Annotated in this window: 47 protein-coding genes (1 of these 47 running past the window's edge); 27 read left to right on the top strand and 20 right to left on the bottom strand. The window is 64.6% G+C overall.

Translation table 11 applies throughout. From position 1 onward, the window contains the following. The 3 genes from ettA to ACNKW1_RS13130 all read right to left on the bottom strand — a co-directional run. A protein-coding gene (ettA, locus tag ACNKW1_RS13140; RefSeq protein ID WP_418365047.1) for an energy-dependent translational throttle protein EttA crosses the window boundary here: on the bottom strand, nt 1–1,291 show its 5' portion. Its footprint begins 374 nt before the window's first position; only the first 1,291 of its 1,665 coding nucleotides appear in the window; the start codon lies at nt 1,289–1,291; its stop codon lies beyond the left edge, outside the window. 35 nt (nt 1,292–1,326) lie between these two features. Then, complete coding sequence (locus tag ACNKW1_RS13135; protein ID WP_418365046.1) at nt 1,327–1,809, bottom strand: glutathione peroxidase; 483 nt, start codon at nt 1,807–1,809, stop codon at nt 1,327–1,329. An 88-nt stretch (nt 1,810–1,897) separates the two neighbouring features. Then, nucleotides 1,898–2,674, bottom strand: a complete 777-nt coding sequence (locus ACNKW1_RS13130) for a ferredoxin--NADP reductase (RefSeq protein ID WP_418365045.1) — start codon at nt 2,672–2,674, stop codon at nt 1,898–1,900. Between the two features lie 121 nt (nt 2,675–2,795). On the opposite strand from ACNKW1_RS13130, the gene ACNKW1_RS13125 reads away from it, so the two are divergent. After that, nucleotides 2,796–3,722, top strand: coding sequence for a LysR family transcriptional regulator (locus ACNKW1_RS13125; protein ID WP_418365044.1), 927 nt, complete (start codon nt 2,796–2,798; stop codon nt 3,720–3,722). Nucleotides 3,723–3,762: 40 nt separating this feature from the next. On the opposite strand, the gene murJ is transcribed toward ACNKW1_RS13125, so the two are convergent. After that, the gene (gene murJ, locus ACNKW1_RS13120) at nt 3,763–5,301 is read right to left on the bottom strand and encodes a murein biosynthesis integral membrane protein MurJ (protein ID WP_418365043.1); all 1,539 of its coding nucleotides are present in this window, start codon (nt 5,299–5,301) and stop codon (nt 3,763–3,765) included. A gap of 234 nt (nt 5,302–5,535) precedes the next feature. Here murJ and rpsT point away from each other — a divergent pair, with 234 nt between their 5' ends. Then, on the top strand, nt 5,536–5,802 hold the full coding sequence (gene rpsT, locus ACNKW1_RS13115) for a 30S ribosomal protein S20 (RefSeq protein ID WP_418365042.1): 267 nt from the start codon (nt 5,536–5,538) through the stop codon (nt 5,800–5,802). Nucleotides 5,803–6,010: 208 nt separating this feature from the next. Here the strand turns inward: rpsT and ACNKW1_RS13110 are convergent, their stop codons facing one another. Further along, nucleotides 6,011–6,301 carry a DUF3579 domain-containing protein gene (locus ACNKW1_RS13110; protein ID WP_418365041.1) on the bottom strand — a complete coding sequence of 97 codons (291 nt, stop codon included), beginning with the start codon at nt 6,299–6,301 and terminating at the stop codon, nt 6,011–6,013. A gap of 303 nt (nt 6,302–6,604) precedes the next feature. On the opposite strand from ACNKW1_RS13110, the gene ACNKW1_RS13105 reads away from it, so the two are divergent. The 6 genes from ACNKW1_RS13105 to ACNKW1_RS13080 all read left to right on the top strand — a co-directional run bounded on the left by ACNKW1_RS13105 (nt 6,605) and on the right by ACNKW1_RS13080 (nt 11,117). Then, nucleotides 6,605–7,780, top strand: a complete 1,176-nt coding sequence (locus ACNKW1_RS13105; protein ID WP_418365040.1) for an aspartate aminotransferase family protein — start codon at nt 6,605–6,607, stop codon at nt 7,778–7,780. A 9-nt stretch (nt 7,781–7,789) separates the two neighbouring features. Beyond that, a complete protein-coding gene (gene argF / locus ACNKW1_RS13100; RefSeq protein ID WP_418365039.1) occupies nt 7,790–8,713 on the top strand; it encodes an ornithine carbamoyltransferase in 924 nt (307 codons plus the stop codon). A 67-nt stretch (nt 8,714–8,780) separates the two neighbouring features. Next, nucleotides 8,781–10,010 carry an argininosuccinate synthase gene (locus ACNKW1_RS13095; RefSeq protein ID WP_418365038.1) on the top strand — a complete coding sequence of 410 codons (1,230 nt, stop codon included), beginning with the start codon at nt 8,781–8,783 and terminating at the stop codon, nt 10,008–10,010. A 21-nt stretch (nt 10,011–10,031) separates the two neighbouring features. Next, nucleotides 10,032–10,262, top strand: coding sequence for a DUF2788 domain-containing protein (locus tag ACNKW1_RS13090; protein ID WP_418365037.1), 231 nt, complete (start codon nt 10,032–10,034; stop codon nt 10,260–10,262). Between the two features lie 14 nt (nt 10,263–10,276). After that, entirely contained in the window at nt 10,277–10,612 is a 336-nt protein-coding gene (locus ACNKW1_RS13085; protein ID WP_418365036.1) for a pyrimidine/purine nucleoside phosphorylase, read from the top strand. Between the two features lie 19 nt (nt 10,613–10,631). Next, on the top strand, nt 10,632–11,117 hold the full coding sequence (locus ACNKW1_RS13080; protein WP_418365035.1) for a YajQ family cyclic di-GMP-binding protein: 486 nt from the start codon (nt 10,632–10,634) through the stop codon (nt 11,115–11,117). An 85-nt stretch (nt 11,118–11,202) separates the two neighbouring features. On the opposite strand, the gene ACNKW1_RS13075 is transcribed toward ACNKW1_RS13080, so the two are convergent. The 8 genes from ACNKW1_RS13075 to ACNKW1_RS13040 form a co-directional block, all read right to left on the bottom strand. Beyond that, on the bottom strand, nt 11,203–12,018 hold the full coding sequence (locus ACNKW1_RS13075) for an ankyrin repeat domain-containing protein (protein WP_418365034.1): 816 nt from the start codon (nt 12,016–12,018) through the stop codon (nt 11,203–11,205). 169 nt (nt 12,019–12,187) lie between these two features. Continuing rightward, nucleotides 12,188–12,610: a type IV pilin protein gene (locus ACNKW1_RS13070; protein WP_418365033.1), complete on the bottom strand. Its 423-nt coding sequence runs from the start codon at nt 12,608–12,610 to the stop codon at nt 12,188–12,190. Next, nucleotides 12,607–12,969: a hypothetical protein gene (locus tag ACNKW1_RS13065; RefSeq protein ID WP_418365032.1), complete on the bottom strand. Its 363-nt coding sequence runs from the start codon at nt 12,967–12,969 to the stop codon at nt 12,607–12,609. The genes ACNKW1_RS13070 and ACNKW1_RS13065 overlap by 4 nt, the downstream gene beginning before the upstream one ends. Before the next feature lie 31 nt (nt 12,970–13,000). Beyond that, nucleotides 13,001–16,489 (bottom strand): pilus assembly protein, encoded by a 3,489-nt coding sequence (locus ACNKW1_RS13060; protein ID WP_418365031.1) that lies wholly within the window; start codon nt 16,487–16,489, stop codon nt 13,001–13,003. 38 nt (nt 16,490–16,527) lie between these two features. Next, a complete protein-coding gene (locus tag ACNKW1_RS13055; RefSeq protein ID WP_418365030.1) occupies nt 16,528–17,100 on the bottom strand; it encodes a pilus assembly PilX family protein in 573 nt (190 codons plus the stop codon). Next, a complete protein-coding gene (locus tag ACNKW1_RS13050) occupies nt 17,097–18,170 on the bottom strand; it encodes a PilW family protein (RefSeq protein ID WP_418365029.1) in 1,074 nt (357 codons plus the stop codon). Before ACNKW1_RS13050 ends, ACNKW1_RS13055 begins: the two co-directional genes overlap by 4 nt. A 2-nt stretch (nt 18,171–18,172) precedes the next feature. Continuing rightward, the gene (gene pilV / locus ACNKW1_RS13045; protein WP_418365028.1) at nt 18,173–18,538 is read right to left on the bottom strand and encodes a type IV pilus modification protein PilV; all 366 of its coding nucleotides are present in this window, start codon (nt 18,536–18,538) and stop codon (nt 18,173–18,175) included. 35 nt (nt 18,539–18,573) lie between these two features. Beyond that, nucleotides 18,574–19,098: a GspH/FimT family pseudopilin gene (locus tag ACNKW1_RS13040; RefSeq protein WP_418365027.1), complete on the bottom strand. Its 525-nt coding sequence runs from the start codon at nt 19,096–19,098 to the stop codon at nt 18,574–18,576. A 185-nt stretch (nt 19,099–19,283) separates the two neighbouring features. Between ACNKW1_RS13040 and ACNKW1_RS13035 the strand changes: the two genes are divergently transcribed. From ACNKW1_RS13035 to yjjJ, 4 genes are all read left to right on the top strand, one after another. Then, nucleotides 19,284–19,907: a CoA pyrophosphatase gene (locus ACNKW1_RS13035; RefSeq protein ID WP_418365026.1), complete on the top strand. Its 624-nt coding sequence runs from the start codon at nt 19,284–19,286 to the stop codon at nt 19,905–19,907. 187 nt (nt 19,908–20,094) lie between these two features. Beyond that, nucleotides 20,095–21,009 carry a CobD/CbiB family protein gene (locus tag ACNKW1_RS13030; protein ID WP_418365025.1) on the top strand — a complete coding sequence of 305 codons (915 nt, stop codon included), beginning with the start codon at nt 20,095–20,097 and terminating at the stop codon, nt 21,007–21,009. Between the two features lie 29 nt (nt 21,010–21,038). Beyond that, nucleotides 21,039–22,220, top strand: coding sequence for an acetyl-CoA C-acyltransferase family protein (locus tag ACNKW1_RS13025; RefSeq protein WP_418365024.1), 1,182 nt, complete (start codon nt 21,039–21,041; stop codon nt 22,218–22,220). A 174-nt stretch (nt 22,221–22,394) separates the two neighbouring features. Continuing rightward, entirely contained in the window at nt 22,395–23,768 is a 1,374-nt protein-coding gene (gene yjjJ, locus ACNKW1_RS13020; protein ID WP_418365023.1) for a type II toxin-antitoxin system HipA family toxin YjjJ, read from the top strand. A gap of 31 nt (nt 23,769–23,799) precedes the next feature. Here the strand turns inward: yjjJ and msrB are convergent, their stop codons facing one another. The 3 genes from msrB to ACNKW1_RS13005 all read right to left on the bottom strand — a co-directional run bounded on the left by msrB (nt 23,800) and on the right by ACNKW1_RS13005 (nt 26,282). Next, complete coding sequence (gene msrB / locus ACNKW1_RS13015) at nt 23,800–24,201, bottom strand: peptide-methionine (R)-S-oxide reductase MsrB (protein WP_418365022.1); 402 nt, start codon at nt 24,199–24,201, stop codon at nt 23,800–23,802. Nucleotides 24,202–24,212: 11 nt separating this feature from the next. After that, on the bottom strand, nt 24,213–25,382 hold the full coding sequence (locus tag ACNKW1_RS13010; RefSeq protein ID WP_418365021.1) for a DUF2863 family protein: 1,170 nt from the start codon (nt 25,380–25,382) through the stop codon (nt 24,213–24,215). Nucleotides 25,383–25,448: 66 nt separating this feature from the next. Further along, nucleotides 25,449–26,282, bottom strand: a complete 834-nt coding sequence (locus ACNKW1_RS13005) for a pyruvate, water dikinase regulatory protein (protein WP_418365020.1) — start codon at nt 26,280–26,282, stop codon at nt 25,449–25,451. Nucleotides 26,283–26,417: 135 nt separating this feature from the next. Here ACNKW1_RS13005 and ppsA point away from each other — a divergent pair, with 135 nt between their 5' ends. Next, nucleotides 26,418–28,784: a phosphoenolpyruvate synthase gene (gene ppsA, locus ACNKW1_RS13000; RefSeq protein WP_418365019.1), complete on the top strand. Its 2,367-nt coding sequence runs from the start codon at nt 26,418–26,420 to the stop codon at nt 28,782–28,784. Nucleotides 28,785–28,947: 163 nt separating this feature from the next. On the opposite strand, the gene ACNKW1_RS12995 is transcribed toward ppsA, so the two are convergent. Further along, nucleotides 28,948–30,480 (bottom strand): fumarate hydratase, encoded by a 1,533-nt coding sequence (locus tag ACNKW1_RS12995; RefSeq protein ID WP_418365018.1) that lies wholly within the window; start codon nt 30,478–30,480, stop codon nt 28,948–28,950. Between the two features lie 288 nt (nt 30,481–30,768). On the opposite strand from ACNKW1_RS12995, the gene acs reads away from it, so the two are divergent. From acs to ACNKW1_RS12955, 8 genes are all read left to right on the top strand, one after another. Next, complete coding sequence (gene acs / locus ACNKW1_RS12990; protein WP_418365017.1) at nt 30,769–32,730, top strand: acetate--CoA ligase; 1,962 nt, start codon at nt 30,769–30,771, stop codon at nt 32,728–32,730. Nucleotides 32,731–32,929: 199 nt separating this feature from the next. Then, nucleotides 32,930–33,127 carry a hypothetical protein gene (locus tag ACNKW1_RS12985; RefSeq protein WP_418365115.1) on the top strand — a complete coding sequence of 66 codons (198 nt, stop codon included), beginning with the start codon at nt 32,930–32,932 and terminating at the stop codon, nt 33,125–33,127. Between the two features lie 13 nt (nt 33,128–33,140). After that, the gene (locus tag ACNKW1_RS12980) at nt 33,141–35,882 is read left to right on the top strand and encodes an ATP-binding protein (protein ID WP_418365016.1); all 2,742 of its coding nucleotides are present in this window, start codon (nt 33,141–33,143) and stop codon (nt 35,880–35,882) included. A 31-nt stretch (nt 35,883–35,913) separates the two neighbouring features. Then, entirely contained in the window at nt 35,914–36,282 is a 369-nt protein-coding gene (locus tag ACNKW1_RS12975; RefSeq protein ID WP_418365015.1) for a response regulator transcription factor, read from the top strand. Between the two features lie 3 nt (nt 36,283–36,285). After that, a complete protein-coding gene (locus ACNKW1_RS12970; RefSeq protein WP_418365014.1) occupies nt 36,286–38,478 on the top strand; it encodes a PolC-type DNA polymerase III in 2,193 nt (730 codons plus the stop codon). 37 nt (nt 38,479–38,515) lie between these two features. Beyond that, on the top strand, nt 38,516–40,561 hold the full coding sequence (locus ACNKW1_RS12965) for a sodium:solute symporter family protein (RefSeq protein ID WP_418365013.1): 2,046 nt from the start codon (nt 38,516–38,518) through the stop codon (nt 40,559–40,561). Nucleotides 40,562–40,631: 70 nt separating this feature from the next. Continuing rightward, the gene (clpB, locus tag ACNKW1_RS12960; protein WP_418365114.1) at nt 40,632–43,214 is read left to right on the top strand and encodes an ATP-dependent chaperone ClpB; all 2,583 of its coding nucleotides are present in this window, start codon (nt 40,632–40,634) and stop codon (nt 43,212–43,214) included. A gap of 171 nt (nt 43,215–43,385) precedes the next feature. Beyond that, the gene (locus tag ACNKW1_RS12955; protein WP_418365012.1) at nt 43,386–45,278 is read left to right on the top strand and encodes a SurA N-terminal domain-containing protein; all 1,893 of its coding nucleotides are present in this window, start codon (nt 43,386–43,388) and stop codon (nt 45,276–45,278) included. A 164-nt stretch (nt 45,279–45,442) separates the two neighbouring features. Here the strand turns inward: ACNKW1_RS12955 and fabI are convergent, their stop codons facing one another. Next, the gene (gene fabI / locus ACNKW1_RS12950; protein ID WP_418365011.1) at nt 45,443–46,240 is read right to left on the bottom strand and encodes an enoyl-ACP reductase FabI; all 798 of its coding nucleotides are present in this window, start codon (nt 46,238–46,240) and stop codon (nt 45,443–45,445) included. 212 nt (nt 46,241–46,452) lie between these two features. Between fabI and ACNKW1_RS12945 the strand changes: the two genes are divergently transcribed. The 5 genes from ACNKW1_RS12945 (at nt 46,453) to ACNKW1_RS12925 (ending at nt 53,760) form a co-directional block, all read left to right on the top strand. Beyond that, nucleotides 46,453–48,714, top strand: a complete 2,262-nt coding sequence (locus ACNKW1_RS12945; protein ID WP_418365010.1) for an ABC transporter substrate-binding protein — start codon at nt 46,453–46,455, stop codon at nt 48,712–48,714. After that, entirely contained in the window at nt 48,714–49,691 is a 978-nt protein-coding gene (locus tag ACNKW1_RS12940) for an ABC transporter permease (RefSeq protein ID WP_418365009.1), read from the top strand. The genes ACNKW1_RS12945 and ACNKW1_RS12940 overlap by 1 nt, the downstream gene beginning before the upstream one ends. A 20-nt stretch (nt 49,692–49,711) precedes the next feature. Continuing rightward, nucleotides 49,712–51,193: an ABC transporter permease gene (locus ACNKW1_RS12935; RefSeq protein WP_418365113.1), complete on the top strand. Its 1,482-nt coding sequence runs from the start codon at nt 49,712–49,714 to the stop codon at nt 51,191–51,193. A gap of 61 nt (nt 51,194–51,254) precedes the next feature. Then, nucleotides 51,255–52,826 carry a protein adenylyltransferase SelO gene (locus ACNKW1_RS12930; protein ID WP_418365008.1) on the top strand — a complete coding sequence of 524 codons (1,572 nt, stop codon included), beginning with the start codon at nt 51,255–51,257 and terminating at the stop codon, nt 52,824–52,826. A 172-nt stretch (nt 52,827–52,998) separates the two neighbouring features. Next, on the top strand, nt 52,999–53,760 hold the full coding sequence (locus ACNKW1_RS12925; RefSeq protein WP_418365007.1) for a Crp/Fnr family transcriptional regulator: 762 nt from the start codon (nt 52,999–53,001) through the stop codon (nt 53,758–53,760). Nucleotides 53,761–53,846: 86 nt separating this feature from the next. Here ACNKW1_RS12925 and ACNKW1_RS12920 read toward each other — a convergent pair whose 3' ends face one another. Then, entirely contained in the window at nt 53,847–55,337 is a 1,491-nt protein-coding gene (locus ACNKW1_RS12920; RefSeq protein ID WP_418365006.1) for an MFS transporter, read from the bottom strand. 74 nt (nt 55,338–55,411) lie between these two features. Next, the gene (locus ACNKW1_RS12915) at nt 55,412–55,867 is read right to left on the bottom strand and encodes a universal stress protein (RefSeq protein ID WP_418365005.1); all 456 of its coding nucleotides are present in this window, start codon (nt 55,865–55,867) and stop codon (nt 55,412–55,414) included. 666 nt (nt 55,868–56,533) lie between these two features. Here ACNKW1_RS12915 and ACNKW1_RS12910 point away from each other — a divergent pair. After that, a partial coding sequence (locus tag ACNKW1_RS12910; protein WP_418365004.1) for an MFS transporter occupies nt 56,534–57,671 on the top strand: 1,138 nt, incomplete at its 3' end.

Raw genomic sequence — 57,671 nt, 5'->3', positions numbered from 1 at the left:
TGAAGCGGCCGATGTAGGCGCGGCTGGGCATCTCGAAGCGGCCCACGGTAAGCACGTCGGCGCCGTCGGCAATCGCGTCGAACACCGTCTTGTCGTTGGCCAGCCCCTCGCGGGTCTGGTCGACGGCGGCGATCTTGACCGTGCTGCCGATCTCGACCGTGCCGGAGTCGGGCGTGTCGCGGCCCTCGATCATCTTGAACAGCGTCGATTTACCCGCGCCGTTGGGGCCGATGATGCCGACGATGGCGCCCGGCGGGATGCTGAAGCTGACGTTGTCCATCAGCAGCTTGTCGCCGAAGGCCTTGCTGACCCCGTGGAACTCGATGACCTTGTCGCCCAGGCGCTCGCCGGGCGGGATGAAGATCTCCTGCGTCTCGTTGCGGCGCTGGTACTCGACGCTCGCCATCTCCTCGTAGCGGGCCAGGCGGGCCTTGGACTTGGCCTGGCGCGCCTTGGGGTTGGAGCGCGCCCATTCCAGCTCGGTCTTCATCGCCTTCTGGTGCGCGGCTTCCTGCTTGGATTCCTGCGCCAGGCGCTCGCCCTTCTGCTCGAGCCAGGACGAGTAGTTGCCCTTCCACGGGATGCCGTGGCCGCGGTCGAGTTCGAGGATCCACTCGGCGGCGTTGTCGAGGAAGTAGCGGTCGTGAGTGACGGCGACCACGGTGCCGGGGAAGCGGGTGAGGAACTGCTCCAGCCAGTCGACCGATTCGGCGTCGAGGTGGTTGGTCGGTTCGTCGAGCAGCAGCATGTCGGGCTTGGACAACAGCAGCTTGCACAGCGCGACACGGCGCTTCTCACCGCCGGACAGGTTGCCGATGACGGCGTCCCACGGCGGCAGGCGCAGCGCGTCGGCGGCAATCTCCATCTGATTCTCGACGTCGTTGCCGGCGGTGGCGAGTATGTTCTCGTACTTCGCCTGTTCCTCGGCGAGCTTGTCGAAGTCCGCGTCCGGTTCGGCGTAGGCAGCATAGACTTCTTCGAGCTTCTGGCGCGCTTCCATGATCTCGCCGAGCGCGGACTCGACCTCTTCCTTCACAGTCTTGGCGGGGTCGAGTTCGGGCTCCTGCGGCAGGTAGCCGATGCGTTGGCCGGCGAGCCACTGCACTTCGCCGTCGTATTCCTTGTCCACGCCGGCCATGATGCGCAGCACGGTGGACTTGCCCGAGCCGTTGAGGCCGAGCAGGCCGATCTTGGCGCCGGGGAAGAAGGAAAGGGAGATGTCCTTGATGATCTGACGCTTGGGCGGAACGATCTTGCTCACGCGCAGCATCGACATGACGTATTGGGCCATGGGGGAGGTCCTGCCGAGTCGGAAAAGGCAGGAGTCTACAGCATCCCCTCGATGTCCTTCACCAGTTCCTCTGGCGTCGTGGTTGGCGCGTAGCGCTCGATCTGCTGGCCGTCGCGGCTGACGAGGAATTTGGTGAAGTTCCACTTGATCGCCTCGGTGCCGAGGATGCCCTTCGCGTGCTGCTTCAGGTGCTTGTATAGCGGGTGGGCGCCGTCGCCATTGACGTCGATCTTGGCGAACATCGGGAAGCTCACGCCGTAGTTCTTTTCGCAGAAGGCGCCGATCTCCTCGGCGCTGCCCGGCTCCTGCGCGCCGAACTGGTTGCACGGGAAGCCGAGCACCACGAGGCCGCGTTCCTTGTAGGTCTGGTAGAGCTTCTCCAGGCCGGCGTAGTGCGGGGTGAGGCCGCACTGGCTGGCGGTGTTGACGATCAGCAGAACCTTGCCAGCGTATTCACCCAGCTTCGTGGTGCCGCCGGTGAGGCGTTCGACTTCGATTTCGTGGAGGGAAGAAGGCATGTGGGGCTCCATCTGAGGGAGGGGTCAGGATTTGTTCGAGCCCCACATGCGCAAAAAGTTTGCTCGTGGGCGATTCAGGGCGGTGCGATCACTTCTCCACGAAGGCGCGCTCGATCACGTAGTCGCCGGGCTGGCCGATACGCGGCGACATCGCGAAGCCGCGGGCATCCAGCAGTGCGCAGCAGTCGGCATTCATTGCCTGGCTGCCGCAGATCATCACCCGGTCCTGCGCGGGGTCGAGCGGCGGCAGGCCGGTGTCGGCAAAGAGCCTGCCCGACTCGATGACGTGGGTGATGCGACCAGTATTGCGGAAGGGCTCGCGCGTTACGGTCGGGTAGTAGATCAGCTGTTCGCGCACCTGCTCGCCGAAGAACTCGTTCTGCGGCAGCGCGCGGGTGATGAAGTCGGTGTAGGCCAGCTCGGAGACGAAGCGTACGCCATGCACCAGCACCACCTTCTCGAAGCGCGCGTAGGTTTCCGGGTCCTGGATCACGCTCAGGAAGGGGGCCAGTCCGGTGCCGGTGGCGAGCAGGTAGAGGTGCTTGCCGGGGTTCAGGTCGTGCAGCACCAAGGTGCCGGTGGGCTTCTTGCTGACGATGATCGGGTCGCCCTCACGCAGATGCTGCAGGCGCGAGGTCAGCGGGCCGTCGGGCACCTTGATGCTGAAGAATTCCAGGTGCTCCTCGTAGTTGGGACTGGCAATGCTGTAAGCACGCGTCAGCGGCTTGCCGTGCACGTCGAGCCCGATCATCACGAACTGGCCGTTCTCGAAGCGCAGGCCGGGATCGCGCGTGGTGCGGAAGCTGAAGAGGGATTCGTTCCAGTGATGGACGCTGAGGACGCGTTCGGTGACGAGGCTGCTCATGGGCGGATTTCCTGCCGGGATGGGGCGAAGCTGTGGCAAAAAGAGACGGAGCACAGTTTCGGTCCACTGCGGCTTACCGTTCAAGTGGATAATTTATCTATCTCTTGCCTGGAAAATAGATATGCGATTCACGCTTCGCCAGATGCAGGTCTTCGTCGAGGTGGCGCGCAGCGAGAATGTCTCGCGCGCGGCCGAGACGCTTTCCCTGTCGCAGTCGGCCACCAGTGCGGCGCTGGCCGAGTTGGAGCATCAGTTCGATCAGCGGCTGTTCGACCGCCATGGCAAGCGCCTGCGCCTGAACGATCAGGGCGGTCTGCTGCTGCCACATGCGGTGGAACTGCTTGACCGCGCAGCCGAAATCGAAGCCCTGCTGCGCGGCGAGCGAGGGTTGGGCAGTCTGCGTGTTGGCGCGACACTCACCATCGGCAATTACCTGCTGCCGCTGATCGTGTCGAACTTCCTGCAGGCCCATCCCGAGAGCAGGGTGCGCCTGCAGGTGCACAACACGGCGACCATTGCCGGCATGCTGCTTCATCACGAGATTGATCTTGGACTGGTGGAAGGGCAGATCGTCGACGCCGAGCTCGAGGCGCAGGCTTGGGTGGAAGACGAACTGGTGGTGTTCTGCGCGCCAGAACATCCGCTCGCGGGACGTGGCAAGGTGGCCTTCGACGAGATCGCCGCACAGCCGTGGATCCTGCGTGAGCATGGGTCGGGCACGCGCGCCACCTTCGATGCGGCGCTGCGCCACTGGCCGGGCGGCATCGTGCCACGGTTGGAACTCGAGCATACCGAGGCGGTGAAGCGCGCGGTGGAAAGCGGCCTTGGCCTGGGCTGCCTGTCGCGGCTGGCGCTGCGCGACGCCTTCCGCCGCGGCAGCCTGGTGGCGCTCGAGACGCCCGAGCTGGATCTGCACCGGCGCTTCAGCTTCGTGTGGCACCGCGACAAGTATCACAGCGCGGCGATGCGGCGCTTCCTGGAAGACTGCCGCGCCTTCACCGCGGGCGCGCAGCGCAGCGACCAGATCCCGCTGCCGCCGGTCGCTTGAAGGCCGCATTCTTCGCGGGCAAGCCCGCGACGCCAGGCACTCAGGCCGCGCCGCGGCGGCGGAAGTCACGCAGCCGGAATCCCAGCGCGAACAGGGTCGCGAAATACGCCATGGCGCCTGCGACCACCACGCCCGCCAGCCGGCTTGCGCGTTCCAGCCCGCCGATCTCGGTCCACAACGCCGCCGGCCCGCTCACGAACCACAGCACCCCGCCCATCACGCACAGCGCCACCAGCAGCTTCAGCGTGAAAACGCCCCAGCCCGCCTGCGGCACATAGACCGCCCGCTTGCGCAGCCCGCGGTACAGCAGTGCGGCGTTCAGGCACGACGCAAGCCCGATCGAAAGCGCCAGGCCCGCATGGCGCAACGGAAGGATGAAGGCAAGGTTCATCAACTGGGTGGCAATCAGCGTGATGATCGCGATCTTCACCGGCGTGCGGATGTCCTGGCGCGCGTAGAAACCCGGCGCCAGCACCTTCACCAGGATCAGCCCGGTCAGCCCCACGCTGTAGGCCACCAGCGCGCTGCGCGTGTGCAGTACGTCGGCCGCAGAGAAAGCACCGTAGTTGAACAGCGTTGCGACCAGTGGCACCGCCAGTAGCGCCAGGCCGAGTGCCGCGGGCAAGGTCAGCAGCAGCGTCAGTCGCAAGCCCCAGTCGAGCAGCGACGAGAACTCATCCGCCTTGTCGTCGGCGTGCAGCTTGGCGAGGCTCGGCAGCAGGATCGTCCCCAGCGCCACGCCGAGCAGCCCTGCCGGGAACTCCATCAGGCGGTCGGCGTAATACAGCCACGACACGCTGCCGCTCTCGAGGAAGGAGGCGAAGATGGTGTTGATCAGTAGTGAAATCTGGCTCACCGAAACGCCGAGGATGGCCGGCGCCATGAGCTTCATCACGCGGCGCACGCCGGGGTCGGAGAGGTCCAGGTCAAAGCGCGGGAGCATGCCGATCTTCATCAGCGGGCGGATCTGCAACGCAAGTTGCAGCAGGCCGCCCAGAAACACCGCCCACGCCAGCGCCAGTACCGGCGGATCGAAGTACGGCACCGCGAACAGCGCCATGCCGATGAAGGACAGGTTCAGCAGCACCGGGGTGAAGGCGGGGATCGCGAATCGGCTCCAGGTGTTGAGCACGCCGCCCGCCAGCGCCACCAGCGACATGAAGAAGATGTACGGGAAGGTGATGCGGGTGAGCTCGACGGTGAGTTCGAACTTGCCTGGATCGCCCGAGAACCCCGGCGCCGATACGTAAATGATGAGGGGCGCCGCCAGCGCCCCCAGCGCCGCGACTGCGGCGACCACCAGCCCGAGCAGCGTCGCCACGCGATTGACCAGCGTGTGCGTGGCGTCCTCACCCAGGCGGTTCTTGTACTCGGCCAGGATGGGCACGAAGGCCTGCGAGAAGGCACCCTCGGCGAACATGCGCCGCAGCAGGTTGGGCAGCCGGAAGGCGACGAAGAAGGCGTCGGTCGCCATGCCGGCGCCGAACGCGCGCGCGATGATGAGGTCGCGTGCGAAGCCCAGGATGCGGGACAGCAGGGTCATGCCGCTGATGGTGGCGAGTGCGCGCAGGAGGTTCATGCGGAGGGCGAGGCCGGGCGGAGGGTGGCGTTGGCGGACGCGCATTCATCAGAAAGCGCGCATCATAGCGGCCTGGGCGCGTGCCGGTAAGACGCATTCATTGGCTGCCTCGCCCGCGGATGAACGCGTACCCCTTTGCCGGCGAGAAATATTTGCGCTCCAAGTCTTGCATCCATCCTGCGCGGAAAATATAATCGCGGACTTTACAGAACCACCAATACGGAATTCACACTTATGGCCAACTCGGCACAAGCTCGCAAGCGCGCCCGTCAGGCGACCAAGGCCCGCGCCCATAACGCCAGCCTTCGTTCCCGCCTGCGTACCGCGATCAAGGCCGTGCGCAAGGCCATCGTGGGTGGCGACAAGGCGGCGGCTCAGTCGGTCTTTCGCACCTCGATGAGCACCATCGACAGCATCGCCGACAAGAAGATCATCCACAAGAACAAGGCCGCTCGCCACAAGAGCCGCCTGTCGGCCGCCGTCAAGGGCATGGCTGCCTGATCTTGCTGCATGCTCCGGTGCCTCGGCGCCACAATAAAAAAGCGACCTGCGGGTCGCTTTTTTATTGTCTGCACCGCTGGCTACGTTTCCGCGGGAGCGGGCTCGCCCGAGAAAGTGGCGCTGGATCTCGCGATGTTCACGAGCAAGCCCGCTTCCACAGTCCGTTGCGCCCATGGGTGAAAACCGCGGGGAACACCTCGGTGGGCGCTCAGAGCGGCGTGTCGCCCTTCCAGTCGATCTCGAGGTTGTTGTCGTTGGCGAAGTTCACCATGAACTTGTACGCCAAGGGTTCGATGTCGTAGAGGCGGGCGTCCACCAGGACGGTGTTGTGTCCCTTGATGGCAACGCCGGGTCGCACGTAGGGGGAGTACTTCATGCGGTGGTCCGCCCCGAAGGCCGACATGACGCCGCACAGGCGGTCGGCCCAATCGCTTGGGCGAAACTTCTTCCCCTCCCTCGTGACCCCGATAATGATGAAGTTCTCGATCTTCTGGCTCATGTTGATGCCTTTTCGACTTCGGGGGGTGTTCTGTTCCGGTTCTTGGATGCCGGACTCAAAACGCCGCGAATTCTAGCAGAAATCCATATGGCGGCGCCTGCCTGCGCAATGTGGAAGCGGTCGCGACCGCCCTCAGGGGGGGGCGGTCACCGAGCGGGTGTGGGCAGGGCGCCGGCGCGGGGCGCCCGGGCCGCGCTTATGTACAGCCCTGACATTTTTGGCTTAACATCCTGCCCTTGTCCCAGCACGGCGGCGCCTGCCGCCGTGTGCGTTTTTGGCTTCGTTTCGATCGAGGTTTCCAACATGTCCCACGTCATGAACACCTACGCACGCCTGCCGGTTGCCTTCACGCATGGCGACGGGGTGTGGCTCTACGACGAAACTGGCAAGCGCTATCTCGATGCCCTCTCCGGCATCGCAGTCAGCACCCTCGGGCACAACCACCCGCGCCTGGTCAAGGCCATCGCCGATCAGGCCGCGCGCGTGCTGCACACCTCCAACCTGTACGGCATTCCCCTGCAGGACGCGCTCTCCGACCGCATCGCCGAAGCCTCTGGCATGGACGAGGTCTTCTTCTGCAACTCCGGCTGCGAAGCCAACGAGGCTGCGATCAAGCTCGCGCGCATGTACGGCCACAACAAGGGCGTCGAGGTGCCGCACGTCATCGTGATGGAGAGCGCCTTCCACGGTCGTACCCTCGCCACGCTGTCGGCAACCGGCAACCGCAAGGCCCAGGCCGGCTTCGAGCCGCTCGTGCAGGGCTTCATCCGCGTGCCGTACAAGGATATCGAGGCCATCCGCAAGATCGCCGAGCACAACCACGCGGTGGTCGCGGTAATGCTCGAAATGATTCAGGGCGAAGGCGGCGTCAACGTGGCCGACGAAACCTTCCAGCGCGAGCTGCGCGCCCTGTGCGACGAAAAGGGCTGGCTGATGATCTGCGACGAGGTCCAGTGCGGCATGGGCCGCACCGGCAAGTGGTTCGGCTGGCAGCACGCGGGCACCAAGCCCGACGTGATGACACTGGCCAAGGGCCTGGCCTCGGGCGTGCCGATTGGCGCCTGCGTCACCAGCGGACGGGCCAAGGGCCTGTTCGGGCCGGGCAACCACGGCTCCACCTTCGGCGGCAACCCGCTCGCCTCCGCGGCCGGCCTGGCCACGTTCGACACCATCGTCGAGGACAAGCTGATGGATAACGCGATCGCCGTCGGCGAGGCGATCCGCAAGGGCATGGCCGCGGCGCTCGAGGGCGTGGCGGGCGTGGTCGATATCCGTGGCCGCGGCCTGATGATCGGCATCGAGCTCGACCGCCCCTGTGGCGTGCTCATGGCCCGCGCGGCCGAGCAGGGCTTGCTGCTGTCGGTGACCTCCGAGCGCGTTGTTCGCCTGCTGCCGGCGCTCACCTTCACCCACGCCGATGCCGAAACCCTGGTGTCCATGCTGGCGCCGATGATTCGCGACTTCCTTGCGAACGGCTGAGGACTGCCCATGACCGAACTCAAACACTATCTTCAGTTCAAGGATTTCACGCGCGAGGAATACGACTACGTTTTCGCCCGCGCGAAGTGGATCAAGGACAAGTTCAAGCGCTACGAGCCCTACCACCCACTGTTCGACCGCACGCTGGTGATGATTTTCGAGAAGGCGAGCACGCGCACGCGCCTGTCTTTCGAGGCCGGTATGCACCAGCTCGGCGGCTCGGCGATCTACCTCAACACCCGCGACTCGCAGCTCGGCCGCGGCGAGCCGGTGGAAGACGCCGGCCAGGTCATCTCGCGCATGAGCGACATCGTGATGATCCGCACCTTCGAGCAGGACATCGTCGAGCGCTTCGCTGCCAACTCGCGCGTGCCGGTCATCAATGGCCTGACCAACGAATATCACCCCTGCCAGATCCTCGCCGACATCCTCACCTTCATCGAGCACCGCGGCTGCATCCAGGGCAAGACGGTGGCGTGGATCGGCGACAGCAACAACATGTGCAACACCTGGCTGCAGGCCGCCGAGGTGCTGGACTTCAACGTGCATGTGTCGACCCCGCCGGGCTACGAAGTCGAGCCCGAGCGTGCGGGCCTCTTCGGTACCAACCACTTCGAGCAGTTCGCCGACCCCATGGAAGCCTGCAAGGGTGCTGACCTGGTCACCACCGACGTGTGGACCTCGATGGGCTTCGAGGCCGAGAACGAAGCGCGCATGAAGGCCTTCGCCGACTGGTGCGTGGACGCCGAGATGATGTCCGTGGCGCACAAGGAGGCCGTGTTCATGCACTGCCTGCCCGCGCACCGCGGCGAGGAAGTCACCGCAGAGGTCATCGACGGCCCGCAGTCGGTGGTATGGGACGAGGCCGAAAACCGCCTGCACGCGCAGAAGGCCTTGATGGAATACCTGATGCTCGGCCGCATCGAGCACTGATCCAACGAACATGAACGGCGTGCACGGGCGTGCGTGCCGGCAACACAGCAGAAAACAGGAAAACAGCATGAGCGACGTCAACAAAGTAGTGCTCGCCTATTCGGGTGGGCTGGACACTTCGGTCATCCTGAAGTGGCTGCAGGACACCTACGCGTGCGAAGTGGTCACCTTCACCGCCGACCTCGGTCAGGGCGAAGAGCTCGAGCCCGCGCGCCAGAAGGCGCTCAAGTTCGGCATCCAGCCCGAGAACATCTTCATCGACGACCTGCGTGAAGAGTTCGTGCGCGACTTCGTCTTCCCGATGTTCCGCGCCAACACCGTCTATGAAGGCGAGTACCTGCTCGGCACCTCGATTGCCCGCCCGCTGATCTCCAAGCGCCAGATCGAGATCGCCCAGGCCACCGGCGCCGACGCCGTCTCGCACGGCGCCACCGGCAAGGGCAACGACCAGGTGCGCTTCGAGCTTGGCTATTACGCGCTCATGCCCAACGTCAAGGTCATCGCCCCGTGGCGCGAGTGGGACCTGCTCTCGCGCGAGAAGCTGCTTGCTTACGCAGAGAAGGCCGGCATTCCCATCGAAATGAAGCACAAGCAGGGCGGTTCGCCCTACTCGATGGACGCCAACCTGCTGCACATCTCCTACGAAGGTCGCCACCTCGAGAACCCCGCCGCCGAGGCCGAGGAAGACATGTGGCGCTGGACGGTGTCGCCCGAGGCCGCCCCGGATGCCGCGGAATACCTCGACCTGGAGTTTGAGCGCGGTGACCTCGTCGCCATCAACGGCACCCGCATGAAGCCGCACGAACTGCTCGCCAAGCTCAATGAACTCGGCGGCAAGCACGGCATCGGCCGCCTCGACCTGGTGGAAAACCGCTACGTCGGCATGAAGAGCCGTGGCTGCTACGAAACCCCGGGGGGCACCATTCTGCTCCGCGCCCACCGCGCCATCGAGTCGATCACGCTCGACCGCGAAGTCGCCCACCTCAAGGACGACCTCATGCCGCGCTACGCCAGCGTGATCTACAACGGCTACTGGTGGAGCCCCGAGCGCCGCGCCATGCAGGCCCTGATCGATCAGACGCAGGAAACCGTGAACGGCTGGGTGCGCGTCAAGCTCTACAAGGGCAACGTCATCGTCACCGGCCGCGACTCGAAGACCGACTCGCTGTTCGACCCGACGATCGCCACCTTCGAGGACGACGCCGGCGCCTACAACCAGAAGGACGCCCACGGCTTCATCCGCCTCAACGCCCTGCGCATGCGCATTGCCGCCAACGCCAGGGCCAAGCGCGGCTAAGGCAGGATCGCACCGATCGCGATGAACGACGAAGACTTCATCCTCGGGCTCAGCTTCACCGAGTTCGAGGAAATCGCCCTCCAGGTCGGCCTCACAGGGCTGATCCTGTTCATGATGTTCATCATCTGGAACCTCGGCAAGGAATCCAAGGCCGGGCGCTACGGCATGATGTGGATGTTCATCGGCCTGGGTGTGGGCTTCGTCGGCTTCGTCGCCAAGGGCATCATCCAGAAGCTTCTCGGAATCGAATAGGAAGGTTCAACAGCATGAGCGTCACCACCCGCTTCGACGGCGTCACCGTCACCACCCAGGCCAACGTGTATTTCGACGGCAAGTGCGTCAGTCACGGCATTCAACTCGCCGACGGCACCCGGAAATCGGTCGGCGTCATCCTGCCGGCGCTGCTCACCTTCAACACCGGCGCTCCGGAAGTCATGGAATGTGTCGCCGGCAGCTGCAGCGTGCGCCTGAAGGAACCTGACGGCAACCCCGGCGACTGGACGACCTACGGTGTCGGCCAATCCTTCAACGTGCCCGCCAATTCGAGCTTCGACATCGAAGTCGTCGGCGAGCCCTATCACTACATCTGCCACTTCGGCTGAGCGCAGGGGAGGGGTAGCCATGCCGTCGTTCGACATCATGTCCGAGGTAGACCAGCCCGCGCTGCGCAACGCGGTCGAGCAGGCCAACCGCAAGGTCACCGGCCGCCACGACTTCAAGGGCACCAGTGCCAACATCGAGCTCGCCGAAAAACTCATCACCCTCTACGGTGACAGCGACTTCCAGCTCGACCAGATCAAGACCATCCTGCTGCCCGAGATGACCAAGAAGAACGTCGACGTCCGCTGCCTGGACTACGGCGAGGTGCAGAAGATCTCCGGCAACAAGGTCAAGCAGGAAGTGAAGGTACGCGTGGGCGTCGACCAGGATATGGCCAAGAAGATCGTCAAACTGCTGAAAGACAGCAAGTTGAAGGTTCAGGCCGCCATCCAGGGCGAAGCCGTGCGCGTCTCCGGCGCCAAGCGCGATGTGCTGCAGGAGGCCATCGCGCTGGTCAAGAAACAGGTCACCGACTTCCCGCTGCAATACGGGAATTTCCGCGACTGACGGGGGCGCCCAGCCGGCACCTTCTTAACAAAGGCAGCCTGTTGCCGCGATGCGCCCACCCGCAGAGGCAGGGCGCTGCCAGACGTCATGCAGCGCTGTGCTCTCCGTACAGGTTGCGACTCGCGTTCGCGGCGTCCTGCATCTTCAGCTCGATCAGGCGCGCCAGGCGCCCGTCTTCCAGCTTCTGCGCCAGCGATAGCGCCGATGTGCCGTCGCGGCGGGTGGCAGACACGTCGGCGCCTTGTTCGATCAGTGTGAACGCAATATCGGTGGTGGCGCCGCTGAGCGAAAGCAGCAGCGGCGTGTTGCCGAGCGGGTCGCGCACGTCGATGTGTGCGCCCTTGGCGAGCAGCAGCAGCACCGTGTTCCGGTATCCGTCGGTGGGCTTTCCGCAGGCGATCAGCAGCGGGGTAAGCCCCAGCCGGTCCTTCGCGTTCGGGTCTGCGCCCGCATTCAACAGAATCTGCGCGATGATCGTCAGCCCGCGCTTGAGCGCGATCAGCAAGGGCGGCACCCCGTCCTCGGACGGCATGTTGACGTTGAAGTTGGCGCGTACGAAGAGGTCGATCACCTCCTGGTCGCCTTCCTCGAGATAGTGGAAGAAATTCTTTGGCAGGATTGCGATGCCACGCGACACCAGATCGTGCATCGCGTGCTCCTTGCGCTCAGCCGCCTTGAAGGTTTCGAGTTCGCGGGCGTCGCGCAGGCGGATGATGTCGGCCAGTACGTCGGGCGGGAAGCCCTTGCGGCCGCCGCGCTTGTCGATCAGCAGGTCACTGAAGTAATCATGGATCTGGGGGGTGTCCCACAAGTCCTCGATACGGTTCAGGATCCGCTCGAATTCGCGCTCAAGGTGTGAGGGGTAACTCGTGCCCATGAACGCGAAAAATGCGTGTTTCATGATTTTTCGCTTTGGTTGTATGCCCCTTTTACATTGAGTCCGGATTTGCTCACAGCATTACCCATGCTGGTGCGTGATTTTTGTCACGAAATACCGGCACGAGGTCCTGATCCTGCAAGGATCAGCCCCTGGAATACTAGTAGACCCTCAAGGGCTCACGAAAACATGCTCACCAGCACTCGGCGACGCCAAGGCTGCCCGTGGCGGATTTCGCACCTGTATTGTCGAGCCCCAAGGTCCCGCAGCGCGCACCATCCGATGCTGCTTGGGCGCCCTGAGGGACTGCCGTCAAGGTAAAGCCCTGGCCGCCATTGGTGATCACGGGGGCTGCGAATACATACTCGGCGGCGAGGTCACCGGTACATTGCAGGGCGGGCAGGGGCGCCGCATTGTAGCTGAGGTTGGTCGCGTAATGGCGCTCGGTCATTTGTGCGATTTCCATCAAGCAGCCTGCAGCCATTGCACGATTGGTGCGTACCACGTGCTCGCGGTAGGAGGGCAGCGCTACGGCAGCCAGAATGCCGATGATGGCCACCACGATGATGAGCTCGATCAGGGTGAAGCCGGATTGCGCGGGCACTTGCCGTTTCATTGCGTGCCCTCCCGGAATTCAAGAATTTCGATTCGGCGTGCGATCGGTGTAAGCCCCTCCCTCCCGGGCTCTGGGGTGACCACAACCGTGTCTCCCCGCCGGATGTCGGTGCGCAATGCGCTCTTGTCGCCCCGATAGACGTTGGTCGTCGACTGCAGGATGAAGTGGCGATCGCCGACGATCACGTACGGCTCTCCGCCCTGTGGGGACAGCGAAACCACGTCCACGGTCGAGGTCCAGACGGAATCCGTGGTGGGCTCGGTCAATGCGGTGGACTGTGCCACCGAAACGGTTGCGCTGATGCCCAGCATCAGGCCCGCCCACCAGCGGTGCGCCTTGCAAGCATTTCCGGTCAACATTGATGTGTCTCCTGTTCTGCGCATGTGGGGGTCAGTTTCCAAGCTCGCGCCAGGTGCGATTGAGTGAGGCCGACTTGCTCTCCGTCATGCTCTCGATGCCGCCGCTCGCGGTCGAGATGATCTTCTTGTCATCGGTTTCCGCGTCCACGATCGAGGTCTCGTTCAGGAAGACCATCCCGACATCGCCCTTGATGCGAATGCCTGAACCCGCATCGGCAGGCGTCGAGCCAGACGGCCCGGTGATCACGATGAAGTCGGAGGCGTTGATCACGCCATCGCCGTTGTAATCGAAGGGGGAGTCGTACAACCGTGCTCCGGAATATGCATCCAGTTCGTAGATCCATGACGAACCACCGGCCTTGCAGGGGTTGTCGGAAGGGGTCGACGACACAAAGATGATCCGTCCCGCGCGCAGGATGGGTTTCTGGAACACGCGCTCACCGGCTTCGGTGTCGAAGTCGAGGAACCAGCCCTTGTGCGTGCTCCAGTCGATCGGCTTCTGCGTCGTTGCACGCGCGTCCCGGGTGAGGAATCTCGTCAGGTCGTCGAACAGAATCTCCTGTTGCAGGAGTTCGCTGCGCTGGACCGTGGCGGTATTGGAGCCGGCCGCTGGGTTGATCCACACGGCATAGAAGCTCTGCTCCTGCAGGTCGGTCAGGTCGTTGGTGCCAAGATAGCGACCCGTGCCGAAGTAGGCCATGAACCCGTTGTTGAACGGGTGGCGCCCGATCCGGGGGGCGGAGCTGATGGGCTGTCGGTTGTTACTCGCGTCGCGCGCAATGAAGGCGGGTCTGGGGGTACTGCCCGACTTGAAAGCCGATCCCCACTGGCTGCTGTTGCTGCTGGTCAGATCGAAGACCCAGAGGTTGCCCTTCAGATCGCCACCGACCACATACTCGATCTTGCCATCCGGGCGGTCGTAGGTGTTTGCGCCGTGGAGGTCAACCGTGGACACCTGTGCGAGGCCGCTTGTCACATCGTTTGTTACCGGGATCTTCTTGATCAACTGACCGTTGGCGATGTTAACCACGAACAGTGCTACCTCGCCGGTGCCATTGTTGTACCCGCCTGGAAAGATGACGACCGTCCGGTCGTCGCGAAGGGTAGCGATCTCCGGTACGCCGAGCACCACGCCCAGATCGGGGTCGGTGAACTCCCACATGAAGATGTTGCTCGCATTCCCCTCCGTGAATCCTGCGGGGTCGGTGATGTCGAGCGCGTAGACGGCGCCCCCGCCCTGACCAAGTGTGCCAACGAGTACGGTCTTCCAGTCGGTACCGATCTTGACGTCCGAACTGGTCAGGCCCCCGTCGACGTAGCTCGCGTGCAGGTAGTCCGAGCGAGTGTACTTGAAGAGATTCGGGTACACCGCGGCAGGGACGAAGGCGAGGAGTTCCTGCCCGGTCTGTGCGTTGAAGGCATGGAGCATGCCGTCGTTCGCACCCGTATAGATCACGGACTGTCGGTTCGCGTTGCTCGTCTTGAAGGTGCGGTAGGAGGCATCGTTGATGAACAGGCGCGGTGCGCCTACATGAAGCGGCGCTGGCTGAGAGTTCATGATGTCGCCCAGCACGCTGGTGCGATCGCGGAAGGTGATCGTGTCCGTGCCGACCACGTAGGAAACGCCCTCTTCGTTGCGATTGCCGCGCAGGTATTCCAGGCGCTTCAGCCCAAGTCCCTCGCCCTGATCGAGCGCGGCCTGCTGTGCAGCAGACAAGGCGAGCCAGTCAAATGCTTTGCCCGTGCCGTCCACGTTCGTGATGATCTTGCGGCTACCCCAACTGCGGCTGTTGAGCAGGTTGCCGGCTTCCCATTCCGCGGAGTCGCAGACTGCGCCGCGGGGCTTGGTGTTGCAGACGCTGCCCACGCCTGTGCCGTCGGAGAGCTTGTAGGCATACAATGCGCCGCTCCAGTATTCAGTGTTGAACCCGACCTGGTAGGCGAGCGCGTCGGGGGTGACGAGCGGCGAGCTTACCGACACCGCCACCGCGGACCCGTTCCGGTCGAGCACGTTGTCGATGATCTCGTCGAAGGCTGCCACCGCATCGTCCGGGCTGTCCGCACTGAAGAACTTGCCGCGGCCGTTGATTGCGGCGTGCCAGAGGTCGTAGACGTTGCCGGGTTTGATGTCGAGGCCGGTGTTCGGCCACGTTCGGGTTCCATCGACAAAGTTCGTGTATGCACCTGCGAAGGTGTCGCCCTGCCAGTCGTTGCCCAGCCAGCCGGACAGACCGACGCCCAGGGTGTAGGTCACTACGTTCTGCCAGTCGGATGGGTCGTTCTTCGGATTCCAGTAGGGCGTGAGGGTGACGCTACCGTGGGTCTCGTCGGTGGTGATCTTGATGTTCGTTTTTGCGGGTGACGAGGGAAGGTCCGAGCGGAGATCGAGGGACCATTGGCGGAAGGTGATGTCGGAAAGGTTCCGCGTCTGTGATGAGGCATACGGCGTTCTCGGCGAATAAGCTGTGCCATCCGGAAAAGTGATGGCGGTATTGTCCGCGTTACCGACCGTCGAGCTGGCGGTGTTGCCGTTCCAGATGCCGTCCGTCATCACGAGCGATACGTTCGCACGGCACTCGTACCTCGGGAGATCCCTCGTCCCTGGTGTATGCCAGTAGGGGCGGTCCGTACGGAACATGGTCTCGACGCGTTCCACGCTCGGCAGCAGGGGGGTCCCGCCGCTTGCGGGCAGGCGCTGCAGCCAGCGGTAGAAGTTCTGCCGATGTGCCCCCTCGAAGGCCGTCACGGCGGATGGCCGGGAGGAGAAGTCGCTGCCGTAGCCGCGGCAACTGTTGCCGGTGTAGAAACCCCCGCAACTGTTCAGTGCCTGCCAGCCGACGCGCACCGAATCGGGCAGCTTGGCGAACGCGATGGACGCTGCAGCGACGGTGGCGAGGTTGCGTGTGCGGTAGAAAGAATACCAGTTGGCGAAGTTCTGACGCTCATCCGTGCCGCCGGGGCCTGAGGTCGCGCTTACGGTAACTCGGGCGTAGCAGTCCTCATCGGTGTTCGTTCCATTGCAACCGGAGCGGGATGCATCAAAGACGTAGTAGAACGCCCCGTTCGGTTCTCCGGAAAGCTGGCTTCCGGTATCTTCGCCCAGTGTGCTTGGGTTGTAGCTCCAGTTCACCCTGTAGCTGGTGGCAAGATTGAGCGTCCCTGAGGCCGTGCGAAAACCGTTCTTGTAGGCAGCGCTGAAACTGGTCGTTAGCGGGGCGCTGACGCCGTTCACATCCGGGATTCCAGGCGGAGCTTTGTAGACGATGTTGGGGTTGTAATACTGAGGGTTGAAGTCTGCGGAACGGCCACGCTTCGTGTTCTTCGTGCCGCTGATACCGTCTGGTACATAGGCCCAAGCCATCGAGCCCGAGTCGTCCAGCGTGACCGAGAAGTTAGGAGGGACGCCTTCTACCGCGAACAGCGGAACGTCGCTGAGGGATACCGCGGCGTAGGCTGGACTCGAGGCAAAGAGGGCGAGTGCGATGCTCGTGGCGATGGGGCGTGGGGCGAACGGTTTCATTCCTGTTTCTCCCTGCGAATGCTCGTCTGAACCTGGGCTCAGTTGATCCGGCGCCGGACCAGCGCCTGGAGGGTGACCGATGTCTCCGGCGCGGCGCCGAGTGCGTTCGTGGTGATGCGGTAGTTCTGGATTCCTCGCTGCATTGCAACGGCCGTGCCTTCGATGTCGTCGGACATGAACTGCCATTCCTCGATGACGACCCGGGGCTGTCCGGCAAGGCCGGCGATTACGGCGCCATTCTGCAGCGGATAGGCTTGACCGACCGTTGTCCAGTTCGCGGTCGTCCATTCCATGTAGTCATCTTGCCCTGCCGCCGTCTGGGGCTCCTTGACGATCCAGACGCCGGTGCTACCGTCGTCGGTTGCGTCCGGCTTGGTCCCCCCCGCAAACTGCGCAGCGAGCCAGCCCTGCGCGTCGCGCAAGGCGGCTTCAGCGGCTTCGAAGGCCAGGCTGCGGTCGCGCATGGCCGTCGCCATTCTGGTCTGCATGGTGGTGCCCTGCAGGGCAGTAAGCCCGATGATGGTGATGACGAGCATGAGGATCAGGCTCACGATCAGGGCGGAGCCCTGTTCGGCGCGGATTCGGCCGGGGCAGAGATGTCTGGCTCTCATGGCGCGCGGTTTCGCAGTGTGATGGTTTGGGAGAACGTCCGGTAGATGCGGCGGTCACCTGCCACGACGTTTGCCGGGGCCAGGGCGGCGTCCGCCAGCCAGGCGTAGGTTTGCGGTGCCGGGATCAGGTTCGACGCCGGGTCGCTTGCCATCAGCAGATTGATCTGCGCGGCGACGACCCGGCTCCAGTTCGCCACGGCGCCGGCATTCACGAATGCGTCGGCACTCAGGTCGCCGGTCTGGTCGACCCCGTACAGGATCTGCATGTTTTCGACGTTCTCGGCCAGAACCGGGTTGTTGGGCCCATTGCCCGTGTCGATCACGAGTGCGCGGCGGCCGTTGCGGATGGAGATGTAGAATCCGCGCGTGACCAGGCTGCTTACCGTGGCGCTGTCGTCATACGCAATCTCCCGATTGGCAGTATTCAGATTCATCGCGTGGTTGATTGTCAGTTGATTGGCGTTCGGGTTGTTCAGGTTGCCTCGGAAAATGACGGCGCTCGTGCAATCCGAAATGATGAAAACTTGGCCGTCTTCAAACCCACAAGCGTTGGCAGAAGCTGGCAGCATGATATTGGCATTGGTAGGAGCAAGATTTCCTGTCAATGAGGCGCCGCAATCACCAGGTCTCCCGATTCTTAGACCATCCGTCCCGCCGACCACTGCATCCCCGACTGCTCCCATCACCGGGTAATTGCCGCCGTCGAATCCGCGGATTTCCTCACCAAGCGCCAAGCCGCCGAGCAGAGGTGGGTTGGCGACGACATTGACAGTGGCTGTGCGTCGGACGCCTGCAGCGAGATCGGCCAGTTCGTTTTCTGGAATGCGAAGGCAACTCGTTCCCCCTGCGCCCCGAACGTCACGTCCGATGTAGTCCAGTGCCGTGCGGGCGTTTTCCTGCAGCCGGCCGACGTTGTCATTGATGCGGAAAGTGTGCTGGTTGGAGGTGAAGACCTGGACTACCCCGATCAGCAGGACGGTGCCGAGGGTCAGTGCGATCATCAATTCCACGAGGGTGACGCCGCGCGCCCATTTGGATGTGGGGGCGCTCGTGAGGAAGGTCTTGTTCATGGTCATTGCGCCACCATCATGGTGGTGACGGCCACCCGCTCGTTCGCGGCGCCGCCCGCCACTGCGCTATCGTCCCAGGATACGGTCACGGTGAGCATGAAGTTATTGACAGCCACTGTGGCGAGTCCGGAGGGGAAGGTGGCCGACAGGTCGTAGTTGCGGCCGTTGTAGGTTTGCCAGTTCGGGAGGTCGGCACGAATCTCGTCGAGGATGTCGTATGCCTGTGAAACTGCCTGGGTACGGATGTAAGCGCTCTGGTTGGCCCGCAGGCTGCTCACTTGCAACCCCGCCATGCCGAGCAGTCCGACCGACAGCACGACGATCGCCACCAGGACCTCGATGAGGGTGACGCCCCGTTGCGGAGTCATGCCCTTTGCAGTTGGGAGAAGGGTGGCAAGCCGTTTCATGGACACGCTCCCGTGGTGGTCTGCACCGTCGCTCGGCCGGCAATGTTGAACGAGAAGGTGCGGACGTTGTCGGTGTTGATCGCTGCCGAGCATAGCCGGATCGTGTTGGCGGCCATGGCGACGTCGAGCCGGCCTGCCGAGCCGAAATCAATCCGGCCGTTCCATGCGGCTGCGGTGCGAATGGCTACGGGGTTGTCGATCTCGCCGCGGCGGCGGGTGGCGTTGGTGGCGACACCGGTCGGGTCGGTGGTGACGATCCACCGGTCCCAGTTGCCGTTGGCCACGCAGACATCGGAACTCGCCGCGGCGACGCGGCAGACGGAAACGATGCCATTCGTCCGTACCGCCTCGGAGCGTGCATACATCAGCGATGCCAACAGATCATTGGATGCGGAGGCGAGCCGGCTGCGGGCGATGAGCTGTGTGAAGGATGGTACGGCCACTGCCATGAGAATGGCCATGATGGCGACCGTTATCATCATTTCGACCAAGGTGAAGCCCCTGTGTTGCCTCTTGTTCATTGGCTTGGTGTCCGAATTCTGTGCTTATAGTCTGCCGCGTCGCACTTGCGGGGACTACCTGGTGCTGACGAGCGGAGCGCTTTTGCGGATGGGCGTCACCGTCTGTACTACGGCTACGGGTGAGATAATGCGCACGCCCGGCGCAGCATTCTGTTTCACCCCAGCAGGGTTCATATCAGCACGAAATGAGGAAGCCAGCCGTGTCGTATTACCCGTCCGTCGGCGATATCGCGACGCTGCGAGAACGCCTCGCCGCCGCGCCTGCGCGTGCGCCCTCCGGAGACTGGGCCGAGCTTGCCGACAATCGCGCGCCCACGCCGGCTGCGGTGCTGGTGCCCGTGGTGGTGCGCGCCGAGGCGCCCGCGCTGCTCTTCACCAAGCGCACCGACCACCTGCACCACCACCCGGGCCAGATCAGCTTTCCAGGGGGGCGGGTGGAGGCGGGTGATGCGTCGCCGGTGGAGACTGCGCTGCGTGAGACGGAGGAGGAGATCGGCCTGCATCGCCGCCATGTGGAGCTACTCGGTGCCTTGCCCGATTATCTGACCGGAACGGGGTTTCGCGTGACGCCGGTGGTGGGGGTGGTGCGGCCGCCGTTCGAGCTCACGCTGGATGCCTTCGAGGTGGCGGAGGCGTTCGAGGTGCCGCTGGCGCACTTTCTCGACCCGGCCAACCACGAGGCACACAGCATCGTGCACGAGGGGCGGCTGCGCACCTTCCATGCCATGCCGTACCAGGGGTATTTCATCTGGGGCGCGACGGCGGGGATCATCATGTCGCTGTACCGCTTGCTGGGACAGCGCAGCTGATCTGTACGGCGTCGATGTCACATGCAGGCGCGGGCGCGGATGCCACAGCTGTTGCGTGCATACGTCGCCTGCGCAGCATGTCCGATAGGGTGCTGCGGTACTATTCTGGAGTCGTTCCAGTCTTTCGGTCTTTCAGTCTTTCAGTTTTATTCCACGTTTCGCTCCTGATGCCTTCCTGGGCTGCCGCATGACCCTTCTTTCCTTGTTTGTTGCGCTCGTGCTGCAGCAATTCTGGCCGGCAGGTGCCGGGTCGCTGGCGGGCAGGCTCGGCCGGGGCTTCGTCGCCTGGTTCGAGCGCCGCGTGCAGGCGAGCACCGGGGCGGGTGGGCGGACGGCCTGGTTGCTGGTCGTGCCCGCGACTGCGCTGGCGAGCGCCGTTCTGTACGGCATGCTGTGGTCGCTGCATCCGCTGCTGGCCTTCCTGTTCAACGTGGCGGTGCTGTTCGCCGGCATGGGGTTTGCGCGCGACAGTCGGTTCTTCAACGAAGTGCACGTGGCGCTGCGCATGGGGGATCTCGATGGCGCGCGTGCCCTGTTGTCGGACTGGCGTGGCGTGCGCCATGACGCCGCGACCACCGGAGAGGTTGCGCGGCTGTCGATCGAGCAGGCGCTGGTTGCAGCGCACCGTTCGGTGTTCGGGGTGATCTTCTGGTTCGTGCTGCTGCCCGGGCCGAGCGGGGTGGTGCTCTATCGCCTGGCGGCGCTGCTGGCGGTTGGGCGCGCGGTGCAGTCCGGTGCTTGCGACGGATTTGCGCAGCGCGTTTTTCTCGCCCTCGACTGGTTGCCGGCACGGCTGACGGCGCTGGTGTTTTCGGTGGTGGGGAACTTCGAGGATGCGGTGTATTGCTGGCGGTCGCAGGCGGTGCTGTGGCCGGAGAGGTCGTCGGCTATACTGATTGCAAGCGGTGGTGGCGCGCTGGGTGTCCGCCTGGGCGGGCCGATTCACGAAGCGGGTGCGCTTGTCGAACGGCCCGAGATGGGGCTGGGCAGCGAGGCGGGCGTCGACCACATGCAAGGTACGGTGGGTCTGCTCTGGCGGGCTCTGCTGGTGTGTCTGTTCCTGCTGGCGCTGCTCGCGGTTGCGGGCGCGGCGGGCGGGTGACACGTTTCATCTCAACAAGGGAGTGGGTTATGGCAAATCGTGAAGTCGTTGTTCTGAGTGCTGTTCGTTCCGCGGTGGGTGGCTTTGGTGGCTCGCTGAAAGACATGGAGCCGTCCGACCTCGGTGCGGTGGTGATCAAGGAGGCGATCGCACGCGGCGGTGTCGATCCGAAGGAAGTTTCGTTCGCTTCCGTGGGTCATGTGATTCCGACCGACTCCCGCTACGCCTACGTGTCTCGTGTTGCTACCATCAACGCCGGCATGGCAATGGATTCCGTGGCCTTCCAGGTCAGCCGCCTGTGCGGTTCGGCGCAACAGGCCATCGTCAGCTCGGCCCAGGCCATCATGCTGGGCGATGCCGACTACGCGATCGGCGGCGGCGTCGAGGTGATGTCGCGTGGCGCCTATCTGCTGCCCGCACTGCGCAGCGGCGCGCGCATGGGTGACACCAAGGCCATCGACTCGATGGTTGCGGTGCTGACCGACCCCTTCGGCGTCGGCCACATGGGCATTACCGCGGAGAACCTGTGCACCAAGCATGGCATCACCCGCGAAGAGCAGGACGCCTTTGCGCTCGAGTCGCAGAAACGCGCTGCGGCGGCGATCGCCGAGGGCCGCTTCAAGAGCCAGATCGTCCCGATCACCTTCGAGACCCGCAAGGGCACCGTGGTGTTCGACACCGACGAACATCCGCGCATGACCACCCTGGAAGCACTGGCGAAGATGAAGCCCGCTTTCAAGAAGGACGGTTCCGTCACGGCGGGTAACGCCTCGGGCATCAATGACGCTGCCGCTTTCCTGCTGCTGGCGGATGCGGCCAAGGCTTCGGCCGCCGGCCACAAGCCGATCGCCCGCCTGGTGTCGTACGCGATCGCCGGCGTGCCCAACGAGGTGATGGGCGAAGGCCCGATCCCCGCGACCCAGCTCGCGCTCAAGCGCGCTGGCCTGACGCTGGACCAGATCGACGTGATCGAGTCCAACGAGGCCTTTGCGGCGCAGTCGATCACGGTGAACCGCGGCCTCGGCCTCGACACCGCCAAGGTCAACCCCAACGGCGGCGCGATCTCGCTCGGCCACCCGGTGGGCGCGACGGGCTCGGTGATCATCACCAAGCTGCTGCACGAGCTGATCCGCGTGAATGGCCGCTACGGCGTGGCCACCATGTGCATCGGCGGCGGCCAGGGCATCACCACGGTGTGGGAACGCGTGTAAGCGCTGTCTTTGCCCTCTGATAAAAGAAACCCGCGCGGCCGTGAGGCTGGCGCGGGTTTTTTCATCCGGGTAATTTGTGGACAAAACTCTAGACGTAATGAAGCAACATGCTAGCCTAACAATATGATTACTAGAGATTAATTTTTATTTTAACGATGCAGTTAGCTCGACATTATGCGCCCCAGGAATCTTGAAGTACGCCAGCGGCTGATTGCCCTCCTGCGGCGAGGGCCTGCGCGTGCGGCCGATCTGGCGCGGCAACTGGACGTGTCGGCGCGAACGGTGCTGCGCCTGTTTGAAGAGTTGGGCACGGATGTATGCCGTGGTGGGGCGGCGGGTAGAACGCGGTACGCTGCGTGCCGCCCGTTGCGTGGTTCGTCGGCGCCGGTTCCGGTGTTTCATGTCGGTGCCGACGGTCGATTGCAGGAGGGTGGGGTTCTGCGCCTGCTCCAGCCAGAGGGGGCCTGGTGCGCGCTGGACAGGCTCGGATTTCCGGTCGATGGCGAGGCACGAGACGGGTGGTGGCCGGGTTTGCCTTATCCGTTGTACGACATGCAGCCGCAGGGATACCTCGGGCGCCAGTTCGCCCGCCAACTTCACCTGGATCTCGAGGTGTCCGATGATCCCCGCGGCTGGGGCGATGACGAAATCGCCTGGATCCTGAGCCGCCGCGGCGTTGACCTTCCCGGTCACCTGATTTTCGGCGAGCAGGCAGCGCGGCTGTGGCAGGCCGAGGCGCTGGCGCCTACGCCGGTCCTCACCGAGTCGACGCTGCTCGCGGCTTATCACGATTCGGCGGAGCGCAGCGTGTCAGTCGGTATCGCGGGGAGCAGCGCGGCGGGTGAGTTTCCGAAGTTCCTGTCACTACGCGAGCTACCGGGTCAGCGCACACCGCATGTGCTGGTGAAGTTTTCCGGTGCGGGGGAGAGCAGCCAGCGCTGGGCCGATTTGCTGGTCTGCGAGCACCTTGCATTGGGCGCGGCGCAGGGACTGACGGGTATCGAGGTTGCGCGAACTCGCATCCTCGCCAGCAAGGGTCGAACCTTCCTCGAGTCGGAGCGCTTCGACCGGCTGGGTCGCTTCGGTCGGCTGCCGGTCGTAAGCCTGCAAGCGGTCAGCGCGCATCTTCTTGGCTTGGGCGCGCGTGACTGGCGGGAACATGCCAGTGCGCTGGTCGAGGCAGGGTTCTTGTCCCCGGTGGATGCAGCAAGCATCGGCCGGCTGTGGTGGTTCGGGCGCCTGATCGCCAATGGCGACATGCACCTTGGCAACTGCGCCTTCCGCGTGGCCAATGGCCGGCTCACGCTCGCGCCAGCCTACGACATGGTGCCAATGGACTACGCTCCGCTGCCCGGCGGCGAACTACCTACGAAGGTATGGCAACCGCCCTTGCCGCTCCCCGGAGAGCGCGCCATCTGGCTGGAGGCCTGCAGACAGGCGCTGGTCTTCTGGCGCGCGGCCGCTGGTGATCGCCGGATCTCCGACCCCCTGCGCGAGGTGTTCCGCGATAACGCAAACCGGCTCGAGAATGCAGCGGGCCGCGTGTGAGCGCGCTCAGCCCGCATCCCTGAGCCTTCCTTCAGCCTGCGTCCTTTTCCAGCTTGATCGACGCCGAGTTGATGCAGTAGCGCAGGCCGGTGGGTTGGGGGCCGTCTTCGAAGACGTGGCCGAGGTGGGCGCCGCATGCGTGGCACAGGACTTCGGTGCGGATCATGAAGTGGCTGCGGTCTACGGCAGTTTCGACATTGTCGGGCTCGGCGGCGGTCCAGAAGCTGGGCCAGCCGCAGCCCGCGTCGAACTTGTGCTCGGAGCGGAAGAGCGGGGCGCCGCAGCACACACAGTGGTAGGCGCCCTTGTCCCAGACGTTCCAGTATTCGCCGGTGAAGGCGCGCTCGGTGCCTTTCTCGCGTGTGACGTGGTATTGCGCGTCGGTGAGTTGGGTGCGCCACTCGGCTTCGGGTTTGACGATCTTGCGGGACATGGGCGACTTCCTCAGTGCAGGTGACGCGGGATCTGCTCGGTCTGCTCGGCCGGCATCTCGGCGTGGGCGGCTTCGCCCTCGGGCGAGGGGTAGAGCGGAACGCCACAGTCGTCGCAGTATTCGAGCGGGAAGTGGTGGTCGAGTGCGAGGATCTCACTGACCCCCGATTCACGCAGCACGGCTTCGATCTCGCCGATGCAGTCGGAGGTTTCGTCCTCGGCGCCGAGCAGCGGCCACACCACGCCGTGCACGACCTGGTCCTGATCGCGGACGGTGAAGCCGATCCGGTATTCCTCCAGCGCGCGGTCCCAGTACGGGGCGACCACGGCGCGCAGGTTTGCGGCCGGGGTTTCGAGCGTGGTGGCGAGGTAGGCAACCGAGGCGCGCACCGAGTAGGGGCGGCTCTCCTTGTCGGCGGCGCGGCTGGCGGCAAAGTAGGACTCGGGCAGCACCAGATCCACGACGCAGCCCGGCAGCAGCGGCGTCAGGCAGGCGCCACCCTGGGTGCGCCAGTGCTCGAGTGCGCCATCGCGCGAGCCGTCTTCTTCCTGCCAGCGGAAGATCGGGGCGTCGCGCGGGACGGCGACCGCAGCGAGCAGGTAGCGCGTGTCGGAGAGGAACTGGGCGGTTTCCGGCATGCCTTCGGTCTCGATGTGCAGATCGAGGCCCTCGAGGGCGGCAGCGCAGATCACCTTGGCGAATTCGGCGGTGGCGCAGTAGCCCTGCGGCAACTGGTCGGGGCTGAACAGGAAGTCGGCCACCGACAGCCGCGCGTCCTTCGCGAGCACGTGCGCCTGCAGGTGCACGCGGAGGTTGGCGAGCACGGCGGGCGAAATGCTGGTGGCGCCGATGCGGTAGCGCGACCAGGCGAGCACCGGCGCGGCGATGAGCACCACGTCGTGCTCGGGCAGGGCGCCCGCGGCGCATTCGGCGCGCGATTCGATGCTGTCTGCGAGCTCGTCATAGGCACGCGGCTCGGTGCTGTAGAGGTGGTCGAGCGCGGTGTTGAGCACTTCCTCGTCGTTGTCCGCAAGCATTTCATCGATCAGGCCCGCAAGCTGGCGCTCCCAGTAGCGGTCTTCGATGCGGCTGCCGGACTGGGCGAGGCCGGTGGCTAGGCGGACGAGTCGTTCGGCGCTGCGGCCGAGGCCGCCTCGGCGCTTGATGCGCGTTCTTTTCATGTCTTGTCCTGTGTTGGGCGTTGTTTTGGTCCGTTCGATTTTCGTGCTTGCCCGCCCTTGGGCAGGTCAGAAGCCGGGGCGTTCCACGCGCACGGTCTGGAGGATGGTGGCAGAGATCTCTTCGATGGACTTGGTGGTGGATTCGAGCCAGCGGATGTTCTCGCGGCGCATGAGCTTCTGAGCCGCGTCGATCTCGTAGCGGCAGTTGTCCAGCGAGGCGTAGCGGCTGTTGGGGCGACGCTCCTGGCGGATCTGAGAGAGGCGCTCCGGCGCGATGGTAAGGCCGAAGAGCTTGGCGCGGTACTTGTGCAGTTCGCCCGGGAGCTTGTTGCGCTCGAAATCCTCGGGGATCAGCGGATAGTTGGCGGCCTTCACGCCGAACTGCATGGCGAGGTAGAGGCTGGTGGGGGTCTTGCCCGAGCGCGACACGCCTACCAGGATCACGTCCGCTTCGGCCAGTTCTCCGTCGCTGGAGATGCCGTCGTCGTGGGCCATGGCGAAGTTGATCGCCTCGATGCGGTGCTTGTAGTTGAGACTGTCGGCAATGCCGTGGAACCGGCCGACGGCGTGCGTGGAGCGCTGCCCGAGCTCGGATTCGAGTGGTCCGATGAAGCTGTCGAAGAGATCCAGGAAGAGCGCGTCCGCTTTGTGCAGCGCAGCAACGGTGTCCTCATGCACCAGGGTACTGAACACGATCGGGCGCACACCGTCTTCCCGGGCGACCTCTCGGATGTGGTTGGCGCAGTCGATCGCCTTGTCGATGTCGTCGACGAAGGGGGCGCGTATCTGGCGGAATCTCGCCTCGGGAAACTGCGCCAGCAGGCTGTGGCCCAGGGTTTCTGCGGTGATGCCGGTGCCGTCGGAAACGAAGAAGACGCTGCGGCTTGGAATGTCGGTCATGTGTTGGGCCTTGTGGCTCCTGCATCAGCGGCTTCTATACATACATACAAGCCCGGATGCGGCAGAGCACAAAAAAAACGTTAAACTTCGCGCTCGGTTATTTTGCTTTCTCTCCAACATTTGCGGAAGCCACCCATGACACGCTATGTGATCCCCTTCAACGAACTGCGCATGACCGATGTCGAGAAGGTCGGCGGCAAGAACGCCTCGCTCGGCGAGATGATCAGCCAGCTTCCTTCGAGCGTGCGTGTCCCGGGCGGCTTTGCGACCACGGCCGAGGCCTATCGCGAGTTCCTGGCCCACGACGGCCTTGCCGACCGCATCAATGCCGCGCTCGACGCACTGGACGTCGAAGACGTCGAAGCCCTGGCGAAGACCGGCGCGCAGATCCGCCAGTGGATCATCGACATTCCGTTCCCGGCCGAGCTCGAAGCCGAGATCAAGACGGCTTACGAGGCGATCACTGCCGAGGGCGAGGGCAGCTTCGCGGTGCGCTCGTCGGCGACCGCCGAGGACCTGCCGGATGCGTCCTTCGCCGGCCAGCAGGAAACCTTCCTCAACATCCACGGCTACGAGAACATCCTGCATGCGATGAAGGAAGTGTTCGCGTCGCTGTACAACGACCGTGCGATTGCCTACCGCGTGCACAAGAACTTCGCCCACGCTGACGTGGCGCTGTCGGCAGGCGTGCAGCGCATGGTGCGTTCCGACTCGGGCGCTTCGGGTGTGATGTTCTCGATCGACACCGAATCCGGCTTCGATCAGGTGGTGTTCATCACCGCCTCCTACGGCCTGGGCGAGACGGTGGTGCAGGGCGCGGTGAACCCGGACGAGTTCTACGTGCACAAGCCCACGCTGGCGCTGGACAAGCCCGCCATCGTGCGCCGCAACCTGGGTTCCAAGCTGATCAAGATGGTATTCACCGACAAGGCCGTCGCTGGCAAGTCCGTGCGCACCGTGGATGTTCCCGAGGCGGATCGCAACCGCTTCTCGCTGACCGACGAGGACGTGCTGGAGCTGGCCCGCTACGCGGTGATCATCGAGAAGCACTACGGCCGCCCGATGGACATCGAGTGGGGCAAGGACGGTGTCGACGGCAAGCTCTACATCCTGCAGGCCCGCCCCGAAACGGTGAAGAGCCAGGATACGGGCCTGGTGATGGAGAAGTACCGCCTCAAGCAATACGGCAAGGCGCTCACCCATGGCCGTGCCATCGGGCAGAAGATCGGCGCCGGTGTGGTGCGCATCGTCGGCGATGCCTCGGAGATGAACCGCGTGCAGGCGGGCGACATCCTCGTCACCGACATGACCGACCCCAACTGGGAGCCGGTGATGAAGCGTGCGAGCGCCATCGTCACCAACCGCGGCGGCCGCACCTGCCACGCGGCGATCATCGCGCGCGAGCTGGGCATCCCCGCCATCGTGGGCTGCGGCAACGCGACCGAGGTGCTCAATGAAGGCGAGTCGGTCACCGTGTCCTGCGCCGAAGGCGATACCGGCTACGTGTATCGCGGCAAGCTCGAGTTCGAGGTCATCACCACCGACATGGGCAACCTGCCCGAGATTCCGGTGAAGATCATGATGAACGTGGGCAACCCCGAGCTTGCCTTCGAGTTCGCGCAGATCCCCAATGGCGGCGTCGGCCTGGCGCGCCTGGAGTTCGTCATCAACAACATGATCGGCATCCACCCCAAGGCCATCCTCGACCTTGGCCAGGTGCCGGCCAGCCTGCGTGACGAGATCAATCGCCGTTCGCGCGGCTACGCCACGCCCAAGCAGTTCTTCATCGAGAAGCTGGTCGAGGGTGTGGCCACGATCGCCTCGGCCTTCTATCCGAAGCCCGTGATCGTGCGCATGTCCGACTTCAAGTCGAACGAGTACCGCAAGCTGCTCGGCGGCGACATCTACGAGCCGGAGGAAGAGAACCCGATGCTGGGCTTCCGCGGCGCCTCGCGCTACATCGCGCACAGCTTCCGTGACTGCTTCGAGATGGAAGTGGCGGCGATGAAGAAGGTGCGCAACGAGCTGGGGCTGACCAACGTGCAGATCATGATCCCGTTCGTGCGTAACCTCGAAGAGGCCGCCGGCGTGGTGGATCTGCTCGCGGAGCACGGCCTCAAGCGCGGCGAGAAGGATCTCAAGCTGATCATGATGTGCGAGATTCCGTCCAACGCCATCCTGGCCGAGCAGTTCCTGCAGTACTTCGACGGCTTCTCGATCGGCTCGAACGACCTGACCCAGCTCACGCTGGGCCTGGACCGCGACTCCGGTCTGGTGGCGCACGCCTTCGACGAGCGCGATCCGGCGGTCAAGCAACTGCTGTCGATGTCCATCCAGGCGGCCAACAAGCTCGGCAAGTACGTGGGCATCTGCGGCCAGGGTCCGTCCGACCATGCGGATTTTGCCGAGTGGCTGATGGACGAGGGGATTCAGACCATTTCACTGAACCCGGATACGGTGGTCGATACCTGGCTGAAGCTGGCTGCGCATCGCGCGCAGTAAGGCGGCGGCCGGTGAGCCGGTGCTGAAGTGAAGAACGGGGAGGGGCGTGAAGCCTGCTCCCCGTTTGTTTTGTCTGCCCATGAAAAAGCCCGGCCGGGGTTCGCTTCCCTTGGCCGGGCTGTGTGTGGTGCTGCGCTGCGGGTGGCGGCGCAGGCTGCGTTGCTCAGGCGACGGTGACCGGAATCTTGCCGATCTTCGCCTGCCATTCCTTCGGGCCGGTGTTGTGTACGCTGGTGCCGTTGGCGTCGACCGCGACCGTCACCGGCATGTCCTGCACGGTGAACTCGTAGATCGCTTCCATGCCCAGGTCCTCGAAGCCGACCACCTTGGCTTCCTTGATCGCCTTCGACACCAGGTAGGCTGCACCGCCCACCGCCATCAGGTAGGCCGACCGGTTGTCCTTGATTGCCTCGATGGCGATCGGGCCACGCTCGGACTTGCCGATCATCGAGATGAGGCCGGTCTTCTCCAGCATCATGCGGGTGAACTTGTCCATGCGGGTGGCGGTGGTGGGACCGGCCGGGCCGACGACCTCATCACGCACCGGGTCGACCGGGCCGACGTAGTAGATGACGCGGTTGGTGAAGTCGACCGGCAGCTTCTCGCCCTTCTCCAGCATGTCGGCGATGCGCTTGTGCGCGGCGTCGCGACCGGTGAGCATCTTGCCGTTGAGCAGCAGGATCTGGCCCGGCTTCCAGGAGGCGACCTCTTCCTTGGTGAGAGTGTCCAGATTGACGCGGGTGGCGACGTTGGTGTCGGCCTTCCAGGTGACCTGCGGCCAGTCCTCGAGCCTGGGCGTGGGCAGATGCGCCGGGCCCGAGCCGTCGAGGTGGAAGTGCACGTGGCGGGTGGCGGCACAGTTGGGGATCATCGCGACCGGCAGGCTGGCGGCGTGGGTCGGGTAGTCCATGATCTTGACGTCGAGCACGGTGGTGAGGCCACCCAGGCCCTGGGCGCCGATACCGAGCGCGTTGACCTTGTCCATCAGTTCGAGGCGCAGCGCCTCCACGCGGCTGAGCTGGGCGCCCGAGGCAGCCTTCTCGCGCAGCTCGTGGATGTTCACCGGGTCCATCAGCGATTCCTTGGCCAGCAGCATCGCCTTCTCGGGCGTGCCGCCGATGCCGATGCCGAGGATACCCGGCGGACACCAGCCGGCGCCCATGGTCGGAACGGTCTTGAGCACCCAGTCGACGATGGAGTCGGACGGGTTGAGCATGACCATCTTGGTCTTGTTTTCCGAACCGCCGCCCTTGGCCGCACAGATGACCTCGACGTCATCGCCCTCGACGATCTCGTAATGGACCACCGCCGGGGTGTTGTCCTTGCTGTTCTGGCGCTTGCCGGCCGGGTCGAGCAGCACCGAGGCGCGCAGCTTGTTGTCAGGGTTGTTGTAGGCGCGGCGAACGCCTTCGTTGATCATGTCCTGGACACTCATCTTCGCGTCCCACTGCACGTTCATGCCGACCTTGAGGAAGACGACCGCGATGCCGGTATCCTGGCAGATCGGGCGGTGGCCTTCGGCGGCCATGCGCGAGTTGGTCAGGATCTGCGCGATGGCGTCCTTGGCCGCGGGACTTTCCTCTCGCTCATAGGCCTCGCCGAGCGCCTGGATGTAGTCGAGCGGGTGGTAGTAGCTGATGTACTGGAAGGCATCCGCGATCGACTGGATGAGGTCTTCCTGGCGAATGATCGTCATGACGCTTGGTCTCCGGAATGACATGGGGGCAGAATGACGTGCACGGGCCGGCCGGCCCGGACAGGCGTCGGATTCTACCACCGGGGGCGTTCAACCGCCGCTGGCCGGGCTGTGTAAGTCCTGTGTAAGATAGACATCACTAAAATGCCGGCGATTCGAAGGCATCGAAGCGCCCGAGCGGGAGGCCCCCGAGGGGCTTTCGGTCAGGCGATCAAACAGGCTGGAACCAACCAGCCCGCCCGTAACCGGGTCAGCTTCAACCATTTGAACAGTTGAGGAGAGGTGAGTATGTCCAACGAGCAAGTCCGCATTTACAACCCGTCGGAAGAGATGGTCAAGAACGCAGCGGTGTCCGGCATGGACGGTTATCGTGCGCTGTGCAAGGAAGCCGAGGACGACTACGAGGGTTTCTGGGGCCGCCGTGCCAAGGAACTGCTGGACTGGAAGGAACCCTTCACTCAGGTCCTCGACCAGTCGAACCCTCCGTTCTTCAAGTGGTTCGCCGACGGCAAGCTGAACGTTTCCTACAACTGCCTCGACCGCAACGTCAATAATGGCCTGGGCGACAAGGTCGCGCTGATTTTCGAAGCCGACAGCGGCGAAGTCACCAAGGTCACCTACAAGGATCTGCTCGCCCGCGTCAGCAAGTTCGCCAACGCCCTGCGCGGCATGGGCGTCAAGAAGGGTGACCGCGTCATCATCTACCTGCCGATGTCGATTGAAGGTGTGGTCGCGATGCAGGCCTGCGCCCGCATCGGCGCGACCCACTCCATCGTCTTCGGCGGCTTCTCGGCCCAAGCCCTGCGCGACCGTATCGAGGACGCCGCGGCCGTGGCCGTGATCACCTCCGACGGCCAGTTCCGCGGCGGCAAGGCGCTGCCGCTCAAGCCGATCGCCGATGAGGCGCTGTCGCTGGGCGGTTGCGACTCGGTCAAGAACGTCATCGTGGTCAAGCGCACGGGCGCAGACATCAACATGGTCGCCGGCCGCGACAGCTGGTACCACGAGGCAGTTGCCAGCCAGTCCGAGACCTGCGAGCCGGAGTGGGTCGAAGCCGAGCACCCGCTGTTCATTCTCTACACCTCGGGCTCCACCGGGAAGCCGAAGGGCGTGCAGCACTCCTCGGGCGGCTATCTGCTTCAGGCCATGCTGTCGATGAAATACACCTTCGACATCAAGCCCGATGACATCTATTGGTGCACCGCCGACATCGGCTGGGTTACGGGCCACACCTACATCACCTATGGCCCGCTTGCCTGCGGTGCGACCGAGATCGTGTTCGAGGGCGTGCCTACCTACCCGGACGCCGGCCGCTTCTGGAAGATGATCCAGGATCACAAGGTCAGCATCTTCTACACCGCGCCGACCGCGATCCGTTCGCTGATCAAGGCTGCCGACAACAACCCGTCCGTGCATCCGAAGCAGTACAACCTGTCTTCGCTGCGCATCCTGGGTTCGGTGGGCGAGCCCATCAACCCGGCCGCCTGGGAGTGGTACTACGAGAACGTCGGCGGCGGCCGCTGCCCGATTGTCGATACCTTCTGGCAGACCGAGACCGGCGCACACATGATCACGCCGATGCCGGGCGCCACGCCGATGGTTCCGGGCTCCTGCACGCTGCCCTTCCCGGGCATCATGGCTGCAGTGGTCGATGAAACCGGCACCGAAGTATCGTGGGGCCAGGGCGGCATCCTGGTGGTCACCAAGCCGTGGCCGGCGATGATCCGCAACGTCTGGGGCGACCCCGACCGCTTCAAGAAGACCTACTACCCTGAGGACTTCAAGGGCAAGCTCTATCTTGCGGGCGACGGTGCCATCCGCGACGCCGAGACCGGCTACTTCACCATCACCGGCCGTATCGACGATGTGCTGAACGTCTCCGGTCACCGCATGGGCACGATGGAGATCGAGTCTGCGCTGGTGGCGCACGAGAAGGTGGCCGAAGCTGCCGTGGTCGGCCGTCCGGACGATGTGACCGGTGAAGCGATCGTGGCTTTCGTGGTGCTGAAGGGCGCACGTCCGACCGGCGAAGATGCCGCCAAGGTGGTCAAGGAGCTGCAGGCTTGGGTCGGTCACGAGATCGGCCCGATCGCCAAGCCCAAGGACATCCGCTTCGGCGAGAACCTGCCCAAGACGCGCTCGGGCAAGATCATGCGCCGCCTGCTGCGTCAGCTGGCCAAGGGCGAGGACGTCACGCAGGACACCTCGACGCTCGAGAACCCGCATATCCTCGAGCAGCTCAAGGGCTGACGACCGCGGGGGCCGCTCTTCCAGGGTGGCCCCGACCTGAACGACAGGAGGAGATCCGGCGCACAAGCCGGACATCGGGGGAGACCGGCCGCGCATGACGCGCGGTGCCTGATCGTGCGATGCGCCGACCCTGCCGCAAAGAGCGGGGCGGCGCCTCGTCATTTTTCGACGCCGAATCGGACATCATGGGAGACTCATGATGCGCAAGGGACTCGCCGGCCAGCGCCTGATGGCGGTGTTCATCGCCGGCCTGCTGCTACTCAATTACCCGATTCTTTCGCTGTTCGATCGTCCGCTGAGCGTGTTTGGCCTGCCCTTGCTCCATCTCTACCTGTTCGGGGTGTGGCTGGGCCTGATCGTCGCTGCGGCGTGGATCGTCGAGCGCGGAGCGCGCTGATGCGGAGCATGCGATGCTGCCCGGCTGGCTGATCGTCGCGGCGTCCTTCGCCTACCTGCTGCTGCTGTTTGCCGTGGCGTATTTCGGCGACCGCAGGGCGGATCAGGGGCGCTCGGTCATCGACAACCCGTGGGTGTTCAGTCTTTCGCTCGCCGTCTATTGCACGGCGTGGACCTACTTCGGCAGTGTCGGTCGTGCGGCTTCGGGCGGGTTGTGGTTCCTGCCGACCTATCTCGGGCCGACCTTGGGCCTGGCACTGGCCTGGCTGGTGCTGCTGAAGATGATCCGCATCGCCCGCAGCCAGCGCATCACCTCAATCGCCGACTTCGTGGCCTCGCGCTACGGCAAGAGCCATCTGCTGGGCGGACTGGTGACGCTGATCGCGGTCGTCGGCATCGTGCCGTATATCGCGCTGCAGCTGAAGGCCATCTCCAGTGGCTATGCACTGCTGGTCGGCGAGCACGACAACCTGTTTCGCGTCGCAGCTTCCGGTGGCTGGTGGCAGGACGGGACGCTCTACATCGCACTGACGCTGGCGGCATTCACGGTGCTGTTCGGCACCCGCCACCTCGACACCACCGAGCGCCACGAGGGCATGGTGGCCGCGATCGCCTTCGAGTCGGTGGTCAAGCTGCTGGCCTTCCTCGCGGTCGGGATCTACGTGACCTACTGGCTCTACGACGGTTTCGGCGACCTCTACGCGCGCGCGGTGGCGATGCCCGAACTGCACAACCTGCTGGTCTTCGATGGCGGGGGCAAGCTGGGCTACGGCGGCTGGTTCGCCCACGTGCTGCTGGCGATGCTGTCGATCATCTTCCTGCCGCGCCAGTTCCAGATCGCGGTGGTGGAAAACGTGAACGAGCAGCACCTGCGCCGCGCCACCTGGGTCTTTCCCGCCTACCTGCTCGCGATCAACCTGTTCGTGGTGCCGATCGCCATCGGCGGTCTGCTCCATTTCGGCCAGGGCACGGTCGACCCCGATACCTTCGTGCTGACGCTGCCGATGGCGCACGACAACGTGGCGCTGGCGCTGTTCGTATTCATCGGCGGCCTGTCGGCAGCGACCGGCATGGTGATCGTGGAGGCGATCGCGCTGTCGACCATGGTGTGCAACGACCTGGTCATGCCCATGCTGCTGCGCAGTAAGCGCCTCGACCTGGCGCGCGAGCGCGACCTGACCGGACTGCTGCTTGGCATCCGGCGCGGGGCGATCGTGGTCCTGCTGCTGCTGGGCTATCTCTACTTCCGGCTTGCGGGCGAGGCCTACGCGCTGGTGAGCATCGGCCTGATCAGCTTTGCGGCGGTGGCGCAGTTCGCTCCGGCGGTGCTCGGCGGGATGTACTGGCGCGGCGGCACGCGCGAGGGGGCGCTCGCCGGGTTGCTCGCGGGCTTCGTGGTGTGGGTCTACACCTTGCTGCTGCCCTCGTTCGCGAAGTCGGGCTGGCTCGACCCGGGCTTCCTCACCCATGGACCGTATGGGCTCGGCTGGCTCAAACCGGAGCAACTGTTCGGCCTGGCAGGCTGGGACAACATCAGTCATGCGCTGTTCTGGAGTCTGCTCGCCAACATCGGTGCCTATCTGCTGGTTTCGCTCGCGCGCGTGCCTACGGGGGCCGAGGCCACGCAGGGCGCGCTTTTCGTCGATGCGTTCCGGCGCGCAGATGGGCGTCCCGCAAGCTTCTGGCGCTCGGGTGCGGAGGTCCGTGACCTGCTGCCGCTGGTGGCACGGTTTCTGGGCCAGCGCCGCACCGAGGAGGCTTTCGGTGCCTACGCCCGCAGCCACGGCCTGGATGACCTGTCGCGGCTCAAGGCCGACCCGGAGCTTGTGCACTTCGCCGAGTCCTTGCTGGCAGGGGCGATCGGGGGGGCGTCGGCGCGCGTGATGGTGTCCACCGTCGTGCAGGAGGAGCCGCTCGGTCTGGGCGAGGTGATGGACATCCTCGACGAGGCCTCGCAGGTGCGCGCCTACTCGCACCAGCTCGAGGAGAAGTCCCGCGCACTGGAGGCGGCCACAGCCGAACTGCGCGCCGCCAATGAGCAGCTGAAGGAGCTCGACCGGCTGAAGGACGATTTCATGTCCTCGGTGACGCACGAGCTGCGCACGCCACTTACCTCGATCCGCGCGCTTTCCGAGATGCTGCTCGACGATGCGGAGATCGCGCTTGAGGATCGGCAGCGCTTTCTCGGCATCATCGTGTCGGAAACCGTGCGCCTGTCGCGTCTGGTCAATCAGGTGCTGGACATGGCGAAGATCGAGTCGGGACATGCCGAATGGCACAACACCGATATTGATCCGTGCGAGCTGGTGCGGCATTCGGTGGATGCGACCCTGCAGCTCTTCCGCGACCGCGGCGCGGTGGTGGAACTGCATCTCCCGGCTTCGGCGCCCACGCTGCGCGCCGATCACGACCGCCTGCTGCAGGTGATGCTGAACCTGCTTTCGAACGCCGCGAAGTTCGTTCCTGCAGGTAGCGGCCGGGTGGATGTCACGCTCGCATGCGACGATGCGCACATGCGCGTGGATGTGAAGGACAACGGACCGGGCATCGACCCTGCAACCCAGGCGGTGGTGTTCCAGAAGTTCCGCCAGGGTGGGGACGAGCACTCGCGGCCGCAGGGCACCGGGCTGGGGCTGCCGATCAGCCGGCAGATCATCGAGCACTTTGGCGGCCGTCTGTGGCTGCAGTCCGCGCCCGGAGAAGGCGCGACCTTCTCGTTCGAGCTGCCACTGACTTCGGCGGCGAGCGAGGGATGACATAGAATAGGCGCGGGGAGGAGAGAGATCGATGAACAAGAAGATCCTGATTGCCGACGACGAACAGAACATTGTCATCTCGCTGGAGTTCCTGATGAAGCGGGAGGGCTTCGACGTGGTCGTGGCCAACGACGGTGAGGAAGCCGTGCAGCGCATCCGGGCCGAGCGCCCGGACCTGGTGCTGCTCGACGTGATGATGCCGAAGAAGACCGGATTCGAGGTCTGTCAGGAGGTCAAGGCGGACCCCGCGCTTGCAGCGGTGCGCGTCCTGATGCTCACCGCCAAGGGGCGGGATACGGAGGTTGCCAAGGGGCTTGCGCTCGGTGCCGACGCGTACATGACCAAGCCCTTTTCCACGCGTGAACTGGTGGACAAGGTGCGCAGCATGCTGGAGCAATGAACCATGTCCGCCCGTGTGCGCTTCATTCTCGCGGTCATGGTGCTGTTCATGCTCATGACCGGGCCTTTCCTGCTTACGGCCCTGATCGTCTGGCTGGAGACGAGCGGTGAGGGGCGAACGCTGCTGATCGATGTGCTCACGCCGCACCTGACCCTGGGCACCGTGCTCACCGCGGTCGGTTTCGCGGCGGGGGTGGGCGTGGTGCAGAGTCTGTTCCGCCAGTACGTCCAGGGGCTGTTGCGCATGGCCGAGCACCTGCGGCTCATGGTGGGCGCCAATCGCGGTTTCCGCGTGCAGCCCGAAGGACCGCCCGAGGTGCAGGCGCTGGCCGCGGCTGCGAACGAGCTCGCGAGTCAGCGCGACGCGCTGATGTCCGATGTCGAGGCGCAGATCATGCGCGCCAAGGAGTCGGTGGAGCTCGAGAAGAACAGGCTCGCGGCGCTGATGTCGGAACTTACGCAGAGCGTGGTGGTGTGTAACCTCGACGGCCGTGTGCTGCTCTACAACAACCGGGCGCGCACCCAGTTCCGCGCGCTCTCCGATGCCCCCGGCGTCGCGGGTGGCGGCGAGTTGATCGGCCTGGGACGCTCGATCTACGGCGTGCTCGAGCGCAACCTGATTGCCCACGCGCTCGACTCCATCCAGCAGCGCCTTCGCCGCGGCGTTGCACAGCCGCAGGCCAATTTCGTCACCACCACGCGGGCGGGGCAGTTGCTGCGCGTGCAGATGTCTCCGGTGCTGTCTGTGGCTGGGGCCGCCCAGGAGGAAGAGGCCGCGGCGGCGCAGCCTGAGCGCGCCCTGACCGGCTTCATCCTGATGCTCGACAACATCACGCGCGATTTCGAGTCCGAATCCCGCCGCGACCAGATGCTGCATGGCCTGACCGAGGGCAACCGCGCGGCGCTCGCCAATGTGCGCGCAGCGGCCGACATGCTCGAGTACGACGACCTGCCCGAAGAGATGCGGGTGCGCTTCCGCAAGGTGGTGCGCGACGAGGTTGCGGCGATGAGTCAGCGTCTCGACCAGGCTGCGGCCGAGTTCGCCGACTCGGTCAAGGCGCGCTGGGAGCTCGAGGATATGCTCGGTGCGGACCTCATCGCCGCCGCCCAGCAACGCGTGGAGAAACGCATCGGCTTGCCCACCAAGATCGAGGAGGTGGATGAGTCACTCTGGGTCCGGGTGGACAGTTTCGCGCTGCTGCAGGCCATCACCTATCTCGCGAACCGGCTCTCCGACGAGTTCGAGGTGCGCGAGGTGCGTTTCCGTCTCACGCCTGCCGGCCGCCTCGCCCATCTCGACCTGATCTGGTCCGGGCAGGCGATGAGCACCGAGACAGTGATGAGCTGGGAACTCGAGCCCATGCAGATCGAGGGCGAGAACAGCCCGCTCAGCGTGCGCGATGTCATCGACCGCCATGGCGGCGAGATGTGGCTGGAGCGCGAGAAGGTACGCCATCGCGCGTTCTTCCGCATCCTGCTGCCGACCGCGACGCCGCAGGAGCAGGTCGAGGCCGACACCTACCTGCGCGGTGAAAGCCGGCCGGAATACTACGACTTCGATCTCTTCGCGTGGTCCGAGCGCTCGCATGGGCTGGAAGACCGGCTGCTGTCGGAGCTGACCTATACGGTGTTCGACACCGAAACCACCGGCCTGAACCCGTCCGGTGGCGACGAGATCATCCAGATCGGCGCAACGCGCGTGCTCAACGGCAAGCTGCTGCGCAGTGAATCCTTCGAGCAGCTCGTCGACCCCGAGCGACCGCTGGCGCCGGAGTCCGCGAAGATCCATGGCATCACCTCCGACATGCTGCGCGGGCAGCCGACCATCGACAAGGTGTTGCCGGCCTTCCACGCCTTTGCCGCCGATACGGTGCTGATCGCGCACAACGCTGCCTTCGACATGCGCTTCCTGCAGCTCAAGGAGGCACAGACCGGCTTGCGATTCGACCAGCCGGTGATCGACACGCTGCTGCTTTCGGCGGTGGTGCATCCGAACCAGGCGTCCCACCGTCTCGAAGCCATCGCGGAGCGCCTCGGGCTGACCATCGTGGGGCGGCACACCGCGCTGGGCGATGCGATCGTCACCGCAGAGGTGTTCCTGAAGCTGATCCCGCTGTTGGCCGAGATGGGTATTCGTACCTTGCGCGATGCGCGCGAGGCGGCGGAGAAGTCCTACTACGCACGGATCAAGTACTGATGCGGGCTGCGGGCGTGAGGCGCGTGGGGCGGCGGTCTTGAAGCGCAACGTCGGTTTCACGCGCCGGCTGCGCAAGTATTACGGGCTGTACACGCTCACCTTCGCGTTTTTCGTCGTTGCACTCGCGATCGGTGAGTCGCTGGGGCTTTCTGAGCGCGTGATCGGGCATGTTTTCCTGTTCGTGACCATCGCCATCTACGCCACGATTGGCGTGATGAGCCGCACCTCGGACGTGTCCGAGTACTACGTGGCCGGGCGGCGGGTGCCGGCGGTGTTCAACGGCATGGCGACCGCAGCCGACTGGATGAGCGCCGCATCCTTCATCGGTCTCGCCGGCACCTTGTACTTCAGCGGCTTCGAAGGGCTGGCCTTCGTCACCGGATGGACGGGCGGCTTCGTGCTGGTGGCGCTGCTGCTCGCACCCTATCTGCGCAAGTTCGGGCAATACACGATCCCGGACTTTCTTGGCGCGCGCTACCAAGGCAACGTCGCGCGCCTGGTGGGGCTCGCCGCCGCGGTGCTGGCGAGCTTCGTCTACCTCGTGGCGCAGATCTACGGCGTGGGGCTGGTGACCAGCCGCTTCGTCAGCGTGGAGTTCGAGATCGGACTCTTCATCGGCCTGGCGGGCATCCTGGTGTGTTCCTTCCTCGGCGGCATGCGGGCGGTCACCTGGACCCAGGTGGCGCAATACGTGATCCTGATCATCGCCTATCTGGTGCCGGTGGTGATCCTGTCCTACAAGCTCACCGGCATTCCGATTCCACAGGCGGTGTACGGCACCGTGCTGCAGCAGATCAGCGAGCGGGAGGAGGTGCTGTTTGCCTCGCCCACGGAGCGCGAGGTGCGCGACATGTACGCGGCGCAGGCGAACAACCACGCGGCGAAGATCGCGGCCCTTCCTGATTCACTCGAGGTCGAACGCCAGGCACTGATCGATCAGGTCAATTCGATGCGCATCAACCATGCGCCTGCGCGGGACATCGCGCTGACCGAGCGGGCGCTGCGCGATCTGCCCGCCACCCCGGCGCAGGCCCGCGAGCAATGGGAGCTCAAGCGCCTGGAGGCGCTCGAGCGTTCGAAGCCCCCGCCACGGCATGCCGAGGCCCATCCGGGCAGCACGCCCGCGCTGTCCGCGGTCGCACGCAACAACTTCCTCGCGCTGATGTTCGTGCTCATGGTCGGCACTGCGGCGCTGCCGCACATCCTGATGCGCTACTACACCACGCCAGGTGTCATGGAGGCGCGGCGCTCGGTCGCGTGGTCGCTGTTCTTCATCTTCCTGCTCTACGTGACCGCACCGGCCTACGCGGTGTTTGCGAAGTGGGAGGTGTATCACAACCTGGTGGGCTCGAGCATTGCGATCCTCCCCGACTGGGTCGCCTCCTGGGGCAGGGTCGGGTTGGTGACGCTCGACGACCTCAATGGCGACGGGGTGCTGCAGCTTGCGGAGCTGCGCTTGAACACCGATGTCATCGTGCTCGCAACGCCGGAGATCGCCGGTCTCCCCTACGTCGTATCGGGCCTTGTGGCGGCCGGGGGGCTGGCCGCTGCGCTGTCGACCGCCGATGGGCTGTTGCTGACGATCTCGAACGCGCTGTCGCACGACCTGTACTACAAGGTGATCAACCCGCAGGCCTCGACGCACCGCCGTCTGGTGATCTCGAAGTCGCAGTTGCTGGTGGTTGCGGTGGTGGCGGCGTGGGTGGCCTCGCTGCGCCCGGACAACATCCTGTTCATGGTCGGGCTGGCCTTTTCGATCGGCGCTTCGGGGTTCTTTCCCGCGCTGGTGCTGGGGATCTTCTGGAAGCGGGCCAACCGGCCCGGGGCGGTGACGGGCATGATCGTCGGGCTGGCGGTCGCGCTGTTCTACGTGGTGCGCACGCACCCCTTCTTCGGCGGCTCCATGGCGAACGCATGGTTCGACATCAACCCGATCTCGGCCGGGGCCTTCGGCGTACCCTTGGGCTTCCTGACGATCTTCGTCGTCAGTCTGCTGACCAAGCCGCCGCCGCAGGAGATCCAGGATCTGGTGGACTATGTGCGCTACCCCGACCTGCCGGGGCAGGACCGACCGCAAGGCTGATCCGGCCCTTGAAGCGTGGCCGATGCACCCCACATAGGGTTCAGTTCAACGATTCCCGAGGATGCCCGCGATGCGCTTCGACAAGCTCACTACCAAATTCCAGCAGGCCCTGGCCGATGCGCAAAGCATCGCCGTGGGGAACGACCAGCAATTCATCGAGCCGCTGCACCTGCTGCAGGCCCTGCTCGAGCAGGACGACGGCGGCAGTGTGTCGCTGTTGCAGCGTGCCGGTGTCAATGTGCCACCGCTCAAGGCCGCGACCGTTAAAGCCATCGGCCGGCTGCCCAAGGTCGAAGGCCATGGCGGCGAGGTCAGCATCGGACGCGATCTCAACAATCTCCTCAACGTCACCGACAAGGAGGCGCAGAGGCGCGGCGACCAGTTCATCGCCAGCGAGATGTTCCTGCTCGCGTTGTGCGAGGACAAGGGCGAGGCCGGCCGGCTGCTGAAGGAGAACGGACTGAATCGCAAGGCGCTCGAGGCCGCGATCGAGGCCGTGCGCGGGGGTGCCAGCGTGGGCAGCCAGGATGCCGAGGGACAGCGCGAGTCGCTGTCGAAGTACTGCCTTGACCTGACCGAGCGTGCACGCAGCGGCAAGCTGGACCCGGTGATCGGCCGTGACGACGAGATCCGCCGCGCGATCCAGATCCTGCAGCGTCGCACCAAGAACAACCCGGTACTGATCGGCGAACCCGGCGTAGGCAAGACCGCGATCGTGGAGGGCCTGGCGCAACGCATCGTCAACGACGAGGTCCCCGAGACGCTCAAGGGCAAGAAAGTGCTGTCGCTCGACATGGCCGCGCTGCTCGCCGGCGCCAAGTACCGCGGCGAGTTCGAGGAGCGTCTCAAGGCGGTGTTGAAGGAGATCGCCCAGGAAGAAGGGCGCATCATCCTCTTCATCGATGAGATCCATACCATGGTCGGCGCGGGCAAGGCCGAGGGCGCGATGGATGCCGGCAACATGCTCAAGCCCGCGCTTGCCCGCGGCGAACTGCATTGCATCGGCGCGACCACGCTGGACGAGTACCGCAAGTACATCGAGAAGGACGCCGCGCTCGAGCGCCGCTTTCAGAAGGTGCTGGTCGACGAGCCGACGGTGGAGGCGACGATCGCCATCCTCCGTGGTCTGCAGGAGAAGTACGAGATCCACCACGGCGTCGACATCACCGACCCGGCCATCGTTGCCGCGGCCGAGCTGTCACACCGCTACATCACCGACCGCTTCCTGCCCGACAAGGCGATCGACCTGATCGACGAGGCGGCCGCGCGCATCAAGATGGAGATCGACTCGAAGCCGGAGGTCATGGACAAGCTCGACCGCCGCATGATCCAGCTCAAGATCGAGCGCGAGGCGGTGAAAAAGGAGAAGGACGAGGCCTCGCAGAAGCGCCTGCAGCTGATCGAGGAAGAACTCGCCAAGCTGCAGCGTGAGTACAACGACCTCGAGGAGATCTGGAAGGCCGAGAAATCCAAAGCTGCCGGCTCGGCCCACATCAAGGAAGAGATCGACGCGCTGCGTGCGCAGATGGCGGAGTTCCAGCGCAAAGGCCAGCTCGACAAGGTGGCTGAGCTGCAGTACGGCAAACTGCCGCAACTCGAGGGCCAGCTGAAGATGGCCGAGCAGGCGGGCGAGAACGCCACGCCAAACAAGCTCTTGCGTACCCAGGTTGGTACTGAGGAGATCGCCGAGGTGGTGTCGCGCGCCACCGGCATCCCGGTGAGCAAGATGATGCAGGGCGAGCGCGAGAAACTGCTGAAGATGGAGGACAAGCTGCACGAGCGCGTGGTCGGTCAGGACGAGGCCGTACGCCTGGTGGCCGACGCCATCCGACGTTCGCGCGCGGGCCTGTCGGACGAGAACCGGCCGTACGGCTCCTTCCTGTTCCTTGGTCCGACTGGCGTGGGCAAGACCGAGCTGTGCAAGACGCTGGCGAATTTCCTCTTCGACTCTGAGGAGCACCTGATCCGCATCGACATGAGCGAGTTCATGGAGAAGCACTCGGTCGCACGCCTGATCGGCGCCCCCCCGGGCTACGTCGGCTATGAGGAGGGTGGCTATCTGACCGAGCAGGTGCGGCGCAAGCCCTACAGCGTGATCCTGTTCGACGAGGTCGAGAAGGCGCACCCGGACGTGTTCAACGTGCTGCTGCAGGTGCTCGACGATGGCCGCATGACCGACGGCCAGGGGCGCACGGTGGACTTCAAGAACACCGTGATCGTCATGACCTCCAACCTGGGCAGCCAGATGATCCAGGCCATGGCGGGTGACGACTACGGCGTGATCAAGCTCGCGGTGATGGCGGAAGTCAAAACGTATTTCCGCCCCGAGTTCATCAACCGCATCGACGAGGTGGTGGTGTTCCATGCGCTCGACGAGAAGCATATCGCCGGCATCGCTCGTATCCAGCTTCAGTACCTCGAGAAGCGTCTGGCGCGGCTGGAGATGGGGCTTGAGGTGACCGACGGCGCGCTGGCCGAGCTGGCGAGTGCGGGCTTCGACCCGGTTTTCGGCGCCCGGCCGCTCAAGCGCGCGATCCAGGAGCGCATCGAGAATCCGCTCGCGAAGGCGATCCTGGAAGGCAGATTCGCTGCCAGGGACCGCATCCGGGTCGACGCCCGTGAAGGCGTGCTGGTGTTCGACAGGCTCGCCTGAAGACGACTGGAATTGTGCCCGCGCCCGGGTGGCTGAGAAGCCCCCGGGCGTTGTCGCGCCTGCAGCCAGATCAGGCGGTGAATGCGTTAAACTGCTGCCTTTCGTGCGCGGAGGGGTTCGTTCGGACCCGTCATGCGCATACGACTCCCGTCAGTTCCCACGGAAATCGAGATGTTCGAATCCATTCGCAAAAACAAGCGGGTCGCACAGGTCATCCTGGCGCTGCTCATCATTCCTTTCGCGTTCTTTGGCATGGATGCGTATTTCAGCGACTCCGCCCGGGGCAACGATGCCGCCACGGTCGGTGGCAGCAGCATCAGCACCTTCGAGTTCGACGATGCGTTGCGCAACCAGCAGGACCGTCTGCGCGAGAGCGCAGGGGGGCAGATCAACCGCGAACTGCTCGACTCTCCCGAGCTTCGCAAGGCCGTCCTGGACAACCTCATCAACCAGCGTGTGCTTGCGTTGTACGCGCTCGACAGCCGGCTGGTGGTGACGCCCGCCCAGCTTCAGGACACGATCGCGGGCGTGCCCGCATTCCAGGAGGAGGGGCGCTTCTCGCTGCAGCGCTACGAGACCATGCTGCGCGCGCAGGGGATGACGCCCGCGAGCTTCGAAGCGCGCCTGGCGCAGGACGTGCGCATCCAGCAGGTCGTGGCCGCGGTGGGCGATGCGGGTTTTGTGCCGGAGGCCTCGGCGCGCCGCTTCCTCGACGCGCAGCTTGAAGAGCGCAAGGTGCGTGAGTTGCGTTTCGCGGCTGCCGACCATGTCGAAGGCGTCGAGATCACGGACGAGCAAGTCGCGGCGTTCTACGCACAGAACCCGGCGCGCTTCGAGCAGCCCGCCCGCGTGCAGGCCGAGTACCTGATCTTCGACCGTGCAGCCGTCGAGCAGAAGATCGAGATCGCAGACGATGCTGTACGCGCCTTTTACGACGGCAACCCGCAGCGCTTCGGTGTGGCCGAGGAGCGCCGTGCCCGCCACATCCTGCTCGCGCTCGATGCGGGTGCGGAGCAGGCCGAGGTTGATCGGGTGATGGCGGAGGCACGCGGCCTGGTCGAAACCCTGCGCTCCGATCCGGCCCGCTTTGCGGATCTGGCGAAGGAGAAATCCCAAGACCCGGGTTCAGCCAGTCGTGGCGGCGACCTCGGTTTCTTTGGGCGCGGTGTCATGGTCGGCGCCTTCGAGGAGGCCGTTTTCTCGCAGGCACCGGGGCAGGTTGGGGATCCGGTGCGCAGCGAGTTTGGTGTGCATGTGGTGGAGGTCACCGAGATCAAACCGGCTTCGCTTCGTGCCTTCGACGAGGTACGCGGCGAGATCCTCGCCGAGTTGCGCGCGCAGGAGGCCGGGCGGCGCTTTGCCGAGCTGGCCGAGCAGTTCGCCAACACGGTTTATGAGCAGCCCGATACCCTGGCGCCGGCCGCAGAGGCGCTCGGTCTGGAGGTTCGTACCACCGACTGGATCAGTCGGGATGCCCCGGCTGCGGCGCCCTTCGACAACGCACGCCTGATCAGTGCCGTGTTCAGCGAAGAGGCGGTGCAGAAGGGCCACAACACCGAGGCGATCGAGATCGCTTCAGGCGCGCTGGTTTCCGCGCGCGTGAAGACCTTCGAGGCTGCAACCCAGTTGCCGCTGGAGGCCGTTCGCGAGCGCATCGTCGGTATGCTGCGCGACGAGCAGGGCAGGGCGCGGGCCGAGGCGGCGGGCAAGGCGACGCTGGCCCGCCTGGAGAAGGGGGAGTCGGTCGAGGCGAAGTGGAGCGAGGAGCGCGCCGCACAGCGTGGAGCGCCGAGTCTTCCCGCGGCAGCCATGCAGGCTGTGTTCTCCGCGGCGACCGAGGCGCTCCCGGCGCACGTCGGCGTGCAACTGCCGGAGAGCGACTATGTGATCTACCGCATCGAGGCGGTGACCCGCCCCGATCTGGACAAGGACGATCCGCGCGTGGAGGCGGTGGCTTCGCAGTATGCGCAGCTGCTTGCAGGGCGCGATTTTGGCGCCTTCCTTTCCGATCTGCGTCAGCGCTACGAGGTGCAGGTCAATCAGGCAGTGTTGCAGAAGCCCTGAGCGATGAGCGCCCCGTGGCGCTCAGCGGCAGGCACGCCGACAGGCTCTCTGCAGCGAACGCTGCCCGCTGTACAGACATGAAAAAGCCCGGGCTCTCGAGTCCGGGCTTTTTGCTGGCTAGGAGATTGCCGACCGGAACTGCTGGTCGGCAGGCATTGCCAGGCTTACTGCGGCAGGGGCAGGGCGTTGCCGAGGGCGGTGGTGTTGAAGCCGCCGTCCACATACATGATCTCGCCGGTGATGCCGCTGGCGAGGTCCGAGCAGATGAAGGCTGCGGCGTTGCCGACCTCTTCGATCGTGACGTTGCGGCGCAGCGGTGCGTTATGTTCGTTGAAGGCGAGCAGCTTGCCGAAGCTGCCGATACCCGAGGCGGCCAGGGTCTTGATCGGGCCGGCGGAGATCGCGTTGGCGCGCGTCCCTTCCGGACCGAGGGTCACGGCGAGGTAGCGCACCGAGGCCTCGAGGCTCGCCTTGGCCAGACCCATGATGTTGTAGTTGGGCATGGTGCGTACCGCGCCCAGGTAGGACAGGGTGAGCACCGAGCCGTTGCGGCCCTTCATCATCGGGCGTGCAGCCTTGACCAGCGCGGGGAAGCTGTAGGTGCTGACTTCCTGCGAGATGCGGAAGGCTTCGCGGGTGAGCCCATCAAGGAAGTCGCCCTCGAGCGCTTCACCGGGGGCGAAGGCGATGGAGTGCACCAGGCTGTCGAGCCCGTCCCAGTGCTGGCCGATCTGTTCGAAGAGGCCGGTGATCTGTGCGTCGTCCTGCACATCGAGCGGGAAGATCAGCGTGCTGTCGAAGTCGGCCGCCAGTTTGGCGACGCGGTCCTTGAAACGTTCGTTCTGGTAGGTGAAGGCGAGCTCCGCGCCCTCGCGGTGCATGGCCTTGGCAATACCGTAAGCGATCGAGCGGTTGCTGAGCAGGCCCGTGATCAGGATTCGTTTGCCGGCAAGAAAGCCCATGGATCGATACTCCTATTGTCAAGGCGGGAATTATAGCCAAAACCCCGGCCGGGATAGGCGCCCCCGATCGCGTCCGGCACCAAAAGCTGCCAGAATCCACGGCTCCGACGCCCCGACCGCCCAACTGAAGCCTCCACGTGCGCTGGACCCAAAGCCTTCTCCGAGCCCTACGCTGTGCCTGCGCCTTCCCCGCTGGACGGGGAGTGGGCCTTGTGCGTGCGCGCCCTGCGGTGCTGTTGCGGGTGGGCATCGCTGTGCTCGCCGCCTCGCTTGCCGCGGGCTGCGGCGATGTATGGAATGACCCGTATCCGGTTGCCGAGCGTGGCGGCAACGTGCTCTATACCGCCTTCACCGAGCGCCCGAAGCATCTGGATCCAGTGCAGTCTTACAGCGAGGATGAGGCCACCTTCCTGTACCAGATCGTCGAACCCCCGCTGCAGTACCACTACCTGAAACGGCCCTATGCGCTGGAGCCGGCGACAGCCGACGGGATGCCGCGGCTGCGTCGCCTCGATGCGGCCGGACGCGAGCTGGCCGCGGACGCCGATCCGGCCAGGGTCGCCCGCACCGTGGTGGAAGTACGCATCCGCCCAGGCATCCTGTACCAGCCCCACCCTGCGTTTGCTCGCGGGGAAGATGGTCGCCCGCGTTATCTGGGTCTGAGCGCGGCCGAGCTGCGCAGTGTGCGCGGCCTGGCCGATTTCCCCGAAACCGGGACGCGCGAGCTGCGTGCTGCGGACTACGTCTACCAGATCAAGCGCCTTGCCCATCCGCGGCTGCATTCGCCGATCTTCGAGCTCATGGCGGAGTACCTGCCGGGCTTGAAGACCTTGCAGGCGGATCTGCAGGCCGCGCTGGACGCAGGGCGTGCAGCAGACGGAAAGCCGCATGTGGCTGACGGGGCGGCGGGGCCGGCCACCGGATGGCTGGACCTCGACCGCTTCGATCTGCCCGGGGTGGAGGTGGTGGATGAGCAGGTCTATCGCATCACGCTGCAGGGTGCCTACCCGCAGTTCCTGTACTGGCTCTCCATGCCCTTCTTCAGTCCGGTGCCGCGCGAGGTCGACCGCTTCTTCGCCCAGCCGGGCATGGTCGAGCGCAACCTCACGCTGGACTGGTGGCCGGTTGGCACCGGGCCCTACATGCTGGTCGAGAACAATCCGAATGCGCGCATGGTGCTGGCGCGTAACCCCAACTACCGCGGCGAGGCCTATCCCTGCGAGGGCGAGCCGGGGGATGTCGAAGCCGGCCTGCTCGCCGACTGCGGCAAGCTCATGCCCTTCATCGACAAGGTGGTGTTCTCGCGTGAGCGCGAGGGCATTCCATACTGGAACAAGTTCCTGCAAGGCTATTACGACGCTTCGGGCGTGTCCTCGGACAACTTCGATCAGGCCGTGTCGCTGACCAGTCAGGGCGAGGTCTCCCTGTCCGAGGACATGGAGGACAAGGGCATCCGCCTGCTGACCTCGGTTTCGCCATCGATCTTCTACCTCGGCTTCAACATGCTTGATCCGCTGGTGGGCGGCGGCGCGTCGAAGGCGGAGCAGGCGCGTGCGCGCAAACTGCGCCAGGCGATCTCGATTGCGCTCGACATGGAGGAGTTCGTGTCGATCTTCCTCAACGGGCGGGGACTGCCGGGCATGAGCCCGTTGCCGCCGGGCATCTTTGGCGCGCGCGAGGGCAGGGCGGGCATCAACCCTGTCGTCTATGCGTGGCAAGGCAACGAGGCGGGAGGCCGCCCGGTGCGCCGGGGCGTCGACGCGGCGCGCCAACTGCTCGCAGAGGCTGGCTGGCCCGACGGGCGCAATGCGCAAACCGGCGAGCCGCTGGTGATCCATCTCGACACCACGCCCGGCGGGCTGGGCGACAAGGCGCGCTCGGACTGGTTGGCGAAGAAATTCCGGGATCTGGGGGTGCAGTTCGTGGTGCGGCCGACTGATTTCAACCGCTTCCAGGACAAGGTGCGCAAGGGCAATGCACAGCTCTTCTTCTTCGGCTGGAACGCGGACTACCCGGACCCGGAGAACCTGCTCTTCCTGCTCCATGGTCCGCAGGGCAAGGTGAGGTTCAATGGCCAGAACGCGGCCAACTACGAGAACCCCGAGTACGACGCGCTGTTCGAGCGCATGAAGGCCATGCCCGACGGCCCCGCGCGCCAGCAGATCATCGATCGCATGGTGGCGATGCTGCAGCAGGATGCGCCCTGGATCTTCGCCTTCCACCCGATGTCGTATTCGCTTCAGCATGGGTGGTTGTTGAACCGCAAGACCGGGGCGATGGTGCGTAATACGATGAAGTACCAGCGCCTCGACATCGAGCGCCGCGAGGCCGCGCGCGCGCAGTGGAACCGGCCGGTGCTGTGGCCGCTGGGGCTGGTTGCGCTGCTGCTGCTGGCGCTGGTGGCGCCGGCGGTCCTGCACTGGCGGCGGAGCGAAACCGCCACCGCGCAGACGGACACGGGGACTTTGCGCTGATGCTGGCCTATCTCCTGCGCCGCGTGCTGTACGCGGTTCCGATCCTGATCGGGGTGAACCTGCTGACCTTCGTGCTCTTCTTCGTGGTGAACTCGCCCGACGACATGGCGCGCATGCACATCGGCGTCAAGCGGGCCACGCCGGAGGCGATCGAGCGCTGGAAGGTGGAGCGCGGCTACGACAAGCCCATGTTCGTGAACGCCTCGGCCGAGGGGCCGGCGCGTTTCACCGAGACGATCTTCTTCGACAAGTCGCTGCGCATGTTCGCGCTCGAGTTCGGTCGCGCCGACGACGGTCGCGACATCGGCCAGGAGATCCGCGACCGCATGGGGCCGTCGCTGGCGATCGCGGTTCCGACCTTCATCCTCAGCCTGTTCGTGTCGATCAGTCTAGCGCTGCTGCTGGTGTTCTTCCGCGCCACCCGGCTGGATTTCTGGGGCGTCGTGCTGTGCGTGGCGATGATGTCGATCTCCAGCCTGTTCTACATCATCGGCGGGCAGTGGCTGGTATCGAAGATGTGGGCGCTGGTGCCGATCTCGGGCTACGCCCCCGGACTGGATGCGGCGCGCTTTCTGGTGCTGCCGGTGCTGATCAGCGTGCTGGCCGGAATCGGCTCGTCTGCGCGCTGGTACCGCACCATCTTCCTCGAGGAGATCTCCAAGGACTACGTGCGCACCGCGCGTGCGAAGGGCCTGTCCGAACTCGCGGTGCTGTTCCGCCACGTGCTGCGCAATGCGCTGATCCCGATCCTGACCGGCGTGGTGGTGGTGGTCCCGCTGCTGTTCATGGGCAGTCTGCTGGTCGAGTCCTTCTTTGCGATTCCGGGGCTGGGCAGCTACACGATCGACGCGATCAACGCGCAGGACTTCGCGGTGGTGCGGGCGATGGTCTTCATCGGCTCGGTGCTGTACATCATCGGCCTGATCCTGACCGACCTCTCCTACACGCTGGCCGATCCGCGGGTGAGGCTGGAATGAGTGCGCCACTGGAGACCGCGATGCGCTTCCAGCCGGTGCTGCTGTGGACCGACGCGCTGCTGTTCCTGCTGCTCGGGCTGGGCGTGCTCGCGGTCTTCCATGTCCGCAGCCAGCCGCCCTTGTGCGAAGCGTGGCGCAAGGTGGGCCGGCGACCGGTCGGTATGGCGGCAGCCACCGTGCTGCTTGCCTTTGTCGCCATAGGGGTGCTTGACAGCCTTCATTACCGCGAACTGCTGCCGCCGGCGGGCGCGGGCGCGGAGGTGGGGCGGTCGGCGAACGAGGCGAATGAGGTGGGCGAAGCAGGCGGGTCCGGGCGTACGGGGGCGATGCCGGCGGCGCGGTACTCCACCGAGGTCGTTTCGGTGCTCGATGCCCTGCTTTCGCCGCTGCGGGCGCAGACCGAAAAGACCTACTCCGCACCGTTCGCATGGACGCTGTACCAGCGCGAAACCATCGAGTTGCCCGATGGCCGACAGGTGCGCGAGTACCCGCGGCTCGTGCACGGAGCCGTGCATCTCGATCTGCCCGCTGAAGCGCGCACGGGGGACGTGGGCGCACGCCTGCTGCGCGCGCTGGGGCAGGCCGTGCTGTGGTGGTGTGGTGCGTTCCTGGTCCTCGCCACCGCGGTGTGGCGGGGCAGCGGTCTGGGCTGGAGCGAGGTCGCGGGGGCGATGCTCGTCGGCCGGACCGTGCTGGCGTGGCGTGCGGCGCTGCTGACGCTGGGTGTGCTGTTGCTGATCGCAGCCGCCTGCGTGCAGCTCGCGCCCTACTACCATGTGCTGGGTACCGACAAGGTGGGGCAGGACGTGCTGTACCTGGCGCTGAAGAGCGTGCGCACCGCGCTCGTGATCGGCACAGTGACGACGCTCGTGATGATGCCCTTCGCGGTGGCGCTCGGCATCGCCGCAGGGTATCTCGGTGGGTGGGTGGATGATGTGGTGCAGTACCTCTACACGGTACTCAATGCCATCCCCGGGGTGCTGCTGATCGCGGCCGCGGTACTGATGATGCAGGTGGTGATCGATACGAACCCGCAGTGGTTCGACACCGCCGCCGAGCGGTCGGATGCGCGCCTGCTGGCGCTCTGCTTCATCCTCGGCATCACCAGCTGGACGGGCTTGGCCCGTCTGCTGCGCGGCGAGACGCTGAAGCTGCGCGAGCTGGAGTACGTGCAGGCGGCACGCGCCTTCGGTGTGCGCACACCTGCCATCCTGCGCCGCCACATCCTGCCCAACGTCATGCATATCGTGATGATCGCGTTGGTGATGGATTTTTCCGGCCTGGTGCTGGCCGAGGCGGTGCTGTCCTACGTCGGTATCGGTGTCGATCCGACCACGATCAGCTTTGGCACCATGATCAACATGGCGCGTGCCGAACTTGCGCGCGAGCCGATGGTCTGGTGGTCACTGGCCGCAGCCTTCGTGTTCATGTTCGTGCTGGTGCTGGCAGCGAATCTGTTCGCGGACGCGGTGCGCGACGCTTTCGATCCGCGCCGGGGCTAGTGCGTCGCAGCCTTGGCCGGCGTGTGCGCCCCGCGGCGACTATATAAAAAAAGGATTCCCCATGAGAGCGCCTCGATTCGACAACCGCTTCGTGCGCGAGCTGCCCGGCGACCCGGAGGAAGGGCGGCATGTACGCCAGGTGTATGGCGCCTGCTATTCGCGTGTCGAACCCACACCGGTGCGTGCGCCGGCGCTGCTGGCGTGGTCGCCGGAGGTGGCCGGCTTGCTGGGCATCGACGATGCGGACATCCGCAGCCAGGTGTTCGCCGAGGTATTTGGTGGCAATGCGCTGCTTCCGGGCATGGAGCCCTATGCCGCATGCTATGGCGGCCACCAGTTCGGCAACTGGGCGGGCCAGCTTGGCGACGGGCGGGCGATTACGCTGGGCGAGACGATCAACCCGCAGGGCGAGCGCTGGGAGTTGCAACTCAAGGGCGCCGGCCCGACGCCGTATTCGCGCCGCGCGGACGGCCGTGCGGTGCTGCGCTCCTCCATGCGCGAGTTCCTGTGCAGTGAGGCCATGCATCACCTCGGCGTGCCGACCACGCGTGCACTCAGCCTTGTCGCCACGGGCGAACAGGTGGTGCGGGACATGTTCTATGACGGACATCCGCGCCCAGAGCCGGGCGCCGTCGTCTGCAGGGTGGCACCTTCCTTCATCCGCTTTGGCAACTTCGAGATCCTTGCTTCGCGCGGCGAGGAGGCCGTGCTGGGGCAACTGATTGACTTCACTATCGACCGTGACTTTCCCGGATTGTGCGCGGCCGAGTCGGACCCTGCGCGCCGGCGGGTGCGCTGGTTCGAGGAAGTGTGCCAGCGTACCGCGGAGTTGATCGCGCACTGGATGCGGGTCGGTTTCGTGCATGGCGTGATGAACACCGACAACATGTCCATCCTCGGCCTGACCATCGACTATGGGCCCTATGGCTGGATCGACAACTACGATCCCGACTGGACGCCGAACACGACTGACGCGGGTGGTCGCCGCTATCGCTTCGGCCATCAGGCCCGGATCGCGCACTGGAATCTGTGGCAACTCGCAAATGCCCTCCATCCGGCGATCGGTCAGGCCGAAGCGCTGGAGCAGGCGCTGGCCGCCTTTCCGGATCGGTACGATGCGGCCTATCGGCGCATGATGCAGGCCAAGCTCGGCCTTGCGCAGTGGCAGGGGGGCGACGATGACCGGCTGCTGGAGCAACTGCATGCAGCACTGCAGGCCGGTGAGATCGACATGACCCTGTTTTTCCGCACCCTGGCCGGGCTCGACGAGCATGCCCCGGAGAGCGGTCCGTTTGAACCGGCGTTCTACGACCCCGTACGCCGTCAGCAGAGTGCCGAGGCCCTGCAGGCTTGGCTGGTCCACTATGCCGCGCGCCTGCGACAGGAGGGGCGCCCGCAGGCGCTGCGCAAGGCGGAGATGAACGCAGTGAACCCCCTCTATGTGCCCCGAAACTATCTTGCGCAACAGGCCATCGACGCGGCCGAACAGGGGGATCTGTCCGAGTTGGAACTGCTGATGAAGGTGCTGCGTACCCCCTATCGCGAACAGCCTGGCTATGAGCGCTTTGCGGCACGCAGGCCGGACTGGGCGCGTGCGCGTGCTGGCTGCTCGATGCTCTCCTGCAGTTCCTGAGCGGGTACTGCAGGAGTCCGCCTCGCCTTGAGTAGGGTGTAGCCTAGTTCTTTCGACCTAGGCCGGCATTCGATTGGGCAATGGAAACCTGGGGCGAACGGGCTTACGATAGGAAAAAAATACGGCCCGCGATCATGTGCACTTGGCGCAGGACGTGGGTCGTCATTCATCGATGATGGCCGGCACCGATTCCAGGGGGCTGTTTCGCGTGCATTCGATAACAAAAAGAGCGTCCGTCCGGGAGGTGCTGGCGGACATGCCGATTCTGCAAGGCAGTGATCCGCGCGTGCTGGATATCCTGGCAAGCGAAGCTGCATTCGTCCGGTTCTCGCCTTCCGCCTCGATCTTCGAGCGTGGTTCGGTGCCGACCGGGATCTTCTTCGTGTGCAGTGGCGCGGTGCGCCTGATGTCGCATGGCCCGGAGGGGAGGCCGAAGGTGGTGGAGATCTTCGAGACGGGCGGAATGTTCGGCGAGATCGGGGTCTTCACCGGACACCGTTACCGGACCTGGACGCAGGCCGTGGGCACCGCGTTGCTGATCCACGTTCCCAGGGAGCGGATCCTCGAGGCGGTGGCGCTCGACGCCGCCTTGTCGAACCGCATGCTGGAGGCGGTCTGCGCGCGGATCCAGCGTCTTATCGATGCGATCAGTTGCACTGCTGCCGGAACCGCTTCGGTGCGGGTTGTGAGCTACCTGCTCGATCAGTACGACCGGCTGGAACGGCCCGAGGCGGGCGTCATCCTGCCCGCGCCCAAGAAGACCATCGCCTCGCTCCTCAATCTCACGCCCGAGACCTTCTCGCGGGTGCTGCGCAGCCTGGTCGAGGACGAGCTTCTCAGCGTGACGGGGAGGCGGATTCGTGTGCGTAACCGTTCGCAGCTGGCTCGTCTGCTCGAATGCGCTGCGGCCGAGTCACAGCCGGCCGAAGGCTGATCCGCGCCTTCCCTGCGCTGCTGAAGAACAAAAAAGAACGCCACCACATTTTGTGGTGGCGTTCTTGCGTGGCTTGAGGAGCCCGATCAGGCGCTATTGGCCTGTTGCGCTTCGAGTGCGATCTGGCGGTCGACCGACGACTCGTAGTATTCCTCGGCGAACGCTCCCTCCGGCTCCTTCAACCAGATGAAGCACACGAGCCAGCTGACGAAGGCGCCGCCGGCGATGATGAAGAAGAACTGCTCGGCGGTGGTGAAGGTGAAGAGCGTGAGGTAGAACACCGCGCCCACGTTGCCGTAAGCGCCAGCCATACCGGAGATCTGTCCGGTCACACGGCGCTTGATCGACGGGATGATGCCGAAGGTGGCACCTTCGGAGCCCTGCACGAAAACCGAGCAGGCGATCGTCACGGCGACCGCGATGAACAGCGGCCAGGTTTCGTTCATCAGCCCCATCAGCACGAAGCCGACGCCGATGCCGAACATGTACGACAGCATCACGAAGCGGCGGTTACCCATACGGTCGGAGACGAGACCGCCGATCGGGCGGGCGAAGAGGTTGACAAAGGCGAAGGAGGACGCGATGAGACCGGCGGCTGCTGCCGAAAGACCCCAGGTCTGCTCGAAGAACATCGGCAGCATCGACACCACGGCCAGTTCCGCACCGAAGTTGGCGAAATAGGTGGTGTTGAGCGCCGCGACGCTATTGAACGGGTATCGGTCGTCCTCGGGCACGCCCTGCTTGAGGATGGGCACGTTCACTCGAAGGATCTGGATGATCTGGTAGATCACGCCAAAGGCGATCAGTGCATGGAAGAGCCAGGCCGTGCCGCTGTCGATGTAGCCCATCTTTTCGACCCGCCATACGAGCACTGAGAGGATGCCCAGCAACGGAATCGTCATGATGATCAGCTTGATCATGTCCGCCCAGGTGCTGACCTCGAGTGCTGCGGTCTTGCGCGGCTTGCTGTGGGTGTTGGTGGGGCCGTCGGTGATTGCGAACCAGTAGAAGACGCCATAGACCGCCATCACGATGCCGCTCATCGCGAGCGCCCATCGCCAGCCATCATCGCCGCCGAACATGGTGAGCGCGATGGTCGGGAGCGTCATGGCTGCCGCGGCCGAGCCGAAGTTGCCCCAGCCGGCATAGAAGCCCTCGGCAAAACCGATGCTGCGCGGCTTGAACCAGAGCGCGGTCATGTGGATGCCGACGACGAAGCTGGCGCCCACGCTCGACAGCACCAGGCGCGACACCAGCAACTGCGTCTTGGTGGTGCCGAATGCGAAGAACAGGGCGGGGATGGCCATGGTGACCATCAGGATGGAGAACACACGGCGCGGACCGAAGCGGTCAAGCGCGGCGCCGACCAGGATGCGGGCCGGGATGGTGAGTGCGACGTTGCAAATTGCGAACAGCCGGATGTCGTCCTTCGTCAGCCAGTCGGCGCTGCGCAGCATGCTCGATGCCAGCGGCGCCATGTTGAACCAGACATAAAAGCAGATGAAGAAGGCAATCCAGGTCAGGTGCAGTGCCCTGATTTCGGGATTCCGGTACTTGAAGAGATCGGCTACGACCATTTTGGGGCCTCGATGCGTGATGAGGAGAAATCGTTTTCTCTGTCAGGCGCTTGTTCTTGTTTTGATGTTCCGGCTCAGCTCGGCAGGATCAGCAGTGGGCATTCCACGCGGCGGGCGAGGAATGCGCTGACGCTGCCGAAGGTCATGTAGTCGACCTCGTCGACGAAATAGGTCAGGGATTTCGCGATGAAGCCACCGTCGGGCTGATGGCTGTGGCGGGCCACGACGAGGATGTCGGGCGTGTGTTTCTTGGTGGCGGCGAGAATCATCTTGCGCGCGTCGCCTTGCGCGAACAGCGCATGCGCCTTGATGCCTTCCTTGGAGCAGAAGGCCAGGGCTTGATCCACCCCCTGGCGCAACTCCTCGGTTTCCTGGTCGAAGAACTCCAGGTTCTTGTCGGTGGAGTCGCCCGGGTTCTCCACCACGGTCACGAGGGTGATCTCGGGGGAGAGTCTGCCGAACAGGGTGACGACCTGCGCGAGGGCAAGCTTCGCATTACGTGAGTCGTCGTACGCAATCATGATCTTCATGGAACACCTCCAGTTGGCGGTCTGACCAGCCGGAGTGCGCTTGCGGACGATGACCTCGGATAGTGCTGAACACAGGCCGTGTTTCAGCCGAACCCTGGAGACGAACGATTCACTCCCCGGCATTTCGGAAATCAGTCTAGACCCCGCTTAGGAGGGTCGCCATAAGCCGGAAGGAGGGTAGGGCAATTCGAAAAAAGGCGCCTGTTAATGCGAATGGGGAATTGATGCCAATGTGCTTTCTGTGTTAGCAAATAGCTGTTTTATATTGATTTTTGATTTAGCTCAAAAAATATCCGCCAATTAATATCACGGCTTGACTAAAGAAAGTCAAGGCGTGATGTAAAAACTCGCCGAGAAAAACCATTCAATTTTTTTAGAGCTGGATTTGTTTGGTCTTTGATTTCATCTTGATTTTTTTGATTGAAGTGGATCATGTTTTTGGCATGTTCTGGAATCTGAGTAGTTCCGGGGGGAGGTGGTGATACGGGGTGTGGCCTAGTTCGAAAGGTGTAGGTTGAGAGGCTGCGCCCTTTGTGCCTCCTGCTTTTGGCGAATGGTGCGCAGGCAGTTGCATGCCTATGCTTCGGACTGTTCCCGAGGGGGTCGGGTGTGCAGGAGTGGTCCGACGTGGCAACGCGCAGGTATCAGCAGCTTTCCGTGCTCATCATGAGCACGACGGCATTCACGATGTGTTTCGCGGCGTGGATGCTGTTCGCGGTGATCGGCATCCCGATCAAGGAGATGCTTGCGCTCAATGAGACCCAGTTCGGCCTGCTTGCGGCCACGCCGGTGCTGACGGGCTCACTCGTCCGACTACCGCTGGGGATGATGACCGACCGATTTGGCGGCAGGGTCGTCTTCTTCGTGCTGATGCTGTGCACGGTTCTGCCCATCTACCTGATAGGGCACGCCACGGAGTACTGGCAATTCCTGCTGGCCGGTCTGTTCGTAGGTCTGGCTGGAGGGTCGTTTTCGGTGGGGATCGCCTACTGCGCGCGCTGGTACGAGCGTGCGCAGCAGGGGTTTGCGATGGGCGTGTTCGGCGCGGGCAACTCGGGCGCCGCCGTCACGAAGCTGGTGGCGCCCACGCTGGTGGTGCTGTTCGGCTGGGCTGCGGTGCCGCAGATCTATGCTGCGGCCATGCTGATCATCGCGCTCGCGTTCTGGTTTTTCACCTATGACGATCCTTCGCATCGCGTGTCCTCGACGGTGACCTTCCGCGAGCAGCTGCGTGTGTTGAAGGATCCGCGCGTGTGGAAGTACTGCCAGTACTACTCGATCGTGTTCGGCGGCTATGTGGGCTTGTCGCTGTGGATGACCAAGTACTACGTCGCCGAGTTCGGTCTGGGGATCCAGGTGGCGGCACTGCTTGCGGCCTGCTTCTCGCTGCCAGGCGGGGTCCTGCGCGCCGTGGGCGGGTGGCTGTCGGACCGCTACGGCGCGCACAAGGTCACCTGGTGGGTGATGTGGGTGTCGTGGATCTGCCTGTTCCTGCTCTCGTACCCGCATACCGAATTCACCGTCCAGACCGTGGATGGGCCGCGAACCTTCGCGATTCATCTGAATGTCTGGGTCTTCACCGCGCTGTTGTTCGTCGTTGGCGTGGCCTTCGCCTTCGGCAAGGCCTCGGTGTTCAAGTACATCTCGGACGAGTTTCCCAAGGAGATCGGTGCAGTGTCGGGCATCGTCGGCCTGGTGGGTGGCATGGGTGGCTTCCTGCTGCCCATCATGTTCGGCGCGCTGCTCGATCTCACCGGGGTGCGCTCGAGCGCGTTCATGCTGCTCTACGGCGTGACCTGGGTGT

Origin of the sequence: Thauera sp. WH-2 (assembly GCF_048321015.1) — a bacterium.
Lineage (GTDB): Bacteria > Pseudomonadota > Gammaproteobacteria > Burkholderiales > Rhodocyclaceae > Thauera.
The sequence above is the reverse complement of the archived record's forward strand: the minus strand, read 5'-3'. Positions and strand labels throughout refer to the sequence as shown.

Bases quoted from the DNA above. Each gene is read 5' to 3' on its own strand.
- ACNKW1_RS12980 (WP_418365016.1), top strand. From the start codon at position 33,141: ATGCTGCCCGGCTGGCTGATCGTCGCGGCGTCCTTCGCCTACCTGCTG.
- ACNKW1_RS13135 (WP_418365046.1), bottom strand. From the start codon at position 1,809: ATGCCTTCTTCCCTCCACGAAATCGAAGTCGAACGCCTCACCGGCGGC.
- ACNKW1_RS12975 (WP_418365015.1), top strand. From the start codon at position 35,914: ATGAACAAGAAGATCCTGATTGCCGACGACGAACAGAACATTGTCATC.
- argF (WP_418365039.1), top strand. From the start codon at position 7,790: ATGACCGAACTCAAACACTATCTTCAGTTCAAGGATTTCACGCGCGAG.
- clpB (WP_418365114.1), top strand. From the start codon at position 40,632: ATGCGCTTCGACAAGCTCACTACCAAATTCCAGCAGGCCCTGGCCGAT.
- ACNKW1_RS13050 (WP_418365029.1), bottom strand. From the start codon at position 18,170: ATGAACAAGACCTTCCTCACGAGCGCCCCCACATCCAAATGGGCGCGC.
- ACNKW1_RS12940 (WP_418365009.1), top strand. From the start codon at position 48,714: ATGCTGGCCTATCTCCTGCGCCGCGTGCTGTACGCGGTTCCGATCCTG.
- ACNKW1_RS12935 (WP_418365113.1), top strand. From the start codon at position 49,712: ATGCGCTTCCAGCCGGTGCTGCTGTGGACCGACGCGCTGCTGTTCCTG.
- ACNKW1_RS13055 (WP_418365030.1), bottom strand. From the start codon at position 17,100: ATGAGAGCCAGACATCTCTGCCCCGGCCGAATCCGCGCCGAACAGGGC.
- ACNKW1_RS12985 (WP_418365115.1), top strand. From the start codon at position 32,930: ATGCGCAAGGGACTCGCCGGCCAGCGCCTGATGGCGGTGTTCATCGCC.
- ACNKW1_RS13060 (WP_418365031.1), bottom strand. From the start codon at position 16,489: ATGAAACCGTTCGCCCCACGCCCCATCGCCACGAGCATCGCACTCGCC.
- ACNKW1_RS13105 (WP_418365040.1), top strand. From the start codon at position 6,605: ATGTCCCACGTCATGAACACCTACGCACGCCTGCCGGTTGCCTTCACG.
- ACNKW1_RS12955 (WP_418365012.1), top strand. From the start codon at position 43,386: ATGTTCGAATCCATTCGCAAAAACAAGCGGGTCGCACAGGTCATCCTG.
- murJ (WP_418365043.1), bottom strand. From the start codon at position 5,301: ATGAACCTCCTGCGCGCACTCGCCACCATCAGCGGCATGACCCTGCTG.
- ACNKW1_RS13080 (WP_418365035.1), top strand. From the start codon at position 10,632: ATGCCGTCGTTCGACATCATGTCCGAGGTAGACCAGCCCGCGCTGCGC.
- ppsA (WP_418365019.1), top strand. From the start codon at position 26,418: ATGACACGCTATGTGATCCCCTTCAACGAACTGCGCATGACCGATGTC.
- ACNKW1_RS12925 (WP_418365007.1), top strand. From the start codon at position 52,999: ATGATGGCCGGCACCGATTCCAGGGGGCTGTTTCGCGTGCATTCGATA.
- ACNKW1_RS12915 (WP_418365005.1), bottom strand. From the start codon at position 55,867: ATGAAGATCATGATTGCGTACGACGACTCACGTAATGCGAAGCTTGCC.
- msrB (WP_418365022.1), bottom strand. From the start codon at position 24,201: ATGTCCCGCAAGATCGTCAAACCCGAAGCCGAGTGGCGCACCCAACTC.
- ACNKW1_RS13085 (WP_418365036.1), top strand. From the start codon at position 10,277: ATGAGCGTCACCACCCGCTTCGACGGCGTCACCGTCACCACCCAGGCC.
- ACNKW1_RS13025 (WP_418365024.1), top strand. From the start codon at position 21,039: ATGGCAAATCGTGAAGTCGTTGTTCTGAGTGCTGTTCGTTCCGCGGTG.
- ACNKW1_RS12920 (WP_418365006.1), bottom strand. From the start codon at position 55,337: ATGGTCGTAGCCGATCTCTTCAAGTACCGGAATCCCGAAATCAGGGCA.
- ACNKW1_RS13035 (WP_418365026.1), top strand. From the start codon at position 19,284: ATGAGGAAGCCAGCCGTGTCGTATTACCCGTCCGTCGGCGATATCGCG.
- pilV (WP_418365028.1), bottom strand. From the start codon at position 18,538: ATGACTCCGCAACGGGGCGTCACCCTCATCGAGGTCCTGGTGGCGATC.
- ACNKW1_RS13095 (WP_418365038.1), top strand. From the start codon at position 8,781: ATGAGCGACGTCAACAAAGTAGTGCTCGCCTATTCGGGTGGGCTGGAC.
- ACNKW1_RS13090 (WP_418365037.1), top strand. From the start codon at position 10,032: ATGAACGACGAAGACTTCATCCTCGGGCTCAGCTTCACCGAGTTCGAG.
- yjjJ (WP_418365023.1), top strand. From the start codon at position 22,395: ATGCGCCCCAGGAATCTTGAAGTACGCCAGCGGCTGATTGCCCTCCTG.
- ACNKW1_RS13005 (WP_418365020.1), bottom strand. From the start codon at position 26,282: ATGACCGACATTCCAAGCCGCAGCGTCTTCTTCGTTTCCGACGGCACC.
- ACNKW1_RS12970 (WP_418365014.1), top strand. From the start codon at position 36,286: ATGTCCGCCCGTGTGCGCTTCATTCTCGCGGTCATGGTGCTGTTCATG.
- rpsT (WP_418365042.1), top strand. From the start codon at position 5,536: ATGGCCAACTCGGCACAAGCTCGCAAGCGCGCCCGTCAGGCGACCAAG.
- ACNKW1_RS13070 (WP_418365033.1), bottom strand. From the start codon at position 12,610: ATGAAACGGCAAGTGCCCGCGCAATCCGGCTTCACCCTGATCGAGCTC.
- ACNKW1_RS13075 (WP_418365034.1), bottom strand. From the start codon at position 12,018: ATGAAACACGCATTTTTCGCGTTCATGGGCACGAGTTACCCCTCACAC.
- ACNKW1_RS13010 (WP_418365021.1), bottom strand. From the start codon at position 25,382: ATGAAAAGAACGCGCATCAAGCGCCGAGGCGGCCTCGGCCGCAGCGCC.
- ACNKW1_RS13030 (WP_418365025.1), top strand. From the start codon at position 20,095: ATGACCCTTCTTTCCTTGTTTGTTGCGCTCGTGCTGCAGCAATTCTGG.
- ACNKW1_RS13130 (WP_418365045.1), bottom strand. From the start codon at position 2,674: ATGAGCAGCCTCGTCACCGAACGCGTCCTCAGCGTCCATCACTGGAAC.
- fabI (WP_418365011.1), bottom strand. From the start codon at position 46,240: ATGGGCTTTCTTGCCGGCAAACGAATCCTGATCACGGGCCTGCTCAGC.
- ACNKW1_RS12995 (WP_418365018.1), bottom strand. From the start codon at position 30,480: ATGACGATCATTCGCCAGGAAGACCTCATCCAGTCGATCGCGGATGCC.
- ACNKW1_RS13110 (WP_418365041.1), bottom strand. From the start codon at position 6,301: ATGAGCCAGAAGATCGAGAACTTCATCATTATCGGGGTCACGAGGGAG.
- ACNKW1_RS12930 (WP_418365008.1), top strand. From the start codon at position 51,255: ATGAGAGCGCCTCGATTCGACAACCGCTTCGTGCGCGAGCTGCCCGGC.
- acs (WP_418365017.1), top strand. From the start codon at position 30,769: ATGTCCAACGAGCAAGTCCGCATTTACAACCCGTCGGAAGAGATGGTC.
- ACNKW1_RS13065 (WP_418365032.1), bottom strand. From the start codon at position 12,969: ATGTTGACCGGAAATGCTTGCAAGGCGCACCGCTGGTGGGCGGGCCTG.
- ACNKW1_RS13040 (WP_418365027.1), bottom strand. From the start codon at position 19,098: ATGAACAAGAGGCAACACAGGGGCTTCACCTTGGTCGAAATGATGATA.
- ACNKW1_RS13125 (WP_418365044.1), top strand. From the start codon at position 2,796: ATGCGATTCACGCTTCGCCAGATGCAGGTCTTCGTCGAGGTGGCGCGC.